Genomic DNA, 56,434 nt, shown 5'->3' on the forward strand with positions numbered 1-56,434 from the left:
TCAACTACCATCGCCCCCATTCAGCCGTTGGGAACCAGCCACCCGCCAGCCGACTCCACACCGGCGTCACCAACGTCCAGGCCTCATACAGCTAGCTGGTTGAGAACGGCGGTGGAATCGGGAGCCAGCGCAGGCCGGTCGATGTAGTGCTGTTCGGTGGTGGAACTGTTGCGGTGTCCGGCCTGCCGCTTGGCCTGGTCAGGTCCGAACTCTTCGGCCACGGCGGTGAGGTTGGTCTTGCGGTAGGTCTTGGGAGTGATCCAGGCATAGATGGTGCCGCGTGCGGCGCGCCAGGTGCGGCCGAAGTTGTGAGGGTCGCGCCAGCCGCCGCGCCGCGAGGGGAAGAGCGGAGTTTCGTCGTCGGGATCCCAGTCGTCGGCACCGAGTGCCCGCAAGGTCTCGATGGTGAATGTTGGTAGTACGACGGTGCGGTACCCGGCGTCGGTCTTGGTCCACTCCTGCCGGTACAGCCCGACTCCGGTCACACGGACGATGGTGCCGCTGATGGTCATCTCCCACGGAGTGGCGGATCTGTCGACATCGCAGCGACGGAACGCGAGGCATTCGCCTGGGCGCGCTCCGGTTCCCAGGAGTATGTCGGCGGCGTTGAGGATGTCGGGGTCGCGTGCCGGGCCGCGCGTGTAGGCGGGTGTACCGGGGATTGCTTCTCCGGCGAGCCAGGTTTCGAGCTGGGCGCGTAGCCCGCTGCGGGTTGACTCGTCCATCGCTTTCGGTCTCGTCTTTTTGCGTTTGATCTTGCCGACTTCGCGCATGGGGTTCTCGCGAATCGCTCCGTGACGGACGGCCAGGCTCATCATGCCGGTGAGGATGATCTTGTGGCATTGAGCTTTGCGGGTGTGCCCATTCTTCTGGATCATCTTCAGGTGAGCGTCCAGGTAGGAGGTATCTGCCTCGAATAGCCGCACGCCGTTCATTGCCGTTTTGATCTTCACTGTCTCTTTGCGCGCCCGTGGGTCATCGGAGGGTTCGATCTCCTCTCGATACCATTGCAGGGTTTGCGGGGCCGTTGTCTCGTCCAGTCCCATTTCCTCGAGCCAGAGGTCCGCCAGTACGGGAATCAGCGTGTTTCGGGTGACGACCCCGCTCCGCTGACGCCCCTCGGACTTCACCCGTTCCTGCACGACTTCGATAAGACGGTGCTCTGCGCCGGTTCTGCTGGCTCCCCACCCTTCGACCCGGACGGTCTCTCCACTATAGGAGCGGTATCGAGCCCGCGCCCGGTATTGTCGCGTCCCAAGTTTCGTGCAGCTGATCCTGCCGTATGTTCCCATTGCCAACGCCTGCCGAGGCATACCTTCAGCACCTTTCCACACTGTTGATCTACAATCCGAATCCGGCCGGATTCACGCACTTTCTCCGAGTTCGAGCTGCGCTTCTTCCCAGGCGAGGAGGTCGCTGAATCGATATCTCCGATATCTGCCCATTCGAGCAAAGCGAGGACCCTTTCCGAGCGAGGCCCAGTTCGCGAGAGTTTTCTCAGGGATCTTCAATCGCTGAGATACTTCCTCGGTGCTGAGCCAATGGTCCGCCAGCGAATTCTTAATACCTCCAATTTCTTGTGACGGGTCTATATTCACGCTCGATATCGCCGTATGGTCAAGCGGTGCGGTCGAGTTTTTTTCCGATCTGCGGCTGTTCCCCCTGTTTCGGTATTTGCGCACGGACGGGTCCGGTCCGTTTGCCCGATGTGGGACAAGTGCACCGCCCGCCTGGATCGACCTGTCCGGCGTTGCTTTCGACGTGGTCAAGTCACCGGTCGCCTTGCGGGTGGGGGTCATGGCAGTGGCGCCTTCCGCTGCTCAGATGTCTCCGTGCCGGGGCTCGCAGGCATCGCGACCAGCGGCGCGCCGAGGTCGACATCGGAATCCGCCTCGTGGCCGTTCATGGCGAGTTCGCCGAGGTCGGTGGTGATGAGCGCGTTCTCGGGGCGGGAGGCCAGAGATCCGAACACCGCGCGGTCGGTGCCGCCGACGGCGAGCAGCCCCGAGCCGCGTGCGGCGGTGAGCAGGAATTGCTGCTCACCATCGGAGAGGTGGAAGGCGGTGGCGACCTCGTCGATGGCTTGGGGTGCCTGGCGCAGCAGGACTTGTGTGGCGGCGTTGGACACGATGGCGCGCCCCAGCTCGGTCGAGCACACGTCCGCGCAGTCCTGGGTGGCGACGGTCAGTCCGGCCCAGTGTTTGCGGAAGCTTTTCGCCGCCCGGAACAGGAACTGGGCTCCGGCGGGCTGGCGCATGAGCAGCCATGCCTCGTCCACGGTGATCATGCGGGGCCGCCGCTGTGCCGGGTTCGATACCCGCCGCCAGGTCGCGTCCAGCACGAGCAGCGTGCCGATGGTTTTCAGTTCCTCGGGCAGCTCTCGCAGCGAGAACACGATCAGCCCGCCTTCGGGCTCGGTGGTGGTCGGCCCGTCGATCAGCCCTGCGTAGGCACCCGCGCCGACGTAGGGGTGCAGCCCGGCGGCCAGCTCGGTCGCGGCGGGTGAGCCGAGGCGGTCGAGTTGGTCGCGTAACCCGGTCAGGGTGGGTGCGGGCCGGGTCCAGGTGGCGGGGTCGTCGGTGATCCCGGCGGCGGCGTAGGTCGCGGCCAACGCGGCGTCCAGGGCCGCTTTCTGCGCGGCGCTCTGCTCCTTGAGCAGCACTTGGGCCAGGGTGTGCAGGAAGAGTTTGCGCCGGGTGAGTGCGTCGGCGGGGGCGCTGCGGCGGCCGTCGGGGCGGGTGTGGACCTCCAGATCGAAGGGGTTGATGCGCACGCCGGGCGCGCCGAGGCGCAGGTGGGTGCCGCCGACCGATTCGGTGAGGCGGCGGTATTCGTCCTCGGGGTCGATGACGACCTGTTCGATCCCGCGATAGAGCGCTCGCAGGATCTCGGTTTTGACCAGGTAGGACTTGCCCGCGCCCGAGCGGCCGAGCACGACGAGGTTGTGGTTGTGGGCCTCGGGGCCGAATCGGTCGACGAACAGCAGCCCGGAGGCGGCGTCGCGGCCGTAGAGGACACCGTGGGGGCGGTCGGCCTGGGCGGGGTCGGGGGCGGGCAGTTGGGGTGAGTCGAAGGGGAATGCCGCGGCGAGGGCGGTGGTGTCGAAGGTCCGCTGTACCCCGATCAGGTCCATCCCGAGCGGCAGCGTGGTCGCCCAGGCTTGAGCGGCGCGGTAGGACAGGGTGCAGGTGTCCACGAGCAGGCTCGCGGCCAGGGCGCGGACGGCGGCGACCTCATCGGTGAGTTCGGTTTCGGTGGTGGCGTGCACGGTGAGGTACACCCCGACCCGGAACAGGCGTGCTTCGGCGCGGGCGACTCGCGCGGCCAGCTCGGCGGCGTCTTCGACCGCGACGTCGATTTGCGGGTCGGTCAGTCGGCCCCGGCTGAGATCCTGCATGCGGGAGGATTCGAGGCGTGCTTGCTGGCGGCGCAGGCGGGTGGCGGCGGTGGCCGGGTCGACGGGCTCGATGTGTACCGCGACCTCGACCCGGCCGGGGTGGGACAGCAGCGGCGCGAGCCAGCCTGCGGTCACCTCGCGCGGGTAGCCGGTGACCGCGAGCGTCGAGGTCCAGTCCGACCCGATTTCGAGGTGGCGGGTGCCGATGGTGAGCGATTCCGGGGCGAAGCGGTCCGTGCCTTCACCGAATGGATCCGGTGTGGGGGTGCCGGGGTCGGTGGTGATGATCGTGTCGGCGGCGGTGGTGTCGGCGGCGGCCGAGACCAGGCCCTCGGGGTTGGTGCAGCTGGTCAGCACGGCGGTCGCGGCCATCGGGTCGAGGGCGGTGACCGAGATACCGAGGGGGGACAGGACGTCGGCGGCCTCGCTCATGCGGCGCAGCAGCCGGGACTCGGCCGCCCGGCGGGCACCGTGCGATGGTGTCCGCCGGGCGTGGCCTCGGCTGGGCAGCCGCACGGCCAGCCCGGTCGTGGCCAGGGTCTGGGTCTGCTCGCGCCAGACGAGCAGCACTTGGCGGTGGGTCGGGTTCTCGCGGGCGGCCAGCTCGGCGAGATGATCGCCGTGATCGACGGCTGCCGCGGCGAGGTCGGGCGACATCTGCTCGGCGGCGGCGTACAGGCCGGTGATGTGCTCGCTCAGGTCGAGGCGCGCTGAGCGAACCAGGATCTGTACCGGCTGGCGCAGGGTGTGCAGCCAGCCCGCGAGCTGACCTACCAGGCTGTCCTGTTCGGCCGGGGTCCGCAGGCTCAGGTTGAGGGTTCCGGCGACCGCGATGACGGCGAGGCCCTCGGCGCCGAGGTCGATCACGCCGACACCTCCACCTACGCCACTGTCGGCCACCGATTCCGGGAGCCGCGCCGCCTGCGCGGTCATCGGGGCTGGGGTCGAGGGGCGCGACCGGGTCGTGCGGGCACGGGCGGTGATCCATCTCGGGGATGGCTGCAGGCGGTTCTTGACGAGGTGGCGTGGCCGGAGGCGGTGGCCGATGGCGGCCACGAGCAGCAGGTCGGCAGACATGCCGTCGCGGCGATTGCAGACCGCGACCGCGACCACGACGAGCACCGGGGCCGCGAGGGCGGCGAACAGTGCCGGGGCGATGACCGTTCGGGTCGCGGCCCAGCCCGAGTACAGCAGCAGGGCGGTGGTGGCGAGGACGGCGAGCTGGCGGGCGGTGAAGGGCCCCAGGATGCGGTCGGAGCGGTCGACGTCGGCGGGGATGCGCACGAGGGTGCTCATCGCAGGGTGCCTCCTCTCGGTGGGCGTGGTGCGCGGCGGCGCACGGGCAGGTCGGGCATGGGCAGATGTAGCTGCCGCCCGGCCGGGCGCGCCGGTGCTGGCGGCTGTGGCGGGTTCGGTGGCGGCGGAGCGGGTCTGACCCGGGTCACCGGGAACGGCAGCGGGTACTGGCCGCTGCGGGTCGGGCGGAGACGGGCGTAGGGATCGGCGGGGGCGGGCTCGGTGAAATCGAAGGCGAGCTGTTGAGGGGTCGCCCGGCGGCCGGGACGCTCCGGTGGCGGCGCGGCCGGTGGCGTGGTCCGGACCCGGCGCACCGGGATCGGGAGCGGGTACTGGCCCCCGGCACCGGCGCGGATGCCCCGGTACGGGTCCGGTGGGGTGAAGTCGAAGGCGAGTTGGCGTCCCCTCGGTGTCCGGGCGGGGCGCGGCGGCGGTGTTCCGGTCGCCTCGGCCGGTGCGGGACCGGGTTGGCGGGCGACGCGCCGAACCCCTTCCAAGGGGAGCATCAGCTGCCCGTCTCGGGTCGAGCGGACCCGCGCGAACGGGTCGGAAGCCCCGGAACCGGCAGCCGTGCGAGGCGCTCGCGGGGTACGCGCGGCTCGCGGGGTACGCGGTGCGGGTACTGCCGAGGCGGCGGTCCGGGAGCTGTTTGCCGAAGTTCCTTTGAGCAGGCCGAGGGTCTTGTAGGCGATGAATCCCCGCGCGATCGACCCGACGAACGAGCGGCCCTGGCCGATCTTGAGCACCGACAGCAGCCAGAACGGGGTCTTGATCAACAGGAACATCAGCGCCAAGGCCACGATCGTGTCCGCGATCTCGTTCGCGTCCGGGCCGAAGAGGTGCCATCCGCCGGGGGTGAGCAGCACCCGCAGCACGGTCACCAGCGTCAGCGATTGCACGACCTGGATAGCCAGGCAAGCCGCGAACGAACGCCACCACCAGCGCGCTACTCCGTCGATGCCGGGCAGTGCGTGACACATTAAGGCCAGTGGTGCGGCGACGATCAGCAGGATCGTGATGGTGACTCGTACGACGTAGCTGATGAGCAGCACGAGCAGCATCACCACCAGCGCCAGGTTCAGCAGCAGGAAGAAGCCTCGGCTCTGGTTGCCGGTCACCGCGAGTTCGGTCAGCGCTCGGGCGGCTGAGCCGGAGTCGACACCGTCTCCGGCGACGGCCGCGGCGAGGGCGTTGGCGAACCCGATCGCCGCCGTGGCGATGGTCATGCTCACCGCCCCGGTGAGGAACCCGGCGGCCAGCCGGGGCGCGAGTTCACGGATCGACCAGCTGGTCTGCAGGGTCTCCCGTGCCATCAGCAGCACCCCGGCTGCCATCACCACCAGCACGTACAGGGCGGTCACGAGTTGCCACGACCGGTCCCACAGCACCCCGATCTGCGGTATCGCGGCGGGCTCGGGAGTTGTGAGCAGTGTCTTCGACAGCAGCTCGAGCAGCGGGTTGAGCGCGGTCTCCACGATCCGCTGGAAGAAGCCGTCGATCGCGTTCTCCACGCACCCGTTGATGTCGGTGACCCCGCATTCGGCCGACCCCGCCCCTGAGTCCGCGCCCGGTCCGGGCGGCGGGGTCGTGGTGCCGGGTGTCGTCGGGACGGGCAGGGCCGAACTAGGGGTGGACGGCGGAGTCGCCCACCGGCTCGGCGGGGTGGTCATGGTCAGCGGAGTGGATGGCGGGGCGGGTGTGGTGGGGCTCGGAGTGACCGGCACGGTCGGTGTCACCGGCTGGGCGGCGGCACCGGCAGCGCCGAGAACGGCGATCAGAGCCGCGGCGAGCACCGCCGCTACAGCAGCGGCGACGGTGCGCGGGGCCGCTGAGAACCGGGCGGGTGCGGGCGGGGCCTGTGCCGAGGTGTTCACGGTCAGGCTCCGATGATGGACTTGAGCACGGCGACGATGACCGGTGCCAGCATCGCCAGCGCGTAGCCGAGGCAGGCGGCACGGAAGGCGGTCTTGGCCTTCTCGATCTCGGAAGGGTCACCGCCGCCGAGCAGATAGCGAGCACCGGCAACGGTCAAAAACAGCGTCGCCAGTCCGGCGAGGATGCCGACGATCCAGTTGCGTGCGTTGTCGATCACCTCGCTCAGCGAGGAGGCGATGGCCAGGACGTCGGTGTGCGGTGGTGCTGCCGATGCCGATCCGGCGAGCAGGACCAGTAGCGCCACGGTCGTGCCCAGCATCGCGAGCACTCGCGTCCAGCGCCGCCCGCGGCGAGCCGATGCCTGGGGCGCCGCCCCGAAATTTCCCTGCTGGGTGTTCATGCCGCCACCTGCCCGTGCTCGGTGCCCGACTGCGCCGAGGTCACCGAGTGCCGGTTCGGCCGGCGACCTCGCCGCGGTGACCGGGCTGGTGGTGCGAGGGCGGTGACCGCCTCGGCTTCGACCGTGCTGGTTCGCTCGGGGTCGAGGTCGCGGGCACGGTCGGACAGCCACGCCGCCAGGGCGCGTTCGGCGCGGGGCCGCTGCTTGCGCAGCTTCGACAGCGACACTCCGCGTTCGGCGGCCAGGGTGGTCAGCGAGCGGCCTTCCCATCGCGACGCGGCGATGAGTTCGGCGGCGTCGCTGGTGATCACTGCGGCGGCCACGGCTTGGGCCAGGATCGTCTCGGGATGGCCCGGTTCGGGCACCATCGCCCGCACCCGCTCCCCCAGCGGGGCCAGGTCAAGGTCGAGGTCACCGACCACCGCCGCGCCGCTTCGCTGCTGGTTCGCCGCCTTGAGGACCGCGCGGAAGACACCCCATCTCAGCCGATGCCACACCCCGGGCAGTTCCAGGCCCACACGCGGAAGGTGGAGCAGGAACGCGGTCAGCACTTCGGACTCGATGTCGTGGCGAATGGCGGTATTCGACGTCGCGTACCCACTGGCGGCCCGCGACAGCATCGGCACGGCCAGTCCGGCGCACACCAGCATCGCGCCCTCGTCCTGGGCGCGGACTCGTTCGAGCAGCCACACCCAGATCGCGTCGACCTCGGCCATCGGCGTCGCCGACTCCCACAGCCGCTCACGCAACCCCTCCCACGTCCGCACCGGACCGGTGGGAGACGACTCGGGTGTCGGTACCGGGCGCGGATCGGTGGGCAGCGCCCCGGAGGCGATCTTCTCGAAACCGGACCGCACCACAGCCAGCGGCGAGCCCGGCTTTCCGAGGAGTCCCACATATTTCACGAGGGGTGAATTCGTCACCGCAAATCTCCTTGATCGATCGAAAATCTCCGACCTCACAAGGACACTGAACACCCCTATCCGAAATGCATCCAAACCCTATCCAAACCACGTCCATAAACCATCCGAAACATATCTGAGCCCTATCCCGCAGCGAGATGGCTGATATCTAGCTACCCAACTAACACCCTCAACTCTCGGAGCAACTGTGACAGAGTGACCGCCCTCTAACAGCCAATATGCATGTATGGATAGATCCAAGATATGACTCGGATATGTTTCAGATAGGGCAAGGATAGACCACGGCTCCCACTGAGCAACCGCTAGAAGAATATTTCTCAGGAGCTTTACCTCGCCCTCGCACCGAGCGGCGTTCCAGTCTCGGTTTTCGGGCTCAGGAAGTTCTCAGAAAATAGTTCGGACGGCCGTGTCCCGTTTTCGGCTTTTTGGCGGAAGTAGGCGAGTACACACCGCTCTCTCGCTCAGGAGGCCGTTATGTCCACCGGTTCCCGCCGACCTCGTTCCACTTCCGCTGCCGTGCGTGTCCCCTCGACCCTGTGGGCGCTGGGGCCCGTCCCGCTCGATCCCCGCGACCGCTGGCCCGGCCCGGTCCTGGCGCGGGCGGTCACCGAGTTCTCCGCACCGGGATCGCGGGTGATGCTGGCGGGCTGGCCCGCTCCCACCGCCCGGGGGACGCTGCGGATCATCGAGCCCGACACCGCCGCCGCGCTCGCCGCGGTCGGTGCACTGGACCGCCACGGCCTCGACGCCCCGACCGAACCGACGTGGTCCGGGCAGCCGGTGGATCTGGTCGTGGCCAGCCTGCTCGCCGATCACCTCGACCCGATCGCCGCCGCCGAGCACGTCACCGCGCTCGCGACCGAAGTGATGGCATCGGAGGGGTTGCTGGTCGTTCTCTCACGCTGCCGCCACGACGACTCCGGTGTTCTGGACGACCCCGCCGGTTCCGTCGTCGCCGCCGCCCAGGCCGCCGATCTGCTCTACCTCCAGCACATCGCCGCCGCGCCCGTGAGCGGCACCGCCATCACCGCCACGCCCGCCGACCCGGACCCTTCCGGGCTCGCGCGCCATCGGGTCGCCCACACCGACGTCTTCGTCTTCCTCCAGCCCGCCCATGTCTGACCCCACCCGCCACTCGCCCCGCCCGAACCGCGACCCGAAGGACCCCGCGATGACTTCCGACCACGTCGCCGAGCCCACCGGCTCCGACTCCGCGATCCCGCCCCGGACCGGTTCCACCGCCGCGCCGGTGTCGGTGTGGGCGACGGCCCAGACCGCCCCGACGGCGCAGCGGCGGGGCCGCTACCACCCCGGCAGCACCGCGCACCCGGCGAAGATGTTCCCCGCCATCGTGCAGCACGCAGTCGAGACCTATACCCGCCCCGGGGACCTCGTGCTGGACCCGATGTGCGGGATCGGCACCACGCTTGTGGAGTCGCTGCACCTGGGCCGCCGCGCGGTCGGCGTCGAGTACGAGGCGCGGTGGGCGGAGCTGGCGCGCACGAACATCGATCTCGCTCGCGAGGCCGGGATCGATCTCGACGCCGCCGTCTACCACGGCGATGCCCGCAAGCTGGGTGAGCTGATCCCGGCCGAGCTGCGCGGTGCGGCGAGCCTGGTCATCACCTCCCCGCCCTACGGCGACTCCCTGCACGGGCACGTGCGCGCCAACGGCGCGGACCCGGTCCGCAAGACCAACCACCGCTACGGCCGCGTCCTGGACCGGGGCAACCTCGCCAACGTCGGCCTGGGCCGCCTGCTCACCGGGTTCACCAAGATCCTCGCCGGGGCCGCGGAGTACCTCGCCCCCGGCGGGCATGTCGTGATCACCGCCCGGCCGTGGCGCCAGCACGCCGAGCTGGTGCCCCTGCCGAGTCACCTCTACACCTGCGGCGAGCTGGCCGGGCTCGTACCGGTGGAGCGGTGCGTGGCCTTGCTGGGCCGCCTCACCGAGGGCGAACTCGTGGCCCGGTCGAGCTTCTTCCAACGCGACTTCGTCGTCAAACAGCGCGCCGCCGGACTGCCGATCCACCTCATCGCCCACGAGGACGTCGTCATTCTCCGCAAGCCCGACACCCCGGCCACCGACACCAACGAGCGTCGCCGCGCGAGCGGCCGCTTCCCCTTCGGCACCTCCACGACGCTGCCGTCACGCGATGCCAGCGGCCCGGGATCGGTGGCCGCGTGAACACCGCACCGAACCCCGAACAGGGGTGGCTGGGCCGGGCGCTGATCGCGCCCGGCACGGCGCTGCGCGATCTAGGCGAGGCGATCGGACACGCACTCGGACCAGTGCCCGGCCTGACCGTGGCCGGGGTTGTGCTCGCGGTGCTCGCCGCGGCGCGGACTCTCACCGAGGCGCGTCGGCGCCGGCTGAGTGCGGGTGCTCGCCAGATCACCGTGCTCACCCCGCCCGAGGTCGATGCCAAAGGTGCGCTCGCGTTCTGGGCGCATCTGATCGGGCAGCTGCGCCCGGCGTGGGCGCGGGTGCTGTGGGGGCAGCCGCATCTGGGGTTCGAGTACACCGTCACCCCCGAGGAGGGAGCCGCGATCCGGCTCTGGGTTCCCGGCGCGGTCCCGCCCGGACTCGTCGAACGAGCCATCGCCTCGGCCTGGCCCGGCGCGCACACCGACACCCTCACCCCCGCCCGCCCCCCGCTCCCGGTCGCGGCAGAGGGCGTGCGGCGGATCGTGGCCGGTGGCGAGCTGCGGCTCGGACGCCGCGAAGGGTTGCCGTTGAGTACCGATCACCCCGGTGATCTGGTACGCAACCTGATCACCGCCGCCGACGACCTCGCCCCCGGCCAGGCCACCTGCGTGCAGATCCTCGCCCGCCCGGTCACCGGCCGCCGCGTCGCGCGAGCCACCCGCGCCGCGGCGAGCACCGCTACCCCGGCCGGTGTCGTGACGGGGCTGCTGCGCGAGGCCCTGGACCTGCTCACCCCCGGCCCGAGCGCCACCCGCGTCTCCCACACCGCAGCCGGGGGGACAGGGGCGAGGCACGCCGACCGCCAGACCTCGCTGGAGTACAGCGCCGCCGCCCGTGCGGCAGCGGCCAAGGCGCGGGGAGCGCACTGGGAGACGGTGGTCCGCTACGCCGCCTCGATCCCCGTCCCCGACGACCCCGCCGACGCCGCGCCGAGAGCGCAAGCGCGAGCGGTGGCACGGGGTCGCGCCGATGCTCTGGCCACGGTGTTCGGGGCGTGCACCGATCACAACTTCTACCGGCGGCGTCGCCGCCTGCGCCTTGCCTGGTTGATCGGGCAGCGCCGTCTCGTGCGGGGGGATGTGCTGTCGGTGCCCGAGCTGGCCACGATCGCGCATCTGCCCACCGAGGACGGGCTACCGGGCCTGCAGCGTGCCGGGGCTCGTGCCCTGTCTCCCGCCCCGGAGGTCCCGGTCGGCGGGGAACACACGAAGCCGCTGGGCATGGCCGATACCGGGACGCGCCGTCCGGTCGCGGTCAGGATCGCCGATGCCCGCCATCACCTGCACATCCTCGGCCCCACCGGTGTCGGCAAGTCCACTCTGCTCGCGCGCACGATCCTCGCTGACGCCGACGCCGGGCGCGGGGTGATCGTCATCGACCCCAAGGGCGACCTCGTCACCGACGTCCTGTCCCGGCTGCCGTCGCGGATGGGTGAGCGGGTGGTGCTCTTCGATGCCGACTCCTCGGCTCCGCCGCCTTGCGTGAATCCCCTCGACATCGGCCGGATCGGGCGCGCGGGAATGGATCTAGCGGTCGACAACCTCGTCACCGTCTTCCACCGGATCTTCCACCAATGGTGGGGACCGCGCACCGACGACATCATGCGCGCGAGCCTGCTCACCCTGTGCGCCCAGCCCGGCACCGCCACCCTCGCCGACCTGCCCCGCCTGCTCACCGAGCCCGCCTTCCGCGCCCGGGTCACCCGCACCGCCAAAGACCCGGTCCTGCGCGGATTCTGGGACAGCTACGAGACACTCTCCGACACCGGCCGCGCCCAGCTCACCGGCCCGCTGCTGAACAAACTGCGGGCGTTCCTGCTGAGACCGTTCGTGCGTTCGGCCATCGCGGGCGGACCCAGCACCGTCGAGTTCGCCGACATCCTCGACCAGGGCGGGATCTGCCTGGCGCGCCTGCCGAAAGGCTCGCTGGGAGAGGAGACCTCCCGTCTGGTCGGGTCGCTGCTGGTGGCGCGGACGTGGCAGGCGGTGACCGCGCGGGCGCGAGTACCCGCGGCCGATCGGCCCGACGCGGCTCTGGTGCTGGACGAGGCCCAGAACTTCCTCAACCTCTCGACCCCGATCGAGGACATGCTCGCCGAGGCCCGGGGGCTGCGCCTGTCGCTGCTGCTGGCGCACCAGAACCTCGGCCAGCTCTCCCGGGAACTGCGCGACGGCATCTCGGCCAACGCCCGCAACAAGATCGTCTTCGCCGTCAGCCCCGATGACGCCCGCGACCTGGCCCGCCACACCGAGCCCTGGCTCTCCGAGCACGACCTGTCCCACCTCGACGCCTTCCACGCCGCCGCCCGCCTGCTGGTCAACGGCCGCAACGCCCGCCCTTTCACCCTCACCACCCGGCCCCTGGACCCGCCGATCCCGGGCCGCGCTCGCGAGATCGCCGCCGCCGCCCGAGCCCGGCTCACCGCCACGTCCCCCAGCTCCGCACGGCCCTGACCCGGCCACGCCCCCGAGGAAGGTCCCGAATCGATGATCTCCCGTCCCGACAGGCAAGCCGATACCCGTGCCCCGCGCCCGGCCTGGTCACCGACCACCCGCCCGGAGAACAGCTCGGTGGTACGGGCGCTGACCGGACGCGACCGCTGGATCCTGCGCATGGTCTACGAGCACCGGGTCCTGACCACCGGCCAGCTCGCCGACCTGGCGTTCCCGACCACCAAGATCGCCAGCCGCCGCCTGTCCATCCTGCACACCTACCGGGTCCTGGACCGGTTCCGGCCCCTGCGAGTCCGGGGCACCGCCCCCTACCACTGGACCCTCGCCCCGGCCGGAGCCACGATCCTCGCCGCAGAAGCCGGGGTGAGCGTGCGCGAGCTCGGCTACAACCACCAAGCCACGCTCTCGGTCGCCCACAGCCTGCACCTGACCCACACCCTCGGCGTCGCCGAATGGTTCACCGCCCTGATCACCCACCCCCACGGCGGGCAGGTGTCGCGCTGGTGGTCCCAGACCCGCTGCCAACGGCTCTGGGGCGACCTCGCCCGCCCCGACGCCCACGGCCGCTACACCCACGGCGACGACCTGCTCAACTTCTTCCTCGAATACGACCTCGGAACCACCTCCCTGCCCCGGGTAGCGGCCAAGCTCCACGGCTTCGCCGAACTCGCCCGGACCACCGGGGTCGTCGTCCCGGTCCTGGTGTGGGTACCGACCACCATCCGGGAGGTCAATGCCCGTGCGGCCCTGCGGCGGACGTGGGAGCGGTTACCCGATCCCGACGCGGTACCGGTCGCCACCGCCGCCGCGCAGTTCCTCGGCTCGATCTCCGGGACCAGTCCGGCCGACCGCGTGTGGCTGCCCCTGCACACCGACTCCCACCGCAGGAACCTGCACGAACTCGGCACCGTCTGGCCACGACGGACCGCGCCCGAAGACGGCATCGACTCGGAGTCGAGCTGGGCACCGTCGAGCGGGACCGTCGCTCTCGCCCCGCCGCCCCCGAGTCCCCCGGCGCCGGAGTTCTGGTGAGGTAGCGATGCTGGTCAAGGCACTCGGAGCGGGATTCGGGACGTTCGTGTTCCTCACGGTCGTCATCGCAGCCGTGGTCAGCGCCGTCGTCGTCTTCGACCACGCGCTCGCCCCCGCCCCGGGGACCTCGACCGGCACAGGGACGACCCCTAGTAGCGAAGCCCAGCAGGACATCCCGGCGGAAATGCTCGTGCTCTACCAGGCCGCCGCCGGGGACTGCCCCGGCCTGGACTGGTCGGTGCTCGCCGCGGTCGGCAAGATCGAGACCGACCACGCCCGTTCACCGCTTCCCGGAGTGTCCTCGGGCGAGAACGCCTCCGGCGCGGGCGGCCCGATGCAATTCCTGGCCCCGACCTTCGACTCGGTGACCGGCCGCCATCAGCTGCCCGCTGGCGGTGCGAGCCCGCCCTCGCGCTACAACCCCTCCGACGCGGTCCACGCCGCCGCGTTCTACCTCTGCGACTCCGGCGCACCCGCAGACCTGCGCACCGCGATCTTCGCCTACAACCACGCCGACTGGTACGTCGACCAAGTCCTCGACCAGGCCACCCGCTATCGAGGCGGCGACTGCCTCACAGCCTCGCCGCCGACCCCGACCGCGCAGCGGGTGATCTCCTTCGCCTGCGCCCAGCTGGGCCTGCCGTATGTGTGGGGCGGCAACGGACCCGAGGTCAACGGTGGCTGGGACTGCTCCGGCCTCACCCAAGCCGCCTACCACGCCGCCGGAATCTCCATCCCCCGCACCACCTACGACCAAGTCCACACCGGCACCACCATTCCCGAGGACAAACTCGCCCCCGGAGACCTGCTCTTCTACAGCACCGACGGCGACGTCCACCACGTCGGCATCTACCTCGGCGGCGGCCAGATGGTGCACGCCCCCACCTTCGATGAACCGGTCCAAGTCTCGCCCTACCGCTGGCCCGGCGACGACTACTACACCGCCACCCGGCCCACCCCCGACCACACCGACTCCCGCGCCACCCCTTGATCACCCGAACGGACGGAGAACCCCATGAGCCACCACCTCCACAACACCCGGCGCGCCGCACACCTGGCACTGTGCGCGGCCGTCGCCGCCACCACCGTGACGGCCGGTGTCGCCGCCGCAGAACCGACGCCGGGCCGCGATGGGGCGCAGTGCCCGCGCTGGACCGCGCTGCTGGCACCGGGCACCTACGAGACGACCCCCGCTCAGGCCGTGCCCGGCATCCTCACCCGGCTCGGGCAGTCACTGACCGCTCGCTACGGCAGCGATATCGAGGTCCGCACGCTCGCCCCGACAAGCGACGGTGCCGGTTCGGTGAGCGGAGCCGAACTCACCGCGGTTGTCTCGGCGCTGTGCTCGGACACGCGAGTCGTTCTGGCCGGCTACGGCCAGGGCGCCGAGGTCACCGGCGACCTCGCCGCCAGCATCGGCAACGGGAAGGGACCGATCCCGGCCTCCCGGGTCATGGCCGTCGCGCTCGTCTCCGACCCGCGCCGCGACCCCGCCACCACCCAGCTCGGCACCCCGGTCCCCGGGCACGGCGTCACCGACTCGCGGTCACTGGACTTCGGCGAACTGACCGAGCGGGTCCGCACACTCTGCCTCGACGGCGACAGCTACTGCTCGACCACGCCCGAGTCCTCGCCGGTCCTCACCGCGGTGAGCCGCGCGCTCGCCACCGCCTCCTCGCCCCCGACCGCCACCGCCTCCCCCACGACCACCGCGAAGGTCCCCGCCACGCCGAGTGTGCCTACCACGACCACCGGTACAGCCTGGACCGGGCAGCTCGACCCGTCGCAGGTGCTCGCTCAGGTTGTCATCGTGCTCAACGGGCTCGCCAGCTTCACCGCGAACGTGCCCGCTATCGTGGCCGACCTCGCCCAGCTGCCGGGCCTGCTCACCGCAGGGGACGTGGCGGGCCTGCACCGTGTCTCGGGCGAGCTGAACAACCAGTTCCACCCGTTGGTCGCGGTGGCCGATGGCCTCGATCTGCGTCTCGTGGCCGCTGCGTTGAGGCTGGCCGCGCCGCTGGACACCACCGGGCTCGCCACGATCGCCGCCGAGATCGTCGGAGTTCTGGCCGGACTCGACATCTCCCGCATCGCCACCGACATCGGCCGAGCCCAAGAGATCGCCTGGACCGCCCTGGAAACCCTCACCAAGGGCGACCCCGTCGCGGCCCTTCTCGCACTGACCGGGCTGGCACCGATCGCCGCCGATCTCCTCTCCGCCACCGCCACCGCTTTCACCGGCACCGGGTTCCTCGCCCTCTCTCAGACCTACAGCACCGCCACCACCGCCAGCGCGGGCCCCATCACCGGCACCGGCGATACGGCCGCCCGGAACGGCGATACTGCCGTGTTCGACGCCACCGGCTACGACACCGCAGCCCCCGCACCGACCGACTGGATCGCCCAGGTGATCGACCGCACCAAATAGCACCTGCCACCGGGTCACTGGCCGTTTCAGCCGATAGCGCGGCGGCACAAGTCCGTCACCGGGCGGATCGTGGCGGGCGGCGTCACCGTCACCGCGATTCGGACGAGACACGGATCCGCGAAGTCATGGCGCTGTGACGATCACTGACAGCCGACGGACGGGTGGTGAACTGCGATATATACCGGCCGGTCTCGAAGGAGGGCTACCGCTAGCAATCCAAGATCACCGCCGGTCGAACGTCTTATCGTTGATCAGTCTGACAACATCATCTGCATGGCGAAGAACAGCGGCGGAGGCAAGACTCGCTTGCCGATCAAGACGCAGACTATGCGCGAACTAATGTTCAGGTCGGGAGGCCGCTGTGCAATGACCGACTGCGGGCTACCGCTAACATCTCCGACCGGCGGCTGGATCGGCACCGTCGCACACATCGTCGGCGCCGAAAGAGACGCACCACGTGGGGACAGTCCGATGACAGCAGAGGAAAGGGCCGCCATCGGCAACTTGATCCTTATGTGCGCGACCCACGGCCGCGAGGTCGATGCGCCGGATACGGGCGAGGCGAACTTCCCGTTAGAGCGGCTACGCGCCATGAAGGAAAAGCACGAAGCGAAGGTTACCGAGGCAGTCACCGCTGCGATCGAACAAGATCGGGCATGTGTCCAGACGGCTACCGGAGCCATCGACACCGGACTAAGACCAGCGAGAGCCGCTGCTACTGCCGAAGGGTTGCTGGAGTCCCTCTGTCTCGAAGACAAGGAGGACATTGCGAGGTTTGTCGACGCCCTGAACGGTGCCCGGGCAAGTCTGCAACGACTCTCGCAAGTCGCAATCGATACTCTTTCCCAATTGCTTCACCTTTGGCTGCTTGATTGCCGTGACGAGTTACACCGCACGTGCGATTTTGGCGACCCATCAGACGGTGGCCCCTTTCTACCGGTGCAGAACGTTAAGAATCGTGTCATTGACTCCAGGTTGTTCAATATGGGCTTGGACGAGTTGCAGGAACGAAATATAGTCGAGGTGTCTGTGGACGACGATGCAGGAACCGCCGATTACGCCTTCCGCCCCGTGTGGAGCCTATCGGGACGAGACCACTACAATTTTTGGATCACGGCGGCCCACTTCTTGTACGAGGCGTATGGCCTGGAGATCCAGGACTGGATTGCGGGCCTCGACTTTTCAATCTTCGACCGGATAGCCCCGAAGAGCTCAAGAGTGGATTGGCGGTAGCACAAGGGGGGTGATCAAAGGCCCGCAATATCCGTCCCCAAGCACATGGGAACGGCTGGTGGTGCCGAGCGAATGGCTCGGCGCCACCAGCCGTTTCAGCCGATAGCGCGGGTCAGGAGATGAGCGGTGTCACAGCGGGCGCGGTGGATGCGGCCGGGGCGTCGGTGGAACGGAACCGCCACAACGGCAACTCCTGCGACACCACCTCGGGCACCGGGGCCGCATCGGGCTCCGGGACCGCATCGGGCTCCGGGACCGGGGTCACCTCGACAACCGCCCGCGCGGCGCTGTCGAGATCGGCGAACACGTGGTGCACCAGCGGCCCGGTCGTGATCCGCACCGTGCCGGTGAGCGGGAAGAACTCGCCCTCGGTCCGGTTGAACCGGTAGCGCAGGAACACCGGCACCCACGGGACCGCAGGAGGCACCACCGGCATGCTGAGCTCACGCGCGGCCTCGGCCGCGATGTCGAGCCACAACGCGAGGCTGTCGGGGGCCTGTGCGGAGTCGGCGAACACCTTGTGCAGCGCGGACGCCAGGACCGCCGGGATGGGAGTGATGTACATGGTCGAGCACCTTTCTCAGGGATTACATTGAGAGGCGTGGTGTCGGACTCCCCGGAGTTACCGGCTCCGGGGATTCCGGCATCGCCCGTCGTCAGGATGCGAGCTTGAATTTCTTGGGGGCCTCGCCGGTCTGGTGAGCGGTCCCGTCCTTGGTCAGCTTGACCAGGGCGTTGTGGACCGCGCCGCTGGACCGGTTGAGGGCCTTGCCGATCTGGTGCGGGGTGAACTCCTTTCCCGAGTTGTCGTGCAGGAAGTCCTCGACCAGCCCCCGCAACCCACCGGCGGGCAGCCGCAGCACCGTCGACTCCTGCTGCACCGCTGCCGTGACATCGGCCGGGGCCGGGGTGACGGGAGCCGGGGTGGCGGGTTCGTCGCCCGTGGCGGCAACCACCGGGGTCTGCCCGGTGGGGTCGGTGTCGGCGGGCACATCCGTGCCGGGGGCCGCCAGATCGTCGGCCGGGTTGGTAGGGGCGGGCGTCGCGGATTCCGGCGTCGCGGGTTCCGACGCGGCGGGCCCGGCCGGGTCGGCGGGCGGTTCCGGGTCGACGGTGGCGGGCGTGTCCGCGCCCGGGGACCAGGTTTTGGCGGCCCGGGGCGATTCGGGGTCGGCGTGCGACTGTGCGCGACCGGCGGTTTCCCACTGGGCCAGCAGACGCCGCGCGGTGGACGGTCCGACTCTGGCGATTTCGGCCAGCGCGGCGGTCGTGCTGCCGGGGTGGGCGCGCAGCGCCGCCCACAACGCGGGGGTGCTGTCGCGGCGCTGCACGGGCACCAGATCCGACCGCGAACCGGATTCCGGGGTGGGCGCGGGCGGTGCCGGGGGCACGGCGGTGGCGTTCTTCTTCTTGGACATGCAGGTTTCCTTCCAACAGTGGGTTCGGGTGATGTCCCGGTGGGGACGGAATGCGCGCCGATCGGGGCGGTTCCCCCCAGGGGGTCGGTGCTGTTCCGGGATCCATGACCGCTCGATAGGGCGTGTGATGTCAAGCGGAACGTGGAAAACGGTTACGGCCCCCGAATTCCTCTCTGCGACATCTGGAACACGCACGGCACGAGAGGAATTCGACTCGCGGCTATTCCTGTGCGTCGAGGCCGAGCGTCACTTCCGGCGCCCTCGCCGCGGGGCCGTGGCGGGCGAGCACGCGGACCGGAGACGAGGGCCCCGTCGGGGTCTGTTGTGCGCGGCGCGAGAGCGTCCCCGGGATTGTCGGCGAATTCATCGAGCCAGGTGCTGGTGCAGGGTGCCGGTGGTGCGGTCGAGCCACACGCTCACCCCGTGCTGGTGGCTGCCCCGGCGTATGCGGTCGGCGGCACCGGTGGCATAGGCGGCGATGTCGTCGGGGTGCACGAGGTGAATGCGCGGGACAGCATGGCCGCCCGTGCCACCGGTCACGTGGGCCACGGTGTACATGCCGCGCTCGTCGTGGGAGCCGGGGGCGTAGACGACGAACTGATCACCGGTGATGGCGTTGGCAATAACGTAGATCGCTTCGAGGGCCGCCGTGGTGGGGACCAGGAGGCTGTTGTCCGCGAGCCCGGGGGTGGGCGAGACGGGCGCGCCCGGCCGCCGGTTGGCGGAGAGGCGGGTTCCCGCCTCGCGGTCGATGAACCACTGTTCGCCACCGACTCGGGCCATCGTTCCGCCGCGGTGACTCGCGTGCGGTGTGTCGCCGACCGCGTGCCGGGTGCGCAAACGCGGCATTCCGAGTGCGGTGAGGTGGGTGGTCTCCGGTGTCGGCGGGCGGGCGATCCATCCGCCGACGATGACGAACAGTCCCTCGCTGTCCTGTCGTACGAGTGCCATCGGGTTTCCTTTCGTCGGGCTCGCGTGGTGCGGGCGGGTTGTCCGGGGCACAGGGGCGGGGGCTGCCGGGTACGGCCCCGGATTCGGGCGCCCCGGGCGCGGCATGCGCGCCCAGGGCACTCGGAGTACTCAGGCGGCGCGTACGGCGGCGGTGATGGCGCGGCCGATGGCGGTGGCGGTGGTGGCGGGGTCGGTGACCGTGTGCACGGTGACCCCGGCCAGCGGGTCCGGGTCGGCGGTCTCCGGGTCGGTGTTGTGCGGTGCCAGCCACAGCACCGCGCATCCGGCCGCGCGCAGTGCGTCGAGGCGGCGCTGGGCGTTGGCGCGTTCGATGCCCCGGTAGTGCCCGTCGGAGATGATCACCAGCAGACGGGTCGCGCCGGGCCGGGCCAGGGCGAGGGCACCGTCGAGGGCGTTGACTGCGGCATCGATCGCGTGCATGTAGTCCGGGCAGTCGAACTCGGTGACCCGCTCTGGGGCGGTGCCGGGGAAGGTGATCGGTTTGACCGAGGCTCCGAAGGTGACGGTCGCGGTTTCGGCGGGCATGGTGGCCAGTTCGGCGGCGTGGGCGATGATCCACGCGGCCGAGGCCACCGGGGCGGCGTAGTCGCTCATCGAACTCGACACGTCGCAGGCGATCCCGATTCGCAGCGGCGGCACCTTGACGGTCTTGCGAGTGGTGCGGGTGAACGGTTCGGCGGTGGGGATCGCCCCGGCGGCGCGCTGGGCTTGCCGTGCCATCGCGCCCCGCATCCGCAACCGGCCCGGTGGCAGCGCCGAAGTCGTTCTCACCGGGACCCGTTCGCGGGTGGAGGCGGTGTTCAGGGTCCGGGCCAGCACCCGCGCGGCGGTACGCTCTTCCGGGCGGGCCGCGCGGGTCCTGGCGTGGCTCGCCGTGCGGCCCTGCCTCGAGGCGGGGCCGAACACTGCGCGCGCCTCTGCTGCCGCCTCCTCTGCCGCTTGTTCGGCGGCCTCACGCGCATCGGCGGCGACCTCGGCCGGGTCGGGGTCGGCCGGGGAGGCGGCGACCGCGTCGCCGATGTTGGTCACCGTGACCTCGATCGCGGCCCCCAGCACCGAGTCGCGGTCGGGCTCGGCGGGGGTCTCGGGGCCGATGAGGTCGAACCATCGCTGGCCGAGTTCGAGCATGGCGGCGGTGTCGGTATCGGCGACGGTGTGGGCCTCGCGCCAGATGGCACGCAACTTGTCCAGGGTGTCGGTGCCGAGGATGGCCTCGATCGCGGTGGCGGCGGGCGTGCACTCGGACTCTTCGAGGATGCCGCCGTCCTGGCGGGCCAGGATGAGCGCGGCGTTGTGGGCGGCGTTGAAGGGGGTGGGCGGTATTCGGGCGGCGGCGACCGCGCCGCCGTTGTCCCCGATCACGATCTCGGTGGTGCTGGCGCGCAACCAGTGTCGGTCGTCGGGGCGGCGGCGAATCTGGGCGGCCTCGATCCGGGACTCCTCGAGCATGTAGGCGGCCTCGACCACCGCCGGGTGCGCCACGAAGGGTGGCTCCCACCGGGTGTGTTTGGCATGGGCGCACTCGTGTACCAGCGCGCCCCAGACCACCGGGTAGCGGTTGCGGTCGCTGTTGCGTTCGGGGTGCGCGTCGCCGGGGTCGATGGGGAGGTGGGTGCCGTCGATCTCGATCACCGCACGGCTCGGGGTGAACGCTGCCGCATGCCCGAACGCCGCGCCGGGGGCGATGGCCACGGTCAGGTCGTCACGGTCGGCGATCGGCGGGGCCTCGGCCGTCATCGCAGCCGACAGCTTCGCCCATCCGCCGGTCACCGGGACCGACGCCGGGGCGGGCGCGGCGGGGGCGGCGGTAGCGGTCGGGGCGGGTGCAGCGGGGCCGGTGCCCGGGGTGGCGGGGGCAGTGGGGGCGGCGGGCGGGGTGGTGATCACGTGGCCGGTCATAGCGGCGTGCCTTTCGGTGTGGGCGGGTGGCGTGGTCAGAGTCGGGGGCCGAGGGCGAGGGGGGCGTGGCTACGGCCGCACACCCTTTTCACCAAGGCGGCCACGACATCGCGGTCCTCTTCCGGCGCGGCCCCTACGAGGTTGGCCAGGGCGGTGGCCTCATCGGTGGCGGCGGCGATCTTGGCGAATGCGAGCAGCTCGCGCAGCTGCGGGGCCCACCCGACCTCGCCCTTGTCCTTCTGACGGGCCAGCGCCCGGGCCACCGTCACCGCGCGCGAGTCGACCCCGAGCTGGGTGGCGAGGTCGAAGTCGCTGCCCACGGCCACCTGGAACGCGAACCGCGACGCCAGCGCATCGGACAGCACCGCCCCGTGCACGCCGGGGTTGTGCCCGGCCACCACGAAGAAGCCGGGCTCGGCCTTGACCACCTCGCCACGGTGGGCTTTGATCACGATCTCGCGGCGGCCATCCATCGCCGGGTACACCACCGAGAGCACGGTCGGCGGGATGAGGGTCGCGTCGTCGATGAACAGCACCCGGCCCTCACGCATGGCCCGGACCAAAGGCCCATGCACGAAAACGAAAGTGCCATCGGGGTTCTGGGTGTACTCGCCCACCAGATCGGCGACCGTGGTGTCCCCGTCGCCCTGTACGGTCAGCAGGTCACCGTAGGCGGCCTCGATGAGCGAGGTCTTGCCCGTTCCGGGCGGCCCGTACAGCAGCACCGGCACCTCGGCCGTGCGCATCGTGTGCAGCACCTCGACATCGGCGCGCCCGGCGAGCTTGCGCAGGTGGTAGCTCTGCCCGTTCGGGCGGACCACCGTGTTGCCGGTGCGGACCGGGGCCGCCGGTGCCGCCGGTGCGGCGGGCGCGGGCGTGGTGGCCTTCTTCCTGCGGCGTGCCGGTTTGGCCGCCTTGGCGGGGGCCGGTGCTGCCGGGGCCGCAGGCGGGGCCGGTGTCGCGGTGGCGGCGGCCGGTGCGGCGGCGGTGGCGGTGCTGGCGGTGGCGCGGTAGCGGCGGGGGCTGGCCGAGGTGCGGTCGGTGTGCCCGGCCGTTGTCAGCGACTCGAGGGCGTTGCCGACCGCCCCGGAGGAACGGTCGAGCCCTTTGGCGATTTCACGGGGCGACATGTCGCGGCCCGGGTCGGCGGCCAGCGCAGCGGCGACCATGCGCCGCAGCTCCCCGTTCGGCAGACGACCGGCGGCCGGTGCAACGGTGGCGGGTGTGGTGGTCATTGCAACTCCTGGAAATCAGATCCGAATTCGTGCGCCTTTCCGGCACAGGTGCGGCGGGGCCGCCATTCGGATTTCTGCGAATTCCCCGGTGAATTCCGGGAACGGCTCGACGCTAGCTCGACCTCGAACAGGCTCACAACCCCAAAAGTGCGCGAATTTCCCGGAATTTTTCCGGACAAGGACGAGTCACGCAGCGCAATCCGAATGCGAAACGTGCACAGCGACGGCCGAGCGCGAATACAGGCAGTCGACCAAGAAAATAGAAATATAAAGACAGAGACTAGAACGAGAACGAAAAACGGAGGAGGAGAAGGAGTAAGAGCAAATGGACCACGGCCTCCGACGAAGAAATAGATCAGCCGATCAGGGCCAGCGACGCATGTCTATACTGCTTTGTGTATAGACAATCCCGGGTGCCATGCGCGCGAGAATATGACACTCTAGCTGCGGATATAGCGCCTGAAGGTGGGGGCACTTGATCGCCCCACGCATTTCCGCACGTATCTCCGCACGTATTTCGCCACGTAACGACAGAAATGGACCAGCCGGAGTTTCCAGCTTGAGTTTGCGACGTTCAGAAATGGCTCGATTCGATGCGGCCTGAAAAGACGCTTCGGCCGAACCGGGCACCGAAGGGCCGATCGATGGCCGATATTCGCGGCAAATTCGGCTATTCCAACTATCAGGCTACCGGATTTCGGCCGATTTCCAGGTATGCATGGGCTATCGGTTTCCGCCCGGCCGGTCAGGGATGGAGGTGGAGTGGATTCGATCTTCTCCTCGCCGGAGGCGTTCGAGGAGTTCTCGGGTTTCGCGGCTCGGGGTTTCGCCGATCTCGCCGAGTTTGCGGGTCATGAGTGTGTAGGTGCGGGCGAGAGCGGCGTATTCGCCCAGGCGGGCGTGCTGGCGCAGGATGTCGCGCCAGACGGTCTCGTTGTAGGGGTCGGTTTCGGCGGTCGTCTCGAGCAGTCCGAGGGTTGCGCGGGGATCGTGGTCGGTGTCGTGGGTGGCCAGCCAGTCCAGCGCGTTGTGGGCGTCGCGGCGGGCGGATTCGCGCAGTGGTTCGACCCAGGAGGCAGTGAGGTCGTCGGCGAGGTCGCTGGTCGCGATGCCGGTGATGATCCGGCACGCCGCGCTGCGGCCGGTGTCGGTGCTTGCGCGGCGGCGCGCGGCGACAGCGGCGAGGAACTCCCAGTAGTCGACACTCGCCGCGGTGGCCGACAGGCGGCAGTGCAGCCGGTCATCGATCAGTATTCCGGTGACCTGCCCGCCGGTGGCGTTGGTGATCGAGGCACGCAGCCGCGAGAGGGCATTGCTCAGGGCGGCCGAGCGCTGCGGGGAGTGCGCGCCCCAGATCAGATCGATCAACCGAGATCGGCTCAGCCCCTCCGGGTGCAGTGCCAGCAAGGCCACGATCTCGCGGCTGCGCGGCTGCAACTGGCTCGTGACGTCCACCGGTGCCCTGGACTCGGGCGCGGCCCAGAACACTTTCGTCGCCCCGAACACGAATATCGCCAGGGCAGACGAGCCGACCTCGGGCGGGGCGGAGACCGGACGGGACTGCGGCGCCGCGGCGAGGTCGTCCTCGCCCGGCTGGCTGGCGTCCTCGGCGTCGCTCGCGAGGACAGGATCGAGGCGGGGTGGCTCTGTGCTGGGCACCGGTGGCTCCACGGCCACGGGCTCCGGTGCGGATGGCGGCGGCGGGTCGATGGAATAGATCGTCGGCCCGGTGTCGGCACGACGGTTCGGCTGGTCCTGACGGGTTGCGTGGGGTGCGAGCGGCGATGCGAAGCGGGCCGCACGCAGCTGCAGGTGAACGGCGGTGGCGATGAGCCGGGCGGGCGGGAGCAGCTGCGCGGACCGCCGAAGGCGACGTCCCGTCAGGAGCGCTCGGGAACCGGCCCGGGTGACGGGCAGAGTGCCCACGACCGGGACGCCGAGAGCGGTGGCGTAGTCGCGGGTGCCGCCGATGATCACGACGCCCCGGGGGCGGCCGTTACCGGTGAGGGCACGGATGCGCGCGACGGCGCGCCCGGGGTCGATGTGCTCGGCGCGCACGACGAAAAGGCAGGCATCGGCAGCCTCGAGGACCGGGTGCGAGTCCGGCTCGGGCACACCGCAGTCGGCGAGCACTGTCGCTCCGAGACCGCGCCAGTCCACGGCTGGGTCGGTGAGCAGTTGCGCGGCCGGGAGGGCTCGTGCGGGGTCGCGGCGGGGCGGGGCGGCCAGCAGCGCCTCACCGCCGGGCAGGAACTGCACGTGCTCGGCGAGCAGCTCCGGGGTGACGTTCTGGCCGGGGCTGGTCCGGCGTGCCAGGCTCGCAAGCCCGAGATGCGGGTCCGCGCCGACCATCTCGGCGAGCTGACCGCCTGCGGGGTCGGCTTCCACGATCAGCGCTGCCTCCGGGCCGGGCCAAGCGCGGGCGAGGGCGACGGTGGTCGTGGTGGTCCCGGCCCGGGGGCTCAGTCCGGCGACCGCGATCAGCAGGGGCGCCTGCGAGCCCGATCTCATGGCTATCCCTGCTTCTGGAAGTTCGAGATCAGCAGCGCTGTGCCGGTATCGGCGGTATCGGCGGGGCGGGTGTTGATCAGCTGGAGGTAGTCGACGCGCGTGCGGTCCGGGTGCACCTCGGCGATGTGAACGGTCGCGGTGCCCGGCGCGATCTCGCTGATCGCCACGCAATGCCGGGTGCCCGGCGGGATGCTGGCAATGCCCGCGGCGAGGGCATCGGCGGTGATCCCGGTCTCGGGCGCGAGCAGCGGCATCGCCTTGGAGACGTCGCGGTCGATGAAATAGGCGGCCTCGAACGAGGCGATCACCCCGGCCAGCGTGGCGGGGTCACCGGCGCGGTCGGTGACCACCTCCCCCGAGAGCCCGGCGCACGGTCCCTGCACGGCGGTGCTCGGGCTCGGCGGCGCGGCGGTGGACTGGACCTGCTGGCCGGTGTCACGGCTGCCGGTCGGCGTGACCACCACGACCCCGATCAGGACGGCGATAGCCACCCCCGCAACAGCCCAGGCCCCGCGCGGCAGCCGATACCGGCCGCCGCCCCGCCATCGGGACAACCAGCCGATATCGGCCGTTGCGGGAACGTCGGCGTCGCGGAGCGGGGCGAGCCAGACCTCCCGCGACGAGGACGACCGATCCGGCTCCTCGACAGCGACGCCGGGGCCGTCACCGCCCACGACATGGAGCTCCGGCCGGGCCCGAGGCAGATCGACCCACACATCGACCTCGTCATCGGACGGATCGTCGGGATACCTCACCATGCATCTCGCCTCCTCGGGAAGCGTTGCCGCACCGGGTGCTCGACCGCGCCTGCCCGCACCCCGGGGAAGTGGGGTGCGGGCAGGTCTTCCCTCTCGAAGGGGGTCAGGGATGGCTCGCGGGCTCACCGTGCTCGCGCTCGTCGATCGGCCGGGTATGCCGGGGCGCCGGAAGGTCGGTGATGTCCTCGCCGAGGCGGGCGAGGACATCGCGGGTGGCCGAGGCCGCGGTGGCTCGGTGGTCGTCGTGGTACTCGCGCCAGTCCACCTGGGTGCCGCGTTGGCGGTAGGCGATGAGCGCGCGCCGACCCGCCTGGGCGGGCACGATCATGTCGTCGCTGCCGTGGTAGAGGTGCAGCGGCACATGCGGTTTGGTGTGAGCGAGGGTTTCGAGGGCCAGCACGCGCCGCCACCAGTGGTCGTTCCAGGGGTCGGGGCGGCGGCACCAGTGCGCCAGCGGTTGCGGGAACCGGGCCAGCAGCTCGGCGGCGGTGAGGTGCTGGGCCGCTTCGGCGGCGGCCATCCCGTCCTCGGTGAGCACGTGGCGCAGCGAGAGCGTGCTGTAGGCGCGGGAGAGCCCGACCAGTGCGGCCAGCCCGAGCCCGGCGCTCGCACCCCGGCTGACGGCCGGTGCCAGCGCCGCGAGGTCGGAGACCACGGCTCCGGCGGCGATGCCGCGCAGGTCCAGCTCCGGGGCGTACCAGGGCTGCAGCTCCCCGGCGGCGGCGACCGCGCGACCGCCGTCGGCGTAGCCCCACGCCACGAACGGTGCGACGGCCGCGCCGAGGTCGGCGTCGCGGTAGATGGCGCGGGCGAGATCGAGCACGATCCGGCCACCGGCCCGCGCGGCGAGGAACGGGTGCGGTCCCCGGCCGGTGACGCCGAGTCCTTCACCGTCGGGTACCGCCACCACCCAGCCCCGGGCCAGAGCTGCCTCGATGGCGGTGATGTCGGGTTCGGTCCCGACCGCGAGCATCTGCGAGGGCGCGCACGCTCCCCCGAGTCCGCGAAACCCGGGGCAATAGACCAGGATCGCGGTCCGTCCGGGGTCGGCGACCGCCTCGGGCAGCAGCACGATGCCCGAGGCGGCGAAGGTCTCCGACCGCGAGGTGGTGGAGGTGTAGACGACCTGCCAGGCTCCGGCCGCGTCGGCGAGCTGGGGGACGAACACCGGTCGGGTGCGCACCATCGTCCCGGGCTGGTAGCCGTCGAGCTCGGGGGCGTCGTAGAAGGGGTCGAGGGTCACGGGTGGCTCCCGGCGAGGTCGTGGGCGAGGGCGATGAGCCAGGCGACTCCGCTGGCGAGTTGCCCGGCGGCGGCGTAGCCGGTGTGGCGGGCGATGGCGTCGGAGTAGCGCAGCCACACCGCCGGATTCAGTACGTCGGCGTTGTCGGCGAGTAGCTGCCCCCACGCCCCGGACATCTGTCCGGCCAGCTTCGGCAGCTGCCCTACCGGGTCCCCGGCTACTACGGCGGTGATCTGGCCCCAGCGGGCCGAGGCCGCGGTGACCTCGTCCGGGCCTGGCGGCGGGGTGCTGGCGTCGGCCGCCGCGGTGAGCCGCGCCACCAGGCTCGCCTGCGGGGCGTAGTCGACCCCACCCGGCCCGAGGGTGAAGTCCTGATTCACCACGGTGGTCCAGGCGTCCCCGAGCACACCCGACAGCAGGGCCTGGATCGAGCCGAGCGCGGTGAGCGGGTCGCGTAGGTCGGCTTGGGCGGCGACTCCAGCGGCCAGGCGCAGCAGCGCGGCGTGATCGGGGGCCGCGCAGCTGGGGTCGCCCTCGGCGCAGATGTCGGCGACCCGCCCGGTCAGCGCCCCGTAGTCCGAGCCGCCCGCGGCGAGCCCGCTCCCCGAGACCGGGGCGGTGGCGATCTGCACCGCCGCGACCCCCGCCCCGCCGGTGCCGGGGGCCGGGTCGGGGGTCACCTGCCCGGGACGACCGGGGAAGGTCGCCGTCCCGGGAGCGCGATCGGGATCGGCGTAGAGCGCGACCCCCGCGATCCGCTCGGGCCCGACCGGGCCGTCCCCGGCACCGACCGCTCGCGCGAACTGCGAGACGATCTGCGCGCCTTGGGAGTACCCGACCGCGGCGAGCGCGGTCGACGGGCAGTTGGCGGCGATCTGGGCGGCGGTGTCTTCGAGGGCGGCCAGGCCGATGGCGACCGAGTCGGCGTAGGGGACGGGGCCGCCGCCGGTGCCCAGCGCGCCGCCGAATGCTGCGGGGTAGGCGATGTAGGTGCGCTGCACCAGCTGCGGCACGGCGGCCACGACCGGGGCCAGGAGCGCGCCGAGCATCCCGGTATCGGCAGTCTCGGACGCCTGTGGGGAGGACTGGCCGGTGCCCTGGACGCCGAGCACCCACAACGCCGGGCAGCCGGGAACGCTCGCCGGTGGCTGCGCCGAGCCGACACCGGGCCCGCACAGGAGGCTCGTGCAGGCCGCGAGGGCGGCGGCGGTGAGCAGGCCGATCCGCGTCACGGCTGCCCCACTCCCGCGCCCGCGCCGAACCCGGCTCCGATCGTTCCGCCGACGACGGCACCGACGACGGCGGCGGGAACCCCGGCCACGATCGCGCCCGCCAGCGCACCGGCCGCCGCGCCCAGCGCGGTCCCGGCGACCCCGGAGGTGATGGTGCCGATGACCGGCACCTCCACCACGGTGCCCAGCGCCGCTCCGGCGATGCCGCCGATCGTGCCTCCGGCCAGCCCGCCCGCGACCGCACCGGCCGCTGCCGCCGGAGCACCGGCCAGCGCGCCGCCGATCGCGCCCCCGGCTCCGGCTCCGGCGATCGTGGCCCCGGCGACCCGGTCCGAGCGCCCGGCCGGGAGCCCGACCGAGTCCAGGAAGGTCGCGGCCTGGGCCTCGGCGTTGGCGGCGGTCGAGTTGATCGTGTCGCGGACCTCCGGGGGCAGCCACTCCGGGGACGGGGTCTGCCATTGGCCGACCCGGATGGTGTCCGGCGGCGGCTCGATCGGAGCGACCGGCGGCACCGGCTCCGGGGAATGCAGCTCGATCACCTGCACCGACGGCGCGGGAGCGGGCGAAGGCGCCGGGCGCGGGGCCGGGCCGTTGCGGACCTCGGGCGGCTGCTCCGGGTAGACCACGGCGGGCTCCGGCGGAGGTGGGGGCGGAGGCGGTGCGGGCGTGGCGGTACCGGGCTGGGCCGGGGCGGTCACCCCGGGCTGATCGGCGATCGGATCCAGCGTCGCCGCGCTCGCCAGCGGGCCGGTCAGCATCAACGCCACCGGCACCGCGCCGAGTACCAGCAACCGGCCGCCTCGCAGTACCCGCACGCCGTGCTCAGCGCGGCGAGCGGTCGCTGACCGGTAACCCCGTCCTGGGATCGGAACGGTGGACGTGCTTTGATTCGCGATTTCGGGCATGACAAATAACCCCTCGAACGAAGGAGAAAAGGACTGAGAACAGAGTCGGCAATGCGCGTATACGCACACGCGGAATTGCGGGTCGCCCGGCTGCCCGACCACAGCCGGGCGACCCGCTACAGAATTCCTCACATCAGCGCGAGATCGCGCTGCCGATCAGAGGAACGGAAGCACCAGGCCGATCAGCTGGGAGCCCAGCGCCAGCAGATTCGACAGCGCCGATGCGCCGAGATCAACCAGCGACAGAATGCCGTACAGATCCACAGTTCGTCCTCTCAGAGCAGTTTCAGTTGCCCCACCATCACAACCCCGGAAAGTATCGAATGCTAGGACTGCAAGGGTCAGAGAAATGGCCGACCATTTCGATACCCGAATCCGAATGCCCCCTGAGCTGCACTGATGGCGTTAAGAGGTAATGATTTGAGCGGGTTGGGTCGCTGGGTTTTGCGATCCTACAATGTCCCGACGGCCGCGCGGCCGCCTCGGCTGGCCGGTGAGCGTGTGGCCGGATCGGCGTTGCGCAGTGCTCGGACTCGGGTAATAATGTCCGGTTGGGCGCGAGGCGTTCGATGGAAACGCCAGGTTTCCTCAGATCGAGGAAGTGAGGGAGACAATGGCTGAGACTTCCCGCCCGAGGCCCGATGCGCGGTGCACTCGGCGGCCGGGTTTTCACCGCAACAAGATATCGGTCGAGATGCCCGATATCGGCAACTGGACACGCCAGCTCCGGCTTCAACTCCGGCTGTCCCGGCCGGAGGCGGCTCGGCGCCTGCATATCAGTGACGGCACGATCAAAGGGATCGAGACCAAGCAACTCGAGCCCTCGGAGGCGGCCCTGTCCAGCATTGTGGCCGGGTACAACCTCACACGTGGGCAGGAACGATTCACTCGCGAACTCGTCCAGGCGCCGGTTGCCCTGGCACCCCTGGCAGAGCTACGCGAGCGTGCTCGCGCACCGGAGTGCCAAGCAAGAATCGCCCGGCTCGACCGGACCGGGGTGGCGTGTGCGTTCATCGACCCGCTGTGGAACGTGATCGCGGCCAATGGCCATTTCACCGCGTCGTTTCCCGGTGTCCGCGACTTCGAGGACAACCTGGCGCTGTGGCACTTCCACCCCGGCGCGGACGACTCACCCTCGGAACAGATGATCTTGTTCCGCCACGAGGAGTCCGCCTACCTCACCGCGGCGCTGCGAGTGGCGTTCGGGCGGCACCGCGAGGAACCACGCGCGATCGAGCTGCTGCGGCGGCTGCAAGCAGACACCGATTTCAGCTCGCATTGGATCAGCACCGCCGCTGTCGCCTACGGCCGTGGCCCCGACAACCCGCTCCATCTGCATCTGCGCGACAGCAAAGGCATCGGCCTGCGCTACTCCCTGGGCATACAGCTCGGCAATGCCATGCGCGAGGACAACCTCCAGTTCTGCACCGTCCTGCCCAGCCCCTATCTCGGCCCGGTGCCAGCCTGAGCCGTGAGGCTGTGACACCGAGGTCGCAGACGCCTTCGCGGCGAGCTGATGCTGTTGCGTCTCACCAGGTTCGCGAGCCGGGGTCTGCGTAAGCTTCGGGGCATGGGTGGAGTACGGGGAATCAGAGACAGCGCTGTCGCGGCGCTGCGGGGTCGGCGAAGCTCGTCGGCGTTCTTCGAGGGGGCAGTGGTCGCGATCACCGGTGCCGGGGCCGGGATCGGCAGGGCTCTGGCACTCGAGCTGAGTCGCCGCGGTGCCCGGCTCGCGCTGGCCGACATCGACGGTGCGGCGGTGGAGGAAACCCGCGCGTCCTGCACCGGGCCGCATCTGCACACGGTGTCGGTCTTCGACGTCGGGGACCGCTCGCGGGTGCAGGCGTATGCCAACGGCACCGTCGAGCGGTTCGGCCGCGTCGACGCGGTGATCACCAGCGCCGGTGTGCTGCACGTCGGATCGGTCGCCAACTCTCCGCTCACCGACTTCGACGCCGTACTGCGCACCAACTTCTTCGGCACCGTGCAAGTCACCAAAGCCTTCCTGCCCCAACTGCTGCGCCAGGGCGCGCCGAGCAGGATCGTCACCTTCTCCTCGGCGCTGGGGTTGGTCGCCGCCGCAGGCCACGGCCCCTACACCTCGGCCAAGTTCGCGATCCGGGGCTTCACCGAGGCACTGCGCGCCGACCTCACCGGCACCGAGATCGCCGTGGTCGGGGTCTACCCAGGCGGGATCCGCACCTCGATCGCCCGCGCCGCCCTGCTGGCACCGGGCATCGATCGCCACACCACGGTGACCCGCTTCGAACAGCACGTCGCACGCACCAGCCCCGACCACGCCGCGCGCATCGTCCTGACCGGGGTCGAACGGGGTTCGGCTCGCGTGCTGGTCGGAGCCGACGCCCAATTGGCCGAGATCACAGCGCGTCTCGCTGGTGCACGCTACGAGCGGCTCATTAAGCTCGCCGGAAAGCTTTCATGATCGACGGCGGTCTCGGCCGAGCCGTGCAGGTCGCCGATCGCACTCTCCGGGGGGAGGGCCTGTGGCCGCACCGAAATGGCTGCTCATCGAGACCTTCGGCGAGCGGCCCGAGCCCTCGGTGATCGCGGTCGGGCGCAGCCCGAAGCGATTTGTCCCGCTGGAGAACATCGTTCACCACCGCACGACGCTGGCCGAGACCAAACGAGCGATCACCGCCGTCACCGTCGAGCACACCACGATCGACCAGGTTTCCGGCGACCGCTCACGGCGCACCATCGCTGTGCCGCTGGCGATTTCGGCGTCCCGCCTTCACGGCCTCATGGTCTGGTCCGGCTCTCCCGACGAGGTGGTGCCGCCACGAGACCCCGCCGGCGCCTGGCTGTTCGACCTCACCGAAGACACCAGCCTGCGCAGCGATGACCTGCTCACCGTCTACGGCATTCCGCCCGAGCAGCACCCCGAGCAGCGCATACAGTCGATCGCCGGTGTCTACTCCGCTCCCTTGATCTCCAATCACCGAGACGAAGGCACCGCGCTGGCCCGCATCGTCCGGCCCGAGGACGGCCAGGAAACCCAGTCACTGTGGACACTGACCAGCCCGGACGGGCAGCTGCGCGCCCTGCACTACTCCTGCCGCCAGATGAGCGAAACCGGCCCCGACGGCATTGTGCACCACCTCGTGCGGGGCATCACCCACGACATCGGGCCCGCCACCGGCAACCCCGTCGCGCCTCCCTCTAACACCCTCGATGACCGCGTGATGGACAGCATTGCCGACGACGGCGCGTACCGCGCGATCGTCAACCCCACCACGCTGCGGCTCCTGCGCTGGGTCGGCCCGTCCCTGCCCCGCCTCGCCTGGCAGGCGCTTCCCGGCCAGCCCCTCCCCGCCGTGCACCCCGACGACATCGCCGCCGCCCGAGCACTGTTGGACAGCGCGCAGCGAGAGCAATCGACCGGGCACATCCGAATGCGCGCCCTCGACGGGGCCTGGCTCAGGCTCGAAGTCCGCGCGAAGCCGATCGACCTCGATCCCTCGACCACCGCCGCCTTGGTCACGCTGCGCCCTACCAGCGACTCAGGCAGCCCGCAGTCACCCGCTGATCAGAGAGACTGATCCCGCAAGCCGCACAGGGCGCACCTCGCCGCGGACCGCGACCGGCGGTGCCACCGAGCCACGCCTCCTGCGATTCCGCAAGATGGCGGTCGCAATATTGCAGACTTCGCTCCGGGTCACTAGAGTCGCCAGCAAACGCTACCGCTCACCGGAGCGGAGTCCTGTCGGCATCGAATGTCATGCCGCTTGAAGCGCCTGGAACACCTCACTTGAATGCCATGTCCGCGTGGGGGGTTCATCGACGTCGAAAGCGAGCCCATGACTCCATCCCCTTCAGCTCCCGACCATCCCACGATGCCGGATCTCTCCCAGTGGCTCTCCTGGGCTCGTCGACGCGCCGGGCTCTCCCAGGAAGGCGCAGCCCGGGAGGCCGGGATCAGCTACTCGTACTTGAAACGGATCGAGCGCCAAAAGCTACGCCCGACCCGCAAGGTCCTCGACAGCCTCACCGCGGCCTACCGACTCGATCACTGGCAGCGACGCCACGCCCGCGAGCTGTGGGAGCCCTCCGCCGAGCTGCTGCCCGCCGACGAACTCCGCCATCACCTCGCCAATCCCCGGATCCAGGCGCATCTTCACCAGCTCGACTTCCGGAACGTCGCGTCAGCACACCTCGACCCGCTGGAGAACGTGCTGTCCGGCAACCGCTCGTTCCACCTCGCCGTCCCCGGTCTCGGTGAGGCAGACGACAACCTCGCGCTCTGGCTCTTCTCCTCGACTGGCCGGCGAGTCGTCGCGCACTGGAGCTACGAAGCCCGCGAGTGCGTCACCGCAGTCCGCGCAGCGCTCGGACGGTACCGCGACACAACACAGGCGCAGCGCCTCCTAGCCAAGCTTCGAGCCGATGACGACTTCACACGGCTCTGGGCGAGCACCCGGCTGCAGGTCAGCTACAGCCGACACTCCACGACCACCCTGCGCCCCCTCTCCCCCGACGGCCCCCAAGCTGTGCCGATCAGTTTCCAGATCAGCGAGGTCGCCGACCGCGACGACATCCTCGTCGCGGTCGGCATCGACAACAACGCCGCAGCCGCGAGCTGAACCGCAAGAGTCTCGGCCGCAGCACACGCAGGCCCCGGGTGGTCTACCCCAGTGACGGTGCCTAGGCTCGCCGCATGAGCGACCCCACCGACCTCGAACCGGGCACGCCGGTGGAATGGGTCAAGACCCGGAGAAGTCTCGGTGTGTGGTCAGCGAAAGAGCAGGCGGGTGACGTGGCGGGCGCGCTTCTCAAGACGGCGATCGTTGAGCCCGAGTCTGGCCTCGCCTCGCGGTCGACAGATCCACGTCGGCCTCGACGCCCACGGCCTGCATCCGGTGTCGCGCACCTGGATCGACGCGCAAGTCGCCGAAATCCTCATCAGTGCAGCACAGGTGCATGTTGGCGAGAATCGCGAGAAGGTATGCAGCTGACCTTGAGTGCTTCGCTTTGAAATCCTCTCCGCAGTTTCGTCAAAGGGAGGCTGACTGTTCTACAGGTAGATCAGCGCGCTCTGGTCGATGTCGCCGGAAACGACTCGTCCCCGTCAAGGTGACAACGTCTGGCCCGCCCCTTATATACTGCCGAGCATGGCGCCCGTTGATGAGCCGGAAGAAAAGATTCCGTCAGGTAAAAGTCGGACCAAGAATAGTTCCGCGCACACTTACAGAACAGTGGACGGCTCGCGCCAGAACGTCGTTTTAAACGACGGTGTGAATCTAAGCGTGCCGCCGCGCTTTCGGCGGCTAAGATCAGTAGTTGTTACGGTTGTGGCTGTGGCACCGGTGCTCGCCGCGCCGGTAGTTCAGATAACTACTGACTTCCTAACGGATGCACGCCTGTCTGTTGATTCATGCCTTTCTGTTGTAGATCCGCCTGGTAGGGCGAATTTGGGCGATTCGATCGAATTGCACGCTGAGGTTCATCGCGATAACTGTGTGCTGAGATCGGCAGAGAACAAGAAGCGGCTACTTGCGCAGCACATGCCAACCGGAAAGCTATTCGAGTTAAAACTATCGTCCGACAAAGAGGCTGTTGTCGTTGAGCGTGGGACCACGAAGAAGCCCATGCCAGAGGACGGAATGGCTACCTGGTCCTGGGCGGTGCGACCCAGCGTTGCGGGAATGCATCGTTTCGCTGTTGTTGCGATAGTTTATGACTCAGAGACGGATAGAATGGTGGATGAAAGCGACCCGCAGTACTTTACCGTGGATGCTGTACCGACCAATGCTGGTCTGATCTCCGGGATGTGGAATTGGTTCGCGGGGCTCCCTGGGGTGCTGGCAGGTGTCGCCGCGCTTGGTGCGCTCGCCACTGGTCTCTTGCTGAGGATTAGGGGACAGCGCACTCAAACAGATGGCGAGGGTGATCAAGGGGCTAGCTCAGGGCGAAGCCGGATATCGACTCAGTGATGCATCACTCGTCGGCCTCGACGTCCACGACCTTTGCCCGGTTTCGCGCACCTGGGTAACCGAACAGTTTGGAGCGAATCCTCGGGGCACTCAAGGCGGGGTTCGGTTCGGAACTTTCGCCATCGTCATCTTGATGGGTTGCCCGACAGGCTCCGGTACGTTGGACGATGCGTTGTCCGGCTGCGAGTTCGTTCAGTCAGGCGTTGCGAGGTGGTAACCGGATGGGAGGGATCAGCATGGCAAAGCGGCGGCTCGACGCGAGAGCGACTCTGCCCGACAAGGACGCGCTACCTCCTGGAGCGCATCGGGATCTCGTGGTCGGCTGCTTGGCTTTCCTCGACAGCAGATCCGGGTACATCTCGTACCGCAAGCTCTCCGAGATGATGAAGGAAGAAGACGTGCCTGCGACTGCCTCACCAAACACGATTTCCGATATAATGAATGGCCGCAAGCTGGGCACGTGGCCTGTTGTACAGTCTCTCATAATGGTACTCGGCAAAAATGTCACGTTCGAGGCCACTTCTTTGAAAGGGGAATTGCACACGGCCAAGCAGCTTTGGGATCGGGCCTCAAATCCGGCGACAGAGTCGCTTACGCAGCAGATCGAAGTCCATCGAGAACGTGGGGGAAAGGATTATCTGACTTATAAGCCAACTATGGCGGAGACGTCAGATCTGAATCCCTTCAATTTGCTGTATATCAATATCGTCTTCTCGGTGGTTCTGATCTGCACCCGTGGTCCGTTGCACGGCGAGACGTTCTGCATCAGGAAAGGTCAACCCCGACAGCTCGTAATCGGGCGTGATCCCGAGTGCGACCTCCACTTGGAAGAGAAGTCTGTGTCGCGGAGGCATGCGATTCTCGATCTCAACCGAGAATCGAAGGCCTGGGTACTACGAGATGACTCAAGCACCAACGGAACCTACGCGAATTACAAGCGACTCGAAGGCGGAGAAGCGAAGCGGCTGGCGTGCGGTGACATAATTCACATCGGAGCCAACCGATTCACCTTCATCGAAGGAAAAGAATGGAACCAACTCACTCAATATGAACGGAGTCGGATGCTTCCGATATAGCCGAAGTAGGAATTGTAACCCAACAAGGCAGGACAATATCAGTGCCAGGGCCCATTTTCCAGAATCCAGCGAAGGAGGCCGCCGACCATTGCGGTGACTGCACCACGCGTGACGGCAGGAAGCAGGAGGCGGTGCAGCTCGCGCTTCTCGGTCTGATTCTTTTTTTCACGCATGACCCAATCGTAAAATGTGCAATCTTGGGGTTATCGAAATTCTTCAAAGATGCGCAAACTTTGATTTCAATGCGCAAAACTGAGCGATGATGCGCACTCTGCAACACGCTTCGGGCTCGGCGTTGAGGGCGTCGCCGCCGTAGCGCGTCTTCGATGTACGACGAGCCGTCTCGGTCGCGGACGAAGAGCAGGTGCCTGACCCACGGCAGCCCCCAGCCGACCGCCGACGAGGACAACATGCGGTGCTCGACCCAGTTCTGCTTCAGATGGCCCGCCACCGCGACGAACCCGGCCACCGCGTAGTCGACAACCCGCCAGTTCTCCAGACCCTGCCGCTCCTCAGCAGTGTTCGCCGCGCGGTCGTCGCGCGCCAGCGGCGCGGGCGAGCCGGTGTTCATCGGTGCACCTGCGGGATCCGTCCCACGCCCGCGTACAGCGAGACTTGTGCGTCGAGGTGAGCCGCCAGCGACGCGACACCCTCGCCGGGGGGCTGTTCCTCGCCGTTGTCGGGCCAGCGGTGCGCGGGCACGATCCCGGGGTTGAGGAGTTCGAGACCGGTGACGAATGGCGCGACCTCGTCACGAGTGCGCAGGTGGACCTCGATACCGTGGTCGCGGTAGACCTTGACTACCGCAGCGGTGCCGGCCTCGTCGAAATCCCCGGTCGCATGCGACAGACCCAGATACGAGCCCGGTGGAAGTCGCCGCCGCAGAGCGGCCACGATCTCGTAGGCCCGCTCGTCACCGAAGAAGTGCAGCACGGCCCCCAACGACACCCCTACCGGCCTGGTCAGGTCCAGGGTGTCGGCCAGCGCGGGAGCGGTCAGGATCGAGTCGGGGTCGGTGAGGTCGGCCTCGATGAAGGCGGTGCGCCCTTGCGGGGTGCCCACGAGCAGGGCGCGGGCGTGGGCACCCACGATCGGGTCATTGTCGACGTAGACCACCCGCGCGCCCGGGTTCACCTCTTGGACCGTCTGGTGCAGGTTCGGCTCGTGCGGGATGCCGCAGCCGAGATCGAGGAACTGATCGACCCCCGAGAGGGCGAGGTAGCGGGCGTAGCGGACTAGGAAGGCGCGGTTGTTCCGCGCGGCGGTCCTGACGTGGGGAAAGGCGGCGATGACCTGCTCGGCGGCGTACTTGTCGAGGTCGTACTGGTCCTTGCCGCCGAGGAAGTAGTTGTACACCCGTGCGGTGTGAGCACGATTGAGACCGAGATCAGGAAGACCGTCCACAGAACTGGAACTCCATTCGATATGTGAGGTCGGACATCGGATCCCCGCCGATGACACGAGGTCTGGCCGGATCAGTCCCAGGAGCCCGGCCCGGGTCCGATCGAGGCCGCCCACGCCGGTTGCCGGTAGATCGACGGCTCCCGTACCGGCGCGAGGTCTATCGGCCGGGCTGCGGCCAGCACGGTGCGGGCGGCTTCCTTAGCCGGGCAGTCGATCACGCTGCACCGCTGGTGGCGCTGCATCAGCTCGTATGCCTCGTCCACGGTCAGCTGGTAGGCGGGCGCGGCGTGGGGCCCGGTGACCGGAACCGGCTCCCTGGAGCGGCGGCGCGGCCACAACACCAGCCCGGCGCACCCCACGACAGGAGCCGCGCCGAGCACCAGAAGGGCGGCCTGCGCGGCGCTCATCGGGCCGCCTTGGATGCCTGGTGTGGGGTCAGTCGGGTCGGGATGGCGTCGTGCCCGTTGACGATGAGGCTCGGGCGCCGGGCGAGTGCGGCGGGCTCGACCGCGCAGGTCATCTGGGGGAACCTCGCGAGCAGGGCCGGTAGGGCGATCTCGGCTTCGAGCCGGGCCAGCGGCGCGCCGAGGCAGTAGTGCGGGCCGTGCCCGAAAGCCAGGTGCGTCTTGTTCTCCCTCCCGGGGTCGAACAGGTCGGCGTCGATGTGCACGCCCGGGTCGCGGCCGACCGCGGCGAGGGAGGCCAGGACGATCTCACCGCGCGCGATCGTGACCTCGCCGAGGTCGATGTCGGTGGTGGCGAACCGGAACGGCATGTGGATCAGGGGCGGGTTCAACCGGAGGGTCTCCTCGATGACCTCCGACCAGTCGTGCTGGCCCATGAACAGGTCGATCCGCAGCTGCGGGTCGGCCAGGACCGCCACGATCGCCTGATCGAGCAGATGAGCGGTGGTCTCATAGCCCGCGGTCACCAACAGCAGCAGCGTGTCGCCCAGCTCCTGCTCGCTGAGCCCGTCACCCTTGGCATCGCGGGCGGCGATCAGCGCGGTCGCGACGTCATCGCCGGGATGGGCGCGCTTGTGCGCGAGCAGCTCGGCCAGCACCGCATACAGCGAGGCGAAGTTCTGGGCCGCCTGCTCCGGGGTGAGCGTGGTGTCGAGAATCGCCGCGGTGTGCTCGCACAGGCGCCGGGCGCGCTCGGAGGCCACGCCGAGCAGCTCGCAGATCACCCGGCTCGGGACCTCGTCGGCGAACCCCGCCCGCAGATCCACGCTCGCACCGGCCGGGGCCGCCGCGAGCTGATCGCACAGCTCGGCCACGATCGCGGTGATCCGGGGCCGCAGCTCCTCGATCCGTCGGCGGGTGAACGCCGCCGACACCAAGGTCCGCAGCCGCCAATGCTCGGCACCGTGAGCGGTCAACATGCTGGACACCGCCACCCACGGATACATCACCCACGCCCGGGTCGCCTCGGAATCGAACTCCGGCCAATGGCGGCGGGCGTCCTTGGAGATCCGCGGATCGGTCATCAACGACTTCAGCAGCGCGACGTCGGTGATCGCCCACGCCCACACACCGCCCGGTAGCACGACACGTGCTGCCGGACCGGCGGCACGTAACTGCGCGAGTTCGGTAGCGAAATCGGCTCCGGTCAAGGTCAAGTCGGTCATCGGGCAGCTCCTTCGCGTGGCCTGAGCGGGGGCATGGCCAGCTCACCGATATCGGTGGCGGGAAATCGGACCTGGAGTTCGGCTATGGCGCGGTGGAAGGGTCCGGGCCGCCAGCTCGGGGCGTGGCCGGGCGCGAGTTCGAGTTCGGGGAGCGCGTCGAGCAGCTGCTCGATCGCGCGGGCCACGATCACTCCCGCGACCGCTTGGGCGGGGCAGGCGTGCGGTCCGGCACCCCAGGACAGATGCGCCCGATTACCCCACCCGTCGGGGTCGTGGGCGGCAGCAGCGGGGTCGCTGTTGCAGGCGGCCATGCTGATCACCACCGGCTCATCGGCGGGCAGCCACACCCCGGCCAGCTGCCGAGGCTGGCGCGGGTAGGAGATGCAGAAGTTCGGTAGCGGGGTGTCCTTGGCGAGCACCTCTTCGATCGCGTCGCGGATCGAGAGCCCGCCCCCGAGCAGCCCGGCGGCAAAACGCTCGTCGCTCAGCATCATCAGCACCGTGTTGGTGATCAGGTTGCAGGTCGGCTCGGTTCCAGGCCCGAGCAGCAGCGCGGTCTGATCGACCACCTCCGCGTCGTTCAGCCCGGCCGGGTGCTCGACCAGCCGCGACATCATGTCCAGGCCAGGCCGCGTGCGCTTGTCCCGCGCGACCGCATACAGCGCCGCGCCGAACCTCGCCCCGGCCTGCCCGTCTCCATCGAGCATGCGCGCCATCTCCAGCCACACCTGCTCGGCCACCTCGGATTCGATGCCCAGCAGCTCGCACATCACCCGCACCGTCAGCGGGAAGGCGTACTCGCCGCGGAGCTCGGCGCTACCCCGCTGGCAGAATCGGTGGATCAGCGCCTCGGCCGCCCGGTCCACCGCCCGCTCCACCGAGTACAGATCCACCCCTGCCAGCGACGCGGTGATCGCCTCCCGGAATCGTGCGTGCGCGGGCCCCGCCGACCGCAAGGCGTTCTGACGCGGGGCCAGCACCGGGTAGACCTCGCTGTCGCGCTGCGCGGTCCGCTCCCACCGCGAGGGGTCCGCCGGGAAACGCTCGGGATCGTGCAAGACCGCGAGCGCCTCCCGATACCCGACGACCAAGGTCCCCGGTACCTGCGGGGCGAGCCACACCGGGACCACCGGCCCGAACTGCTCTCGCATGTGCCGGTACGCGCTGTGCGGGTCGGCAGCGAACGCCCGCGAGAACAACTCCACCCGTGATTCGTCTGCTGTCGCGCCGGGGCTTCTGGGCATCTGGCCTGAAGCAACGAGGAGCGGGTCTTCACTGCGAAGGTGAGTCGCTTGGTGCGACGGCATGGGTCTCCAGTTCCAATTGAGGGTCATCGAGTAGTGGGCGAGTCCGGCGATGGCCTATGGTCGTGCTCGCGTTCAGGTCGAGCGCATCGAGAGAGAGGCAAGAAATGGCTGTGGCCAGCACTGAAAGGCACACCCTCATCGGTGATGTGCACCTTCTGCTCACCGACGACCAGGGCCGGACCCTGTTCGGTCGGCGAGCGGGCACCGGATACGCCGATGGGGCATTCCACCCGCCCTCGGGGCACCTCGAGGCCGAGGAATCGGTGGTCGAGGCGCTCGTGCGCGAAGCTGTCGAGGAGATTGGTGTGCAGATCGCGCCCGAGGACGTCGAGTTCGCGCACATCATGCACAACAGCTCGTCCGGTGGCCGCGTGGCTTTCTTCTTCCACGTTCGGCGGTGGCAGGGCGAGCCGACGAACATGGAGCCCGACAAGTGCGATGCGCTGGAGTGGTTCGGCCCCAGTGAGCTGCCAGCGGACATGATCCCGTACTGCCGGGAAGCGTTGGGCCACATCTCGTCCGGCAAGTCTCTGTCGCTTTACGGCTGGTGATCGGTGACGGTGGGGACCGCTTCGCCTCTCTCTCCGGCCCCCACCGTCGTTAGACCTCGTCAGATGAGCTGCCACTCATCGAGCGAGGCGATCAGCTCCTCGAGCCGCTGCGGGGACAGGTGCTTCTTCGCAGCGGCTTCGGGGGATTCGGTGGTCGCCCCGTATTGCCACCAGGACTCGCCGTTCTTGGCGTCCATGACCAGGAACCGGTCCTTGATGGCGGGGCCGCGCAGGACCAGGGACACGGTGCCGGGTTCGGCGACCACGGCGTGAATGGCGTTGTGATGCAGCGCGTAGCTGGCCCCGACTCGTTCCTGCCGGACGTGTACCGCATGCAGGCTCGACACATCGATCTCGGTGCCGAGCTCGGCCTCGCCGTAGAGCCGGTGCCGGTATTCCCCGCGCAGGATGTGGCTGGCGTAGGTCCAGCGGTGGTTGTGGGGCCGGTCGTGGTAGCCGGGACCGAAGATGTGCAGGCGCAGCCGGATCCCGGATTCGAGGTCGTCGTGCAGGACGATCTTGTCCAGGATGTCGTAATGCTCGCACAGGGCGACGAGAGCGGGAGTGTCGAACAGTCTGGCCAGCGCACCACGCAGGAGGTAATTCGGGGCGGTGAGCAACTCGAAGGATTTGCGTGTCGCCGATTCGACGGCGTCCACGTCGTTCCAGTCGAGCGAGCGCAGGGGTTCGATGACGGTTTCCATGGTGTGCACAGGGGTCTCCTATTCGGGTTTCGCGCTGGATTTCCACAGTCGGCAGACCGGCACGATGTCGGGGTAGGCCGAGCACGACGAGGCACCCATGACCAACTCCTCGGCGGGGCAGCCGCCCATGCAGGCCGACGCCTTGCAATCGCCGCATGCACTGCCGACGAGGGGTTGGGTGCACAGGTCGAATTCGTTGACTTCGCTGTCGCGGTTGAGCAGCACCCGACCGTCACGCATCACGGCGTAATAAGTGTCGGTATCGAACAAGTAGCTGCACACGTAGCAACGCCCGTCGGGAAAGATGGAGATGCGGTCGAGCGTGCGGCCTATGCAGCCCTGATAGCCCTCTCCGGCGAATCGGTCCATCTGATCGCGGCGCGCATAGGTGGGCTGGAACCACACGCGCGACTTGTATTCGGGAGCAACCCGTTCGAGCCGCTCGCAGAAGCTCACCCATTCGAGCGGGTTCATCGCCATATCGGCGTTGCCGTGGCCCGTGCCGATGGTGGAGAACACGTGGAACTTGACGAGGCTCGCACCGATGTCATCGGCGATATCGAGCAACCGCAGGACGTCGCCTTCGTTGGCCTTGTTGACCGTGCAGATGATGCGGGTGTCGAAGCCGCGCTCGCACAGTTCGGCGCTGGTCTCCATTGCTTGGTCGAAGGTGCCCTCGCCGCGGACCGCGTCGTGGGTGGCCGCGCTGCCGCCGTCCATGCTGACCTGGACGTAGGCGAAGTCCTCGGGGGTGAGCTGGGCGAACTTGCGGCGGGCGATGGCTTGAGCGTTGGTGGTGGTGATGACGTGGCCGTATCCGATGGTCTTCGCTGCGCGGATCGCCTCGGCGTACCAGGGGTGCAGGGTGGGCTCGCCGCCGAGGATGGTGAGCTTGTCGCCGCCGAGCTGCCGCCAGGTGGTGAGGGTGTCGACGATCTGCTGCGGGGTCATCTTCAGCGCCCGTTCGAGCCGTTCACCCATGTAGCAGTGCTCGCACCGCAGCTGGCACGCCTCGGTGATGTAGAGGTAGACGTTGCGGAATCGGCCGTAGGCGATCTTGTCGACCCGGTGGGGCTCGCGCTGGTCGGCGTTGCGTGGCATGCGGGCGTGGCCGTAGGTGTCCGGGCGGAACGTGGGGAATCCCAGAGGAGTTGTGCTGGTCACGCGGTGGTGCTCCTAACGATGAGCAGGGGCTCTACGATTCGTGCGACAGTCGCAGCGGCATCGGCGGCATCGACGGAGTTGGTGGCGATGCCTACCCGGTCGAACGCAGCACGCACGTCTTCCACCGTGTCGTCGTGGCGTTTGGTGCGGGCGGCGAACAGCGACGGCGCGTCGCCTCGCCGCGGGTGCAGCAACGAGCCGCAGTTCCCGCAGGTCCATCCGCCAAGCTTCGACGGAGTAGCCGGAAGGCGAGGATCGGCCGCTGGATCGTGCTCGCACCGGTGGCAGACTCGGCGTGCGCGGGCCCTCTTGCGCCTGGCCGGCGCATCGAGCACGAGTTCGATCGGCTCGAATATGCAGTCCGGCGCGAGTACCCGCGTGGTGTCCAGCAGCATGTCGACCTGCTTGCCGGTTCCGGGATAGTTGTCCAGGAGCACTGTGCAGATCCGCGAGTTTGCCGCTACAGCGCTCAGGTACTGCCGCACCGCTAGATCCACGACGTCATCGTCAATCCATCCGAGGTCACGGGGCCCATGGCTGGCTGTCTGCCTGACAATTTCGGGGGAGACGTGTTCGCGTAGCCGAAATACCTGACGGTCGGGACTTTTGCCGAGTGCGAGCGTGAGGGTTGTCTTGCCGGATGCTGGTGGCCCCAGGATCGGCACCAGCAGAGATAGCGCCATGTCGCCCCTTCCGCAGGTCTCATGTCGGACACCCACACGATCGCCGCGACGAGCGGGAAATGGCTATACGCACTATGGGTCTCGTGAATCTGCGGATATGCAGCAGTCGTATACGCGCTGTATATCGGTGGTGGTACCGTCAAAAAATCGTTGGGGGAAAGGCATGGTCGCGGAGGCGGGGCAGATGGCGCGAACGACCGGGAACAGGCGTGAATGCCCGGAGTGCGGGGCGCGGATGAGCCGGTTCAACACCGGCACGACGTGCAGCGGTTGCGCGCGAGAAACACCCACTGTCGGCGCGCCCGTCATGTCTGCGGAGTTCTGGGCCAGTGATCACATGCGCGATGCGCTGGCCTCCTGGCACATGGGCAGGGTGATTTTCGCCTTCCGCACACATCCGATGCACGAGTCCCCGATCACCCAGCTCGACGTCGCGAATTGGCTCGACATGTCGCAGGCCACGCTGAGCCGGATCGAGACCGGCGTCGCCCCGGAAATGATGTCCAAGCTCGTCAAATGGGCCACTGCTCTTCACATCCCGGAGGAGTTGCTCTGGTTCCGTCTCCCGCGGCGAGACGCAGCGACCGAAGTCGACCGTCGACAGCTGCTCGTTCTCGCGGCAGCGTCCGTCGCCTCGGCAACAGCCGAGGACATTCTCCCCAGCAGCAGTCCAGCCGCCGACGACTTCGACGCCTCGGTCCCAGCCGTCGAAACAGCATTCTGGGCAGCGGGCAACGTCGGCAACGATCAGCCGCTTCGCGAGATCGGCGAATTGGTGATGCTCGCCAGGCGGATCACAAAGCTCCAGATGGCCTGTGAATACGCGACGCTCGCACCTCTGCTGGCACCGGTCATCACCGATCTTTACCGGCAGGCCCACGGCGGAAGACCCAGAGACCGCCGTACAGCGTGGGATGCGTTGGCCCAGGTTGCCTCCGAGACGTCGGTGGCACTGCGCGCACGTGGCTACTTCGGGGTCGCGTGGACCGCCGCGCAGGCCGCAGAATCTGCCGCCAAACGCATCGATAGTCGACAGGGCATCGCTTCAGGCGCCTACGTGCGTAGCCAGGTTCTGCTGGCGCGACCCGAATCGTTGAAAGCCGCTCTGGACTGCGCCGTTCATGCCGCCGCGCTGGTCGGGCCGGAGGCAGCTACCGCCCCCGAGATACAGACCGTCGGGATGCTCCATTTGCAGGCGTCTCTGGTCACCGCCACCATGGGAGGCAGCCCGCACGATCACCTTGCTCAGGCCGCCGAGCGCGCAGCTCAGCTCGACCGCTCGACCATTGATGACCCGACGACGATCGTCGGCAATATCTCGTTTGGCTCAGCCAACGTGGCACTGTGGAACATGACGGTGGCCATGGAAGAGGGCTCACCAGAGCGAGTACTTGATCTTGCCCAGCGCCTCGATCCTCGATCGTTGCCCACTGTGGGCCGCGCCGCGCAGTACTTCGTCGAAGTGGGTCGTGCCGCGGCGGCTCGCGACGACTACGCCATGTCCCTGGACGCGCTATTGCGAGCCGAGCGCATCGCGCCTCAACAGGTTCGCAAGATGGACACCGTGCAGGAGGTGGTGGGTCACATGCTGGGCAGGGCCGGACGCGACCTTGTTACGGGTGACCTCGGCAAACTCGCCACCCGGGTCGGGGCCGGGGCGCTGTAGCGCAGACGTAGCGGCCAGCGCCTGCCAGGATAGGGACATGGGTGAGCGCGCTAGAGTTCTGTACGCGATCGTGACTGGAGCCGGTGGGGCGGGGGACGTCGGCGAACTCGTGGATCTTGCGCAGGCAGACGGTTGGGAGGTGTGTGTGATGGCCTCCCCCAACGGAGCTCGGTTCATCGACGTCGACGCGCTGGCAGCTCAGACGGGATATCCGGTTCGGTCGGAGTTCAAGGTTCCGGGCACCAAGGACCTGCTTCCACCGCCTGATGCGGTCATTGCCGCGCCGTTGACGACAAGTTCGATGGCGAAATGGGCAGCCGGAATCGGCGACACATTGCCCCTTGCGTTGTTGGTCGAAACGGTTGGCGGCGGGCTACCCGTCGTGGCGGTTCCCCACGGACGAGCAGCTCAATTCCAGTTTCCTCCAATCGCTGCCGCACTCTCCAGCCTCACCGACTGGGGCGTGCGCTTCATCCGGATCAACGAAGGCGATCCGGTGCCCTGGTCAACCGCGCTCAAAGCCCTCGACTAGGGTGCAGACGGCCACGCGGCTGGCCCGCCGCCCAGTGATGTGGCGTTGCATGGTCGACCTCGGGAGCATCGAGCGTCAGGGGTTGTCGAACTCTCCGCCGCGTACGCCGTCCACAAACGCAGTCCAGGCAGCAAGGGAGAACGTCAGAACTGGGCCGATTCCGTTGTTTTTGCTGTCCCGGACGCCGGTCTCCTCGGCGAAATGGCAGACCTCGACACAGTTCGCGTTCGCGTTGCTGTAGCTGGATTTGAACCAGCGGGCGTTGGTCATCTCTTCTTCATCTCCTTCGCTGCTTGCGCGATCAGCTCCTTGGACTCGGTGGCGGTGCGAGTTGCCTGCTCGATGGCGTCGAACGCGGCGCGGTAAGGATCGACCTGCTTGGTGTCTGCGGTGTAGAGGGCACCGGTCAAGCCTTCGATGTACACGGTCGTGGGCTCGCCGACATCGGGGAAGTCGAGCAGGACGAACGGGCCGCTCAGGATGCCGTAGTGCATTCCGGCGGCCACGGGAATGACCCCGAGGGTGACGTTGGGCAGATCGGCTACCTCGAGCAGCCGGTCGAGTTGAGCTCCCATGACAGCGCGACCGCCGACGGGCCGGTTGAGCACGCCTTCCGGGAGGACGATGTGCCAGTCCTGCGGATCGTCTTCCCGGGTCAGGAGAGCTTGCCGGGTGAGCCGGAGTCGCACCCGGCGGTCGACCTCCTCGGCGGGCGCATCCGGTCGGCCGGTGCGGATCAGGGTCCGCGCGTAATCTTCGGTCTGGAAGATGCCGGGAACGAGTTCGCTCTCGAACCAGCGCAGCCGGTCGGCCGCTGCTTCCATCCCGATGTAGATGTCGAACGCTTCCGGGATTACGTCTCCGTACTCGTGGTACCAGGACTTCGTCTTCGCGGCGATGGCGAGCGCGGACAGGGATTCGGCGAGATCCGGTCGCGCGTACAACTCGGCCATGTTCTTTGCGTCGAGGCCGCGCAGCCCGCTCAACCCTTTCTCAATCCGGTTGAACTTCGACAGCGACCATTCGAGGCTGTCGGCAGCGGCTTGCTGCGTCATCCCCGCGGCCTCGCGCAACTCGCGGAGTTGACGAGTCAGCTTGCGTCGCGCGACTTCGCTCGTCTCGGCCATTCACGCGCCTCCCTTTCGTGTACAGCCCGAAGGCTACCAGTCATTTTGACTGACGTATGAGACGAGAACACCGTCGCCTACGTACTTCATAATGACACTCGTCTAATGAACATTTGTCGTTTAAAAACATTGCTGAATGACATATGTCATGTTGTACTGAAATAGCAGGTCCGGCCCGCGTAGAGGGGCCGTTCGGACTATCCGGTGAGGTGCAAAATGCCAGTTCAGAGCCACATTTCCGATGGGTTGCGCAGCGGAGGAGTAGTTCCGCGATTCCCGGAGAGCAGCGCGACGAACCGGGAGCCGGTTACCGCGTCGGCTACGGCGGTCATCACGCTCACCACCAGGGTCGCGCGCGGGCGTCGTGCCGCAGACGTCGAGCTGGGCGAACCGAACAGCCAGTGCAAGGCGGCCACCGAACAGACGGCTCACGAGTGGTGGGCGGTGCCGTGATGTTCCAGCAGTGCCACACCGCCACCGACGTTGCCGCTGTCTATCGAAGGCTCGGGTTCACCAGGGTCTGCTGCGTGTCCGGCCGGGTGTCTCTGATCGCCGCCCCCAGGCTGGGGGCGGTAGCGATGTCCCCGAAACTAGGCGTCCGGGTCCGCGATCAGCTGGTGGGCCACCACCGGTGTGAATCGACGCCGATCCTGACCCACACAGGAACGAACCGAGCCTGGGTATTCCTGGTCGGCCCGGCCTGGGGCCGGGCGATGACATCGAGCACCATGCACGCACTGGCCACCCGAGGGATCCGGGTGCTGGTAGGCGGGCAGCGGATCTGGCTGCCGATGAACGATCACCCCAGCGGCTGGCGCTGGCTGTCTCCACCGGTCGCCGCCGACCAGTTACCCGCGCGAACGACGGTGCTGGCCGCCGCCCGCCTCGAACTCGACTTGCTGCTTCCCCAGCGGATCAGCAGGTGAACAATGCCCGTTCCCTCTCGCGATCCCACGCCACCGCTGCTGCCCTCCGCCGAAGAATTGTGCTCCGCGATCCGCGGGCACCACATCGCCCCGCACCCGGTCACCCGATTCGCTGGCGAACTCGGCCACCTATACCAACAGCCACACGCGCGTCCGAGTGAGTGCAACTGTCGCAGAGAGGAATTAGCGCTCGCGGTCGATCTCTGGGCGTCCGGGAACCTGCCCATCCCGTACCCGGACGCGCGGCTGCACACCGAAACCCTTGGCGCGGTCATCGACCACCTCGCACGCACCCAAACCCACGCCTACCACCTGCTGATGACCACCGACGACGTGTCGGCCCCGCACGTACACGCCGCCTGGTACCAGCTCGCCGAGCTGGTCGACGGCTACACCGAACTCGCCCTCGCGCTGACGCAACGCTCGACGCGACTACCCGCCCCGGGGGAGGAATCCTGATGCGCCCCGTCCTGCCCGACAAAACCGAACTGCTCGCCGCCTGCCGGGGATTCCCGCTGCCCACCGACGACCCCGTCCTGGACGCCGCAGCCGACCTGGCGCTCCTGCACCAGCAACGCGAACAGACCCCCCACAGCGCCCTCGAGGTGATCGACACCGAACGATCCCGGCTGATGGCCACCATCGACACCTGGGTCCACCTCGTCATCCCCGAACCTACATCCGGAGCGCGAGTGCACACCCAGACCATGGGCCAAGTCATCGACCGCCTCGCCCAGCTCACCGCCTATACCTACACCGCCCTCGCCAGTGCCTCCGAAGACGTATTCGTAGAAGCCATGGACTTCGTGGACGACCTCGGCACCGCCTACACAGACCTGGTCACCGAACTACTCGCCGGAACCCGCCGCCTACCCACGACCACCACCTCTGTGTGACGATCGGCCTCCATGTCACCTGCCGACAGAGCGCGAAAGAAGGGGTCCTGTCGGCTGTCCCGATCCGGCTCACCTCCTCAGGCACAGCTGCGTAGGTCGGGAGCCATCTCAACCCGACACAATTCATGCGATTCGGAAGCAACCAGAGTCCGAGAGGTGTTTGCGGAAGTGGAGCCGGTCGGGTTTGCCCTGCACGGGCTCGGTCCGGACGCATTCGTACCCAGCCTTCGCGATCGATCTCAGGCTGTCTGGGTTGTCAGCGAGGATCATGCAGCCAAAGGAGCGAACTCGGCTCGCCGCCTCGTGTTCGCTGATGGCTTGTTTAGCTGCCGAAGCGTATGCACGACCACGGTGCTCCGACGCGATGAACGTCGCTGTGCCCAGCAACGGGAAGTCGGCAGGGTCAACGGACTCGCCGTCGGATCGGTTCCAGGGCTTTTCCTGGACCGACGCTAAGATTACTCCTACCGGAGTCTCTTCGGCGAGATAACCCAATTGTGCATTTTCAAATGACCGGTGTCAGCGCCAGGTTGGTGCCTCAGTTCCTGTTCCGGCGCAACCCCGCACGGCGAATTCCTCGGTGCGCGCCCAGGCGCGGACATTCATTTGGATGGCCTCATCGCAGTCGGTGAAGTAGCGCAGCTGCAACCATAACGGTGACTGTAGCAAACCCGCGGTTGCCCAGGGACCGAACTGCGGCGGTCGATAGCTGGGCGGCGTATTCCGACGTCCATCACCCGCAGCCGCCTCACTGACGCTGCGGCACGCGCACTAGGTTCTGTCTCCCAAGCACCGGAGCTGCTGTTACCCAGCTCAGAGGGCCGGACAGGGCGCAGCCTCGCTAGCACTCTTAATTCATGGGCGCAGCGGGCGAAAGCGACTTCAACCACGGCAGCGGCGGAGTTAGTTTGCCGATTTCGATGTTGTAAATCTCATGCCCTTCTCGGATCGTATAGTTCTCATGCACCTGCTCTCCAGCTCCATAATAGCGAGCTTGGCGCAGGAAATCCGTGCGAGTTATCGCTCCCAGCAGATACATCTCCTGCACCTTATGCATATAGCAAGCAAAAAAGTAGAAATCGACGGGCTCAGTTATATGCTTCGCGCTGATCTGCGCAGTGTACCTATCGTTGGGGCGCACTTTTCGTTTAACAGTCTTTAACCCGACGGGCGTCCCGCCGATCAGAAAGTCGGCTGCGCCTGCAGCGTTATCCTTGATCCAAACCACTGGCAGAGAAGTGTTTCGCCTAGCCCATCCGTTGAAGCACAACTCGCCGACCTCGCCGACCCACCGCTCGTCCGTATCTACCTCTCGGTACAAATTTGGATACTGTTTGTCCCGGAGAGCACGAATTTTTTTCGCTTCCGCGATGAAGCTATCTTGAACTCTTCCTCGAATATAGGACATATAAGCTGCTTTCAGGAATCGTACGGGCCGAGGAAGCGTTCTCCGTTGAAGTGCATGAGGTGCGTCGGCTCATCCGCGCACCACACTTCGGTCTCCCACGCTATTAGGGGAAGATGTTCGCGCATTTTTTTGCGGTTCGGAAAGCAGGAGACATAGACGAGTCCCGGCTCCGCCGACTTAAACACGGTAGCGAGCTCCATGCGCCTCTTGGAATCGACCGGCCCGTGCGAGTTGGCTGCCTCCATTAGCACGAGCCATTCTTTGTCTGGGATGTAAACTACTAGGTCGGGCATCTTTCCCCGAGTGTTGAAAATCACGCCGAGCTGCTCGAAGCGTTTCTTCTCGAACACCGCGAGCTTGTCGCCAGCGTCGCCGACGTATAGCGTTTCGGCACCGGGGGTGAACCGGGGGCAAAACTCTTCGACCATCTGCTTGATAAGCGGGTTTTGCCCACCGGGAGACAAGGTGAACTTCTTGCCATCAGGGCTGACCACAGGGATTCTGCTCATTTCCCGGGCAGCAGCATAAAGTTCCTTCAGCCCCGGGGCAGCGACGAGATAGTCTTTCAGCGTCTCACCGAAGACTTTCGTGCCGAAGCTCTGCGCGACCTCCAGCGCTCCCGGGGCGATCTGATAGTTCCACTTTGGAGAATTCGTCGGCCGGTTCGGATCGTCGGGGTTCTGCTGTACCAATGCTGCGTCGGCGAACTGGTGAAGCGTGAAGCGCCGAACGGTTTCCCGGGTATTCGGGGCGTAGTTCTTGCTGTATTCGTCCCGCATCCAGTCCATGATGGCCCGAGTGCCGAGCATGGGGCTACTCGCCATCGGCCACGGGTCGGATGGCCGAAGCTGGAGAAGCGCCAGCAGAGTCAGGGCCGAGCGCTCGTTGGAGCGTTCGGAGTCCATACCCAGGGCTTGCAGCAGGACCTTTGCTTCTTCGACTCTGTCGGAGGCGTCGTTCACGCAGCCTTATTTACCACATCGAGTACCTTCTGCTCTACCAGAGAGTCAACCGATGGTTGTCCCGGAAGTTGCGGTGGTGCAAGGGAACCCAGATCACGAAGTACATCCAGAGGTGGAAATCGGAGGGTCCTGAGATCCGTCGCGTTCACCTGGGTGTGGCCGGAGAAGGTGCGGAAGAACTTGTCGACCAATGTGGAGTTGAGCCACAGGGATAGACCGAAGGCCAGATCGCGATCCAAGCCTTCGCCGTCGACATGGATCACGTTGACGTGGTTCTCGAAGGCCACCGGGCCGGGTACCGCGTCAGGCGACCACACGGACGCGACTATCCGGCGGCGTTCCTCCTTGGACGAGAAGCGCTTGATGACGCAGTACCAGCCCTGCGGTAGCAAAAGTTTCTTGTCCTTGTCCGTAGTCGGCAAAAACCATTGTGGCTTTCGGATCTCACGTGGCCAGGTCACCAGGCCGTCGCGAAGGTTTGCAGGGTAGATCAGCGGTACCGCGGTCGGCGCCTTCTCAGGCAACAGGCAGTGCCTCGAGCGGAAGTCGACCACGCGTCCGGTGGATGCGGTCAGTCCGAGCGCTGCCAAGGTCCGAGGGAGCGAAAGCATCTGCTCTGCGATCTCGGTGTCGTCGGCATTGGCGGCAATCCGGATGAACCGATGGGCGTCGTCGGGATGGACGACCTCCGCGTACGGAACCTGACGGCCAGTGATCTCATCGCGGTGCCCACCGCTGCTGGACAGCATCACGTCACGCGAGATGCCGCCCTTGCTCCCGCAGATGATGACATTTTCCTGGAGCACGCCCGTGTCGGCGAATACCGTCGAGCGGGAATCGAAAACGTGAATGCGGTCGAGGGTGATCTGCTCCAGCAAGTAGCGTCGAAAGTCCCCGAAGTAGGGTCCGTTGCAGAAGGACCTCGGGGTGATCGCGACGAGCTGGCCACCGGTTCGGAGAGCGCCTGCCCCGAGCGCTAGGAAGGCTGCGTAGAGGTTCGGAGCGTCCACACCCATGCTCCGGACGGCCGCACGCGCTGGGGAGGAGGCAGCCAGTTTCGCGTAGGGCGGGTTCTGGATAACCATGTCGAAACCGGTCAAACGCTCGTCTGCGCCGAGCCCGGTAGCTGCGGTGATGTAGTCAGCGACGATCAGTTCTGCACTGACCCTGTCCGGGGCCGCATCGACGCAGGCTGCAAGAGTGTCCTCCAGGAAGGGCACCACAGACGGGTCGCACTCGACCGCGACGATATGGACAGACAGTTCCTTGCTCTCGGCGAGGACGCGGGCCACCAACGCTGCGGCGAGCATGCCGGAGCCGGCTCCTGGATCAAGAACTCGAAGGTGCCCCTCAGTTGGGAGCCGAGGCATGCTGGCGATCAGGACCGCGGCCTGACTGGGCGTGAAGAACTGCCCCAGAGTCTCCTGACGCTTCGGGTCCAGACCAGACAAAACGGCGACGCGGTTCCGTTCGGCCGAGGTCAGCAGATCGCAGCACATTGGAACATCATGCCGCAACATCCCGAGCGCCCGACGTCCGGTCAGCATCGGCGTGTGCCGGTGGCTCCGGCCACCGTGCGCGACACTCGAATGAGCTTCCCTCGGCCCGGTCTTCGTACAAGATGCTCGGTCAGCGCCCACAGAGTTAGGTGGGCGGGTCGGAAGCACGTCAGCCCGGCACCGTCCGCCGGTTGCGATAGCTGCCCGTCCAGGAGTTCCTCACGTGGGACAGCATTCTATGCCCTGTGAATCGGGCTGTCGGTTGCGAGGCTCGTCGCGAAGCTCATCTTCGCCTACAAGACGTGTTTCTATGCCCTGTGAATCGGGCTGTCGGTTGCGAGTGCTGCGGTGCATGGCAGTCGTGGCAGCGCTGGGAGTTTCTATGCCCTGTGAATCGGGCTGTCGGTTGCGAGCCGTCACAGGTACCACCATCGATGCCGCGCTGTTTCTATGCCCTATGAATCGGGCTGTCGGTTGCGAGAGGCCTACCAGAAGCAACCCCCCAAGGGTCATATGTTTCTATGCCCTGTGAATCGGGCTGTCGGTTGCGAGTCGGGGCTTGCCCCGAGGACGGCCGGCACCGTCGTCAGTTTCTATGCCCTGTGAATCGGGCTGTCGGTTGCGAGGGCTGTCGATTTCCATCCGCGCTGACCTGCCCTAATGTAGCACCTTGCGAGCACCCCCTGTTTCTGTAACATGTTCCTGATCTTGGAGTGTGCTCTCTTGAGACTTGCAACCCGTCTGACCTGCGGCGATCGTGCTTGCGAGCACCGGAGCGGTTTGAGCGCTTGGTGGCGCACCTCTGTACGGGTCACGGATCGGGATGGGCTGGGGCATTGGCCGCAGGAGCTCACCGTGGGGCTGACCTTCTCATCGGATGATCCAGTAGTCGGCGCGTTCCTCGACTGTCGTTGCTCTGAGGATGTAGCGCTGGGAGAAGGTTGTCGTGGTGGTGGGGTAGAGGCGGATCTGGTCTTTGAGGGGGTCGATGATTTCGCGGAGCCGGGCGCGCAGGTCGCGGAGTTCGTCGGCGTCGCGGCATTCGCATTCGAAGACCGATAGTTGCACGCGCGGGCCGTAGCCGGACAGGGCGACGGCGACGTCTTCGCGGCGTTGGTCGTCGGTGATGTCGTAGGTGATCAGAGCGATCATGGGCTACTTCCAGCGCATGGCGTGGTAGGGCTCGCCGGGGTCGAGAAGGTGGCGGGCGAGCATTTTGGCTTGCAGGTGGACCGCGACCCGGAGCGAGACGCGCCGGCCGAGGGTGCGGTGAGTGACGAGGGTGAGCATGCGTCGTTCGTAGGCGGCGAGGAAGACGTATTTGGCGTCTTCTCCCATCCGGGAGCCGGTGTCGGGTTCGGTGCTGAATTGTTCGGGCCGGATCTGGCCGGTGGCCACGCAGCGCAGGACCGCTACGTCGACGGTCATCGGCCGGAATTCCTCCATCAGGTCCAGGGCCAGTGACGGTCTGCCCCAGCGGTGCTGGTGCAGGAAGCCCACCATCGGGTCCAGTCCCGCGGCTTCGAGCGCGGCGATGGCCTCGTGACACAGCAGGGTGTAGCCGTAGGACAGCATGGCGTTGATCGGGTCGGGTGGCGGCCCGCGGCGGCGATCGGGTCGTCGGCTCGGCGCGCGATCCGCAGCAGCGACACCCGCAGATTGTCGACCTTCCCGGCGACGAACGCGGTCGCCAGTGTTTTGGCGCGTCGGTCGTCGTCGGCGGCGCGGTACTGCGCTCGCCGGGCGGAGGGGTCGGAGGTAAGCGGTGAGCTCAACCGCCCGCCGAGTGTGCCGTTCTCGCTGAGCAGTACCACATCGATGCCCGATTCGACGGCCTTGCGCAGGAATGGTGTCGTGTAGCCGACGGCGCCGAACCCGACGACTTGGCGGACTCGGCGTAGCGAAAGCCGCAGTAGCGACTCCTCACCGTCGGTGACCACCAGCCGGTCACCCCGCGTCCGGACCACCGCGCCCTGCCGCTCGACGTAGACCACGGTCTCGAGCGGATGCGACAGCATTTCCGAGGCCGCGAGTGTGGACGCGGTGATGGTCTCGCCGAGGAACCGCACTCCTTCCTCGAACGAGACCACCCGGCACTTGCCGGAGTTGAGTTCCAGCCGCACATCGGAGAGCTCGGTCGCCGCCGATTGCAGCGCGCGTTCGCCGTCGCGACGATCGGCGACGGGGATCGCGAAGTCGTCGCCGTAGCGGATCACCCGCCAACCTGCCGTCAGCATCGCGCGGTCGAAGACATCCAGGTACAGATTGCTCAGTAACGGCGCCAGCACGCTGCCCTGATGCAGCCCTCGGCCCCGATCCCCGACCGCACTGCGACTGTCGGCCACTCGCCGCTCGAGCAGCGCACCGACTAGGTGCACGACTCGATCATCGGTGACGAGCTGTTTCAGCCGCCGCATCACCTCCCAGCGCGGAATGCTGTCGAAGCAGTCGGTGATGTCGCCGCGCGCGCACCAATCCATGCCGCTGTTGCGCGACGAGACCAACTCGGCTACCGCGTCCTTCGTCCCCAGGCCCTTGCGGTAGGCGAAGCTCTACGGCAGCAGACGCGGGTCGATCACTGGATCCAACACCGCCAACAATGCCCGCTCGACTACCCGGTCTTCCAGCCGCGGCACACTCAACTTCCGTAATCCACCCGACGATTTCGGGATCTCGACCCGGAACAGCGATCCCGGACGCCATTCCCCCTGCGCGAGCTCCGCGGCGATCTCGGCAACTCGTCGCGCGGCATCGGCTTCGAAACGCTCCACGGCCGGGTCGTAGCGACCATCAGCCAATGCATTATCCCGCACAATTTGCCAGGAATTTAGCAGGGCCTGCTGCGTGAAGGCCCGTGCAAACAACTCACCCATGCGCGCCTCCCGAATCCGGGCAATAGGCTCCCAAGGTCGTTAAACAATCGGCAGGCGCCCGACCAACGTGGCAATCCCAGAGTGTACGCACTCACCGCGTCATGACACAACCGCTTTCCTGGCGTCAGTGATCTGTTCGTCAGGCTCCTAGTTGCGGGCGAACAGTCAACAGGCGCGGAGATGCACAAACTTTCTATGCCCTGTTCGTCGGGCCCCTGGTTGCGAGAAGTACCCCGAAGCGCTTCTGTGCATGATGACGCGTTTCTATGCCCTGTTCGTCGGGCCCCTGGTTGCGAGCTTTGTATACCACTACAACATCTTCGGTGAGCAGCCGCAGGTTTCTATGCCCTGTTCATCGGGCCCCTGGTTGCGAGTAAGAGCCGTACCGGCTAAATCTGGTGGCTCTCGCGTTTCTATGCCCTGTTCGTCGGGCCCCTGGTTGCGAGGGCTGTCTGTTTTCGGGCTGGCTGATCTGGGTCAATGTAGCACTTTTGCGAGCACCTCATCTTCTTGGAACACGTTCCTGATCTTGGATCGTCTTCTTTGAATGCCGCCACCCTCGGTGAGCTGGAGATTTGCGCTTGCGAGCACCGCCGCTGGTTACGTCGGTTTCGTGGATCGTTGTACGGGTTGGTCATGGCTGGTGGAAGCTGCCC

The 56,434-nt window shown here is 67.9% G+C and carries 54 protein-coding genes, 1 pseudogene and 2 CRISPR repeat arrays (1 of these 57 cut by a window edge); of the genes and pseudogenes, 20 read left to right on the top strand and 35 right to left on the bottom strand.

Features of this window, described 5'->3' with window-relative positions:
• Positions 1-83: 83 nt before the first annotated feature.
• The 6 genes from AB0H71_RS25200 to AB0H71_RS25225 all read right to left on the bottom strand — a co-directional run bounded on the left by AB0H71_RS25200 (position 84) and on the right by AB0H71_RS25225 (position 7,891).
• A complete protein-coding gene (locus tag AB0H71_RS25200) occupies positions 84-1,142 on the bottom strand; it encodes a hypothetical protein (RefSeq protein WP_357025598.1) in 1,059 nt (352 codons plus the stop codon).
• A 222-nt stretch (positions 1,143-1,364) separates the two neighbouring features.
• Positions 1,365-1,799, bottom strand: coding sequence for a helix-turn-helix domain-containing protein (locus AB0H71_RS25205; RefSeq protein ID WP_357025600.1), 435 nt, complete (start codon positions 1,797-1,799; stop codon positions 1,365-1,367).
• A complete protein-coding gene (locus AB0H71_RS25210; protein ID WP_357025603.1) occupies positions 1,796-4,693 on the bottom strand; it encodes a PrgI family mobile element protein in 2,898 nt (965 codons plus the stop codon). Before AB0H71_RS25210 ends, AB0H71_RS25205 begins: the two co-directional genes overlap by 4 nt.
• On the bottom strand, positions 4,690-6,204 hold the full coding sequence (locus tag AB0H71_RS25215; protein ID WP_357025605.1) for a hypothetical protein: 1,515 nt from the start codon (positions 6,202-6,204) through the stop codon (positions 4,690-4,692). The genes AB0H71_RS25210 and AB0H71_RS25215 overlap by 4 nt, the downstream gene beginning before the upstream one ends.
• Positions 6,205-6,569: 365 nt before the next feature.
• Complete coding sequence (locus AB0H71_RS25220) at positions 6,570-6,968, bottom strand: pilin (protein ID WP_357025607.1); 399 nt, start codon at positions 6,966-6,968, stop codon at positions 6,570-6,572.
• Positions 6,965-7,891: a hypothetical protein gene (locus AB0H71_RS25225; RefSeq protein WP_357025609.1), complete on the bottom strand. Its 927-nt coding sequence runs from the start codon at positions 7,889-7,891 to the stop codon at positions 6,965-6,967. Before AB0H71_RS25225 ends, AB0H71_RS25220 begins: the two co-directional genes overlap by 4 nt.
• 516 nt (positions 7,892-8,407) lie before the next feature.
• On the opposite strand from AB0H71_RS25225, the gene AB0H71_RS25230 reads away from it, so the two are divergent.
• From AB0H71_RS25230 to AB0H71_RS25260, 7 genes are all read left to right on the top strand, one after another.
• A complete protein-coding gene (locus AB0H71_RS25230) occupies positions 8,408-9,013 on the top strand; it encodes a hypothetical protein (protein ID WP_357025612.1) in 606 nt (201 codons plus the stop codon).
• 49 nt (positions 9,014-9,062) lie between these two features.
• Positions 9,063-10,079: a DNA methyltransferase gene (locus AB0H71_RS25235; RefSeq protein ID WP_357025615.1), complete on the top strand. Its 1,017-nt coding sequence runs from the start codon at positions 9,063-9,065 to the stop codon at positions 10,077-10,079.
• On the top strand, positions 10,076-12,553 hold the full coding sequence (locus AB0H71_RS25240; protein ID WP_357025618.1) for a DUF87 domain-containing protein: 2,478 nt from the start codon (positions 10,076-10,078) through the stop codon (positions 12,551-12,553). Before AB0H71_RS25235 ends, AB0H71_RS25240 begins: the two co-directional genes overlap by 4 nt.
• 33 nt (positions 12,554-12,586) lie before the next feature.
• Entirely contained in the window at positions 12,587-13,585 is a 999-nt protein-coding gene (locus tag AB0H71_RS25245) for a replication-relaxation family protein (protein ID WP_357025621.1), read from the top strand.
• 7 nt (positions 13,586-13,592) lie between these two features.
• Positions 13,593-14,576 carry a C40 family peptidase gene (locus AB0H71_RS25250; protein WP_357025624.1) on the top strand — a complete coding sequence of 328 codons (984 nt, stop codon included), beginning with the start codon at positions 13,593-13,595 and terminating at the stop codon, positions 14,574-14,576.
• 24 nt (positions 14,577-14,600) lie between these two features.
• Entirely contained in the window at positions 14,601-16,013 is a 1,413-nt protein-coding gene (locus AB0H71_RS25255) for a cutinase family protein (RefSeq protein ID WP_357025627.1), read from the top strand.
• A 273-nt stretch (positions 16,014-16,286) separates the two neighbouring features.
• A complete protein-coding gene (locus tag AB0H71_RS25260) occupies positions 16,287-17,246 on the top strand; it encodes a hypothetical protein (protein WP_357025630.1) in 960 nt (319 codons plus the stop codon).
• A 112-nt stretch (positions 17,247-17,358) separates the two neighbouring features.
• On the opposite strand, the gene AB0H71_RS25265 is transcribed toward AB0H71_RS25260, so the two are convergent.
• The 10 genes from AB0H71_RS25265 to AB0H71_RS25310 form a co-directional block, all read right to left on the bottom strand.
• Complete coding sequence (locus tag AB0H71_RS25265; protein ID WP_357025632.1) at positions 17,359-17,811, bottom strand: hypothetical protein; 453 nt, start codon at positions 17,809-17,811, stop codon at positions 17,359-17,361.
• 91 nt (positions 17,812-17,902) lie between these two features.
• Positions 17,903-18,664 carry a hypothetical protein gene (locus AB0H71_RS25270; protein ID WP_357025635.1) on the bottom strand — a complete coding sequence of 254 codons (762 nt, stop codon included), beginning with the start codon at positions 18,662-18,664 and terminating at the stop codon, positions 17,903-17,905.
• A gap of 363 nt (positions 18,665-19,027) precedes the next feature.
• Positions 19,028-19,615 carry a hypothetical protein gene (locus tag AB0H71_RS25275; protein WP_357025637.1) on the bottom strand — a complete coding sequence of 196 codons (588 nt, stop codon included), beginning with the start codon at positions 19,613-19,615 and terminating at the stop codon, positions 19,028-19,030.
• Between the two features lie 129 nt (positions 19,616-19,744).
• A complete protein-coding gene (locus AB0H71_RS25280; protein WP_357025640.1) occupies positions 19,745-21,535 on the bottom strand; it encodes a VWA domain-containing protein in 1,791 nt (596 codons plus the stop codon).
• Positions 21,536-21,570: 35 nt separating this feature from the next.
• Complete coding sequence (locus AB0H71_RS25285) at positions 21,571-22,770, bottom strand: AAA family ATPase (RefSeq protein WP_357025643.1); 1,200 nt, start codon at positions 22,768-22,770, stop codon at positions 21,571-21,573.
• Positions 22,771-23,493: 723 nt separating this feature from the next.
• Positions 23,494-25,281: a BTAD domain-containing putative transcriptional regulator gene (locus AB0H71_RS25290; RefSeq protein WP_357025646.1), complete on the bottom strand. Its 1,788-nt coding sequence runs from the start codon at positions 25,279-25,281 to the stop codon at positions 23,494-23,496.
• A 2-nt stretch (positions 25,282-25,283) separates the two neighbouring features.
• Complete coding sequence (locus AB0H71_RS25295) at positions 25,284-26,039, bottom strand: hypothetical protein (RefSeq protein WP_357025649.1); 756 nt, start codon at positions 26,037-26,039, stop codon at positions 25,284-25,286.
• A gap of 103 nt (positions 26,040-26,142) precedes the next feature.
• Positions 26,143-27,282 (bottom strand): lipase family protein, encoded by a 1,140-nt coding sequence (locus tag AB0H71_RS25300; RefSeq protein ID WP_357025651.1) that lies wholly within the window; start codon positions 27,280-27,282, stop codon positions 26,143-26,145.
• Positions 27,279-28,514 (bottom strand): cutinase family protein, encoded by a 1,236-nt coding sequence (locus tag AB0H71_RS25305; RefSeq protein ID WP_357025654.1) that lies wholly within the window; start codon positions 28,512-28,514, stop codon positions 27,279-27,281. Before AB0H71_RS25305 ends, AB0H71_RS25300 begins: the two co-directional genes overlap by 4 nt.
• The gene (locus tag AB0H71_RS25310; RefSeq protein ID WP_357025657.1) at positions 28,511-29,329 is read right to left on the bottom strand and encodes a hypothetical protein; all 819 of its coding nucleotides are present in this window, start codon (positions 29,327-29,329) and stop codon (positions 28,511-28,513) included. Before AB0H71_RS25310 ends, AB0H71_RS25305 begins: the two co-directional genes overlap by 4 nt.
• Positions 29,330-30,113: 784 nt before the next feature.
• Between AB0H71_RS25310 and AB0H71_RS25315 the strand changes: the two genes are divergently transcribed.
• The 7 genes from AB0H71_RS25315 to AB0H71_RS25345 all read left to right on the top strand — a co-directional run bounded on the left by AB0H71_RS25315 (position 30,114) and on the right by AB0H71_RS25345 (position 36,446).
• The gene (locus AB0H71_RS25315; protein ID WP_357025659.1) at positions 30,114-30,887 is read left to right on the top strand and encodes a helix-turn-helix domain-containing protein; all 774 of its coding nucleotides are present in this window, start codon (positions 30,114-30,116) and stop codon (positions 30,885-30,887) included.
• Between the two features lie 186 nt (positions 30,888-31,073).
• The gene (locus tag AB0H71_RS25320) at positions 31,074-31,862 is read left to right on the top strand and encodes an SDR family oxidoreductase (RefSeq protein ID WP_357025662.1); all 789 of its coding nucleotides are present in this window, start codon (positions 31,074-31,076) and stop codon (positions 31,860-31,862) included.
• A gap of 61 nt (positions 31,863-31,923) precedes the next feature.
• The gene (locus AB0H71_RS25325; protein ID WP_357025665.1) at positions 31,924-32,979 is read left to right on the top strand and encodes a GAF domain-containing protein; all 1,056 of its coding nucleotides are present in this window, start codon (positions 31,924-31,926) and stop codon (positions 32,977-32,979) included.
• Between the two features lie 294 nt (positions 32,980-33,273).
• Complete coding sequence (locus AB0H71_RS25330) at positions 33,274-34,020, top strand: helix-turn-helix domain-containing protein (protein WP_357025668.1); 747 nt, start codon at positions 33,274-33,276, stop codon at positions 34,018-34,020.
• A gap of 204 nt (positions 34,021-34,224) precedes the next feature.
• Positions 34,225-34,392, top strand: a complete 168-nt coding sequence (locus AB0H71_RS25335) for a hypothetical protein (protein ID WP_357025670.1) — start codon at positions 34,225-34,227, stop codon at positions 34,390-34,392.
• A 156-nt stretch (positions 34,393-34,548) separates the two neighbouring features.
• Positions 34,549-35,370, top strand: a complete 822-nt coding sequence (locus tag AB0H71_RS25340) for a hypothetical protein (RefSeq protein WP_357025673.1) — start codon at positions 34,549-34,551, stop codon at positions 35,368-35,370.
• Between the two features lie 221 nt (positions 35,371-35,591).
• The gene (locus AB0H71_RS25345; RefSeq protein ID WP_357025676.1) at positions 35,592-36,446 is read left to right on the top strand and encodes an FHA domain-containing protein; all 855 of its coding nucleotides are present in this window, start codon (positions 35,592-35,594) and stop codon (positions 36,444-36,446) included.
• Here AB0H71_RS25345 and AB0H71_RS25350 read toward each other — a convergent pair.
• From AB0H71_RS25350 to AB0H71_RS25370, 5 genes are all read right to left on the bottom strand, one after another.
• The gene (locus AB0H71_RS25350; protein WP_357025679.1) at positions 36,409-37,017 is read right to left on the bottom strand and encodes a hypothetical protein; all 609 of its coding nucleotides are present in this window, start codon (positions 37,015-37,017) and stop codon (positions 36,409-36,411) included. The two genes, AB0H71_RS25345 and AB0H71_RS25350, sit on opposite strands and share 38 nt — an antisense overlap.
• On the bottom strand, positions 37,014-37,850 hold the full coding sequence (locus tag AB0H71_RS25355; RefSeq protein ID WP_357025681.1) for an SAM-dependent methyltransferase: 837 nt from the start codon (positions 37,848-37,850) through the stop codon (positions 37,014-37,016). Before AB0H71_RS25355 ends, AB0H71_RS25350 begins: the two co-directional genes overlap by 4 nt.
• 71 nt (positions 37,851-37,921) lie before the next feature.
• Positions 37,922-38,257, bottom strand: a complete 336-nt coding sequence (locus AB0H71_RS25360; protein ID WP_357025684.1) for a hypothetical protein — start codon at positions 38,255-38,257, stop codon at positions 37,922-37,924.
• On the bottom strand, positions 38,254-39,480 hold the full coding sequence (locus AB0H71_RS25365) for a cytochrome P450 (RefSeq protein WP_357025687.1): 1,227 nt from the start codon (positions 39,478-39,480) through the stop codon (positions 38,254-38,256). Before AB0H71_RS25365 ends, AB0H71_RS25360 begins: the two co-directional genes overlap by 4 nt.
• Positions 39,477-40,685: a cytochrome P450 gene (locus AB0H71_RS25370; RefSeq protein WP_357025690.1), complete on the bottom strand. Its 1,209-nt coding sequence runs from the start codon at positions 40,683-40,685 to the stop codon at positions 39,477-39,479. The genes AB0H71_RS25365 and AB0H71_RS25370 overlap by 4 nt, the downstream gene beginning before the upstream one ends.
• Before the next feature lie 212 nt (positions 40,686-40,897).
• On the opposite strand from AB0H71_RS25370, the gene AB0H71_RS25375 reads away from it, so the two are divergent.
• Entirely contained in the window at positions 40,898-41,338 is a 441-nt protein-coding gene (locus AB0H71_RS25375) for an NUDIX domain-containing protein (protein WP_357025693.1), read from the top strand.
• 59 nt (positions 41,339-41,397) lie between these two features.
• On the opposite strand, the gene AB0H71_RS25380 is transcribed toward AB0H71_RS25375, so the two are convergent.
• From AB0H71_RS25380 to AB0H71_RS25390, 3 genes are read right to left on the bottom strand one after another with little or no spacing between them, the layout of a single operon-like run.
• The gene (locus AB0H71_RS25380) at positions 41,398-42,042 is read right to left on the bottom strand and encodes a hypothetical protein (protein WP_357026316.1); all 645 of its coding nucleotides are present in this window, start codon (positions 42,040-42,042) and stop codon (positions 41,398-41,400) included.
• A gap of 18 nt (positions 42,043-42,060) precedes the next feature.
• On the bottom strand, positions 42,061-43,206 hold the full coding sequence (locus AB0H71_RS25385; protein WP_357025696.1) for a radical SAM protein: 1,146 nt from the start codon (positions 43,204-43,206) through the stop codon (positions 42,061-42,063).
• Positions 43,203-43,889, bottom strand: a complete 687-nt coding sequence (locus tag AB0H71_RS25390; RefSeq protein WP_357025699.1) for a hypothetical protein — start codon at positions 43,887-43,889, stop codon at positions 43,203-43,205. Before AB0H71_RS25390 ends, AB0H71_RS25385 begins: the two co-directional genes overlap by 4 nt.
• Before the next feature lie 235 nt (positions 43,890-44,124).
• Between AB0H71_RS25390 and AB0H71_RS25395 the strand changes: the two genes are divergently transcribed.
• Together AB0H71_RS25395 and AB0H71_RS25400 are read left to right on the top strand one after the other, a co-directional pair.
• Positions 44,125-45,555 (top strand): helix-turn-helix transcriptional regulator, encoded by a 1,431-nt coding sequence (locus AB0H71_RS25395; protein ID WP_357025702.1) that lies wholly within the window; start codon positions 44,125-44,127, stop codon positions 45,553-45,555.
• Positions 45,556-45,592: 37 nt separating this feature from the next.
• Positions 45,593-46,087 (top strand): flavoprotein, encoded by a 495-nt coding sequence (locus AB0H71_RS25400; protein ID WP_357025705.1) that lies wholly within the window; start codon positions 45,593-45,595, stop codon positions 46,085-46,087.
• A 75-nt stretch (positions 46,088-46,162) separates the two neighbouring features.
• Here AB0H71_RS25400 and AB0H71_RS25405 read toward each other — a convergent pair whose 3' ends face one another.
• A complete protein-coding gene (locus AB0H71_RS25405; protein ID WP_357025708.1) occupies positions 46,163-46,357 on the bottom strand; it encodes a DUF397 domain-containing protein in 195 nt (64 codons plus the stop codon).
• A complete protein-coding gene (locus AB0H71_RS25410) occupies positions 46,354-47,214 on the bottom strand; it encodes a helix-turn-helix transcriptional regulator (RefSeq protein ID WP_357025710.1) in 861 nt (286 codons plus the stop codon). The genes AB0H71_RS25405 and AB0H71_RS25410 overlap by 4 nt, the downstream gene beginning before the upstream one ends.
• 449 nt (positions 47,215-47,663) lie before the next feature.
• On the opposite strand from AB0H71_RS25410, the gene AB0H71_RS25415 reads away from it, so the two are divergent.
• The 3 genes from AB0H71_RS25415 to AB0H71_RS25425 are packed head-to-tail and all read left to right on the top strand — an operon-like array spanning position 47,664 to position 49,036.
• Positions 47,664-48,140: a hypothetical protein gene (locus tag AB0H71_RS25415; RefSeq protein WP_357025713.1), complete on the top strand. Its 477-nt coding sequence runs from the start codon at positions 47,664-47,666 to the stop codon at positions 48,138-48,140.
• A 3-nt stretch (positions 48,141-48,143) separates the two neighbouring features.
• Positions 48,144-48,599 carry a DUF4254 domain-containing protein gene (locus AB0H71_RS25420; protein WP_357025716.1) on the top strand — a complete coding sequence of 152 codons (456 nt, stop codon included), beginning with the start codon at positions 48,144-48,146 and terminating at the stop codon, positions 48,597-48,599.
• Complete coding sequence (locus tag AB0H71_RS25425; RefSeq protein ID WP_357025719.1) at positions 48,599-49,036, top strand: DUF4254 domain-containing protein; 438 nt, start codon at positions 48,599-48,601, stop codon at positions 49,034-49,036. The genes AB0H71_RS25420 and AB0H71_RS25425 overlap by 1 nt, the downstream gene beginning before the upstream one ends.
• An 850-nt stretch (positions 49,037-49,886) precedes the next feature.
• On the opposite strand, the gene AB0H71_RS25430 is transcribed toward AB0H71_RS25425, so the two are convergent.
• The 9 genes and pseudogenes from AB0H71_RS25430 to AB0H71_RS25470 all read right to left on the bottom strand — a co-directional run.
• Positions 49,887-50,444, bottom strand: a complete 558-nt coding sequence (locus AB0H71_RS25430) for a hypothetical protein (protein ID WP_357025722.1) — start codon at positions 50,442-50,444, stop codon at positions 49,887-49,889.
• 11 nt (positions 50,445-50,455) lie between these two features.
• Positions 50,456-51,406 carry a BsuBI/PstI family type II restriction endonuclease gene (locus AB0H71_RS25435; protein WP_357025725.1) on the bottom strand — a complete coding sequence of 317 codons (951 nt, stop codon included), beginning with the start codon at positions 51,404-51,406 and terminating at the stop codon, positions 50,456-50,458.
• A complete protein-coding gene (locus tag AB0H71_RS25440; protein WP_357025727.1) occupies positions 51,403-52,953 on the bottom strand; it encodes an Eco57I restriction-modification methylase domain-containing protein in 1,551 nt (516 codons plus the stop codon). The genes AB0H71_RS25435 and AB0H71_RS25440 overlap by 4 nt, the downstream gene beginning before the upstream one ends.
• A 184-nt stretch (positions 52,954-53,137) precedes the next feature.
• A CRISPR array of direct repeats spans positions 53,138-53,531; the repeat unit is 37 nt; unit sequence GTTTCTATGCCCTGTGAATCGGGCTGTCGGTTGCGAG.
• A 244-nt stretch (positions 53,532-53,775) separates the two neighbouring features.
• Positions 53,776-54,057 carry a CRISPR-associated endonuclease Cas2 gene (gene cas2 / locus AB0H71_RS25445; protein ID WP_357025730.1) on the bottom strand — a complete coding sequence of 94 codons (282 nt, stop codon included), beginning with the start codon at positions 54,055-54,057 and terminating at the stop codon, positions 53,776-53,778.
• A 3-nt stretch (positions 54,058-54,060) separates the two neighbouring features.
• Positions 54,061-54,459 (bottom strand): CRISPR-associated endonuclease Cas1, encoded by a 399-nt coding sequence (gene cas1, locus AB0H71_RS25450; RefSeq protein WP_357026318.1) that lies wholly within the window; start codon positions 54,457-54,459, stop codon positions 54,061-54,063.
• A complete protein-coding gene (cas1, locus tag AB0H71_RS25455) occupies positions 54,351-54,923 on the bottom strand; it encodes a CRISPR-associated endonuclease Cas1 (protein ID WP_357026320.1) in 573 nt (190 codons plus the stop codon). Before cas1 (AB0H71_RS25455) ends, cas1 (AB0H71_RS25450) begins: the two co-directional genes overlap by 109 nt.
• A gap of 42 nt (positions 54,924-54,965) precedes the next feature.
• Positions 54,966-55,445, bottom strand: a pseudogene (locus tag AB0H71_RS25460) (reverse transcriptase/maturase family protein); the annotation flags it as partial.
• Between the two features lie 12 nt (positions 55,446-55,457).
• Complete coding sequence (locus AB0H71_RS25465) at positions 55,458-55,778, bottom strand: hypothetical protein (protein ID WP_357025732.1); 321 nt, start codon at positions 55,776-55,778, stop codon at positions 55,458-55,460.
• Positions 55,779-55,899: 121 nt separating this feature from the next.
• Positions 55,900-56,224: a CRISPR direct-repeat array (repeat unit 36 nt; unit sequence TTTCTATGCCCTGTTCGTCGGGCCCCTGGTTGCGAG).
• A 188-nt stretch (positions 56,225-56,412) separates the two neighbouring features.
• Positions 56,413-56,434 carry the final stretch of a hypothetical protein gene (locus tag AB0H71_RS25470; protein WP_357025735.1) on the bottom strand. 329 nt of this gene lie beyond the right edge of the window, so only the last 22 of its 351 coding nucleotides appear in the window; its start codon lies off the right edge, out of view; it ends in the stop codon at positions 56,413-56,415.

This window comes from Nocardia sp. NPDC050697, assembly GCF_040654395.1.
Classification (GTDB): Bacteria; Actinomycetota; Actinomycetes; order Mycobacteriales; family Mycobacteriaceae; genus Nocardia.

Excerpts from the sequence above, each read along its gene's own strand:
- AB0H71_RS25205 (WP_357025600.1), bottom strand. The coding sequence starts at position 1,799 with ATGACCCCCACCCGCAAGGCGACCGGTGACTTGACCACGTCGAAAGCA.
- AB0H71_RS25210 (WP_357025603.1), bottom strand. The coding sequence starts at position 4,693 with ATGAGCACCCTCGTGCGCATCCCCGCCGACGTCGACCGCTCCGACCGC.
- AB0H71_RS25220 (WP_357025607.1), bottom strand. The coding sequence starts at position 6,968 with ATGAACACCCAGCAGGGAAATTTCGGGGCGGCGCCCCAGGCATCGGCT.
- AB0H71_RS25235 (WP_357025615.1), top strand. The coding sequence starts at position 9,063 with ATGACTTCCGACCACGTCGCCGAGCCCACCGGCTCCGACTCCGCGATC.
- AB0H71_RS25245 (WP_357025621.1), top strand. The coding sequence starts at position 12,587 with ATGATCTCCCGTCCCGACAGGCAAGCCGATACCCGTGCCCCGCGCCCG.
- AB0H71_RS25250 (WP_357025624.1), top strand. The coding sequence starts at position 13,593 with ATGCTGGTCAAGGCACTCGGAGCGGGATTCGGGACGTTCGTGTTCCTC.
- AB0H71_RS25255 (WP_357025627.1), top strand. The coding sequence starts at position 14,601 with ATGAGCCACCACCTCCACAACACCCGGCGCGCCGCACACCTGGCACTG.
- AB0H71_RS25260 (WP_357025630.1), top strand. The coding sequence starts at position 16,287 with ATGGCGAAGAACAGCGGCGGAGGCAAGACTCGCTTGCCGATCAAGACG.
- AB0H71_RS25265 (WP_357025632.1), bottom strand. The coding sequence starts at position 17,811 with ATGTACATCACTCCCATCCCGGCGGTCCTGGCGTCCGCGCTGCACAAG.
- AB0H71_RS25270 (WP_357025635.1), bottom strand. The coding sequence starts at position 18,664 with ATGTCCAAGAAGAAGAACGCCACCGCCGTGCCCCCGGCACCGCCCGCG.
- AB0H71_RS25275 (WP_357025637.1), bottom strand. The coding sequence starts at position 19,615 with ATGGCACTCGTACGACAGGACAGCGAGGGACTGTTCGTCATCGTCGGC.
- AB0H71_RS25280 (WP_357025640.1), bottom strand. The coding sequence starts at position 21,535 with ATGACCGGCCACGTGATCACCACCCCGCCCGCCGCCCCCACTGCCCCC.
- AB0H71_RS25285 (WP_357025643.1), bottom strand. The coding sequence starts at position 22,770 with ATGACCACCACACCCGCCACCGTTGCACCGGCCGCCGGTCGTCTGCCG.
- AB0H71_RS25290 (WP_357025646.1), bottom strand. The coding sequence starts at position 25,281 with ATGAGATCGGGCTCGCAGGCGCCCCTGCTGATCGCGGTCGCCGGACTG.
- AB0H71_RS25295 (WP_357025649.1), bottom strand. The coding sequence starts at position 26,039 with ATGGTGAGGTATCCCGACGATCCGTCCGATGACGAGGTCGATGTGTGG.
- AB0H71_RS25315 (WP_357025659.1), top strand. The coding sequence starts at position 30,114 with ATGCCCGATATCGGCAACTGGACACGCCAGCTCCGGCTTCAACTCCGG.
- AB0H71_RS25330 (WP_357025668.1), top strand. The coding sequence starts at position 33,274 with ATGCCGGATCTCTCCCAGTGGCTCTCCTGGGCTCGTCGACGCGCCGGG.
- AB0H71_RS25340 (WP_357025673.1), top strand. The coding sequence starts at position 34,549 with ATGGCGCCCGTTGATGAGCCGGAAGAAAAGATTCCGTCAGGTAAAAGT.
- AB0H71_RS25345 (WP_357025676.1), top strand. The coding sequence starts at position 35,592 with ATGGGAGGGATCAGCATGGCAAAGCGGCGGCTCGACGCGAGAGCGACT.
- AB0H71_RS25350 (WP_357025679.1), bottom strand. The coding sequence starts at position 37,017 with ATGAACACCGGCTCGCCCGCGCCGCTGGCGCGCGACGACCGCGCGGCG.
- AB0H71_RS25360 (WP_357025684.1), bottom strand. The coding sequence starts at position 38,257 with ATGAGCGCCGCGCAGGCCGCCCTTCTGGTGCTCGGCGCGGCTCCTGTC.
- AB0H71_RS25365 (WP_357025687.1), bottom strand. The coding sequence starts at position 39,480 with ATGACCGACTTGACCTTGACCGGAGCCGATTTCGCTACCGAACTCGCG.
- AB0H71_RS25380 (WP_357026316.1), bottom strand. The coding sequence starts at position 42,042 with ATGGAAACCGTCATCGAACCCCTGCGCTCGCTCGACTGGAACGACGTG.
- AB0H71_RS25390 (WP_357025699.1), bottom strand. The coding sequence starts at position 43,889 with ATGGCGCTATCTCTGCTGGTGCCGATCCTGGGGCCACCAGCATCCGGC.
- AB0H71_RS25395 (WP_357025702.1), top strand. The coding sequence starts at position 44,125 with ATGAGCCGGTTCAACACCGGCACGACGTGCAGCGGTTGCGCGCGAGAA.
- AB0H71_RS25400 (WP_357025705.1), top strand. The coding sequence starts at position 45,593 with ATGGGTGAGCGCGCTAGAGTTCTGTACGCGATCGTGACTGGAGCCGGT.
- AB0H71_RS25405 (WP_357025708.1), bottom strand. The coding sequence starts at position 46,357 with ATGACCAACGCCCGCTGGTTCAAATCCAGCTACAGCAACGCGAACGCG.
- AB0H71_RS25410 (WP_357025710.1), bottom strand. The coding sequence starts at position 47,214 with ATGGCCGAGACGAGCGAAGTCGCGCGACGCAAGCTGACTCGTCAACTC.
- AB0H71_RS25420 (WP_357025716.1), top strand. The coding sequence starts at position 48,144 with ATGCCCGTTCCCTCTCGCGATCCCACGCCACCGCTGCTGCCCTCCGCC.
- AB0H71_RS25425 (WP_357025719.1), top strand. The coding sequence starts at position 48,599 with ATGCGCCCCGTCCTGCCCGACAAAACCGAACTGCTCGCCGCCTGCCGG.
- AB0H71_RS25430 (WP_357025722.1), bottom strand. The coding sequence starts at position 50,444 with ATGTCCTATATTCGAGGAAGAGTTCAAGATAGCTTCATCGCGGAAGCG.
- AB0H71_RS25440 (WP_357025727.1), bottom strand. The coding sequence starts at position 52,953 with ATGCTGACCGGACGTCGGGCGCTCGGGATGTTGCGGCATGATGTTCCA.
- cas2 (WP_357025730.1), bottom strand. The coding sequence starts at position 54,057 with ATGATCGCTCTGATCACCTACGACATCACCGACGACCAACGCCGCGAA.
- cas1 (WP_357026320.1), bottom strand. The coding sequence starts at position 54,923 with ATGCTGTCGCATCCGCTCGAGACCGTGGTCTACGTCGAGCGGCAGGGC.
- AB0H71_RS25465 (WP_357025732.1), bottom strand. The coding sequence starts at position 55,778 with ATGGGTGAGTTGTTTGCACGGGCCTTCACGCAGCAGGCCCTGCTAAAT.